Source organism: Aquiluna borgnonia (assembly GCF_013283855.1).
Classification (GTDB): Bacteria; Actinomycetota; Actinomycetes; order Actinomycetales; family Microbacteriaceae; genus Aquiluna; species Aquiluna borgnonia.
On sequence record NZ_CP054056.1, the window covers coordinates 1,258,754 to 1,313,991 of the forward strand.

The window sequence follows — 55,238 nt, forward strand, 5'->3', positions numbered from 1 at the left end:
CGGTTCCTTCAACCGCAGCCCCAATTAGCTCGTGCCCAGCCTGAGCCCACGCTTTGGCCAGCACCGGTCCAACCGGTTCACTTCCGATCACTCCCACCCTCACGCTGCAACCTCTCCGTCAGGATCCTTGGGAAGCCGGCAGTTGTATTCAGCCAGCACTCCGCCAACCAACATGGCGACCGAACTCAGAATTCCAAGCACGGTTTGTGACACAAGGCCAGCTGGGCCAACTGAAATCGTGAGCAGCCACAGCACCTGCCCAAGGTGCCAACCCAAAAAACCCGTGGCGGTGAGAATCACCGCCCGTGCCAACACCAGCAATCGAAAAGACAGCAGTGGATCTGGCCGCTTCACAGTTCCCGAATTCTTCGACTCGGTCTTGATGCGATAAATCAAAATCGGCAGAGTCGCCAGATAAATACCCAGGCCAATTCCAACCAGCGTCGCGGTGAGTGAACCATCGCTGACCGGAAAGCTGTATCCGGTGCTGACCAAAAACTCACTGCCGAGTGCTCCAAACGCCCCGCCCACCAGGAGGAAACCTGCCAAAAGCCGAAGACTAAGCCTCATGGAATTCCCAAACCTCGTGCTCGAGAGAGCGGGCTAAATCCTGAACGCTACCCAGGCCGGGAAGCTTTGCCTGGGGATCAAGCTGGGCCCAGGGCACCAAAACAAAGCCGCGCTCATGGGCTCTTGGGTGCGGAACGATCAGCGCTTTGGTCTCGATCAATTCAGTCCCGTAGGTGATGATGTCAATGTCTAGGGTTCTAGCCGCCCAGCGCTCGATTCGAACTCTTCCAAATTGGTTCTCGAGACGGTTTAGCTCTTCGAGCAGAGCCTTGGGTTTGAGGCTGGTGGCAATTTCCACCACGCCATTTAGATACTTGGGCTGGGCCTGGTCAACACCCGCCTTGGTCACCGCGTGAGACTCGTAGAGCTTTGATTGCCCGAGTACCTTTATCCCCGGCGTCCTTGCCAGGGCGGCAATTGCAGATTGAATGGTTTGGACTCGGTCACCCAGGTTACCTCCGAGTGCCAAAACCGACCTAGTCTTCTCGCCTGCCATGCTGAACGCTCACGGTTACGTCTGAAAAAACATGGTCTATCGGGGCCTGAGGCTTGTGCACGGTGATCTTGCAGAAGGTTATTTTTGAATCCAGGGAAATCACCGCAGCCAGCAGGTGTTCTGCAAGGGTCTCAATCAAATCAAAAGTGTTTGATTTGGCACTCACGACCAGAAGATCTGCAACTGCTGCGTAAGAGACGGTCTGTGAAATCTGATCACCGGCCTCGGCCTCAAGCTGGTACTCAACGTCAATCAAAAACTTCTGACCGTAGGCACGCTCATGCTCGAGCACCCCGTGGTAGGCAAAAACCTCAAGGCCGCTCAGCTGCAGGGTGTAGCGCACTAGATGGACTCCTTGAGCTTTTTCACAATCGCAATTGTGTCAGCTGTGAGCTCAACATTGTGAACCCTGACCCCCCATAGCCCGCGCTGCAACAGCAATGCGGTCAGAACGGCAGTTGCAACATCCCTGCGCTGATTAGTTACACCGGCCGGATTTTCAGAATCCAACGCGGTAGCCAGAAAGCGCTTCCTGGAGGCGCCCACCAAAACCGGTAGCCCAAGGTTCTCAAGCTCATCTAACCGAGCCACCAGCTCCCAGTTCTGATCGATGTCTTTTGCAAATCCAAGACCCGGGTCGACAATAATTCGATCCCTGGAAATGCCTGACGCGATTGCAACCGCAACCTGCTCACTGAGCTCAGCCACCACATCCTTGGCAACATCCCGATAGCCGTTGAGTTGATCCATCACCTGCGAGTGTCCACGCCAATGGCCAAGAATGTATTTGCAACCGAGCGGAGCTAGGGCGGCAAACATCTGCTTGTCCGCAAGACCGCCCGACACGTCGTTGACGTAATCAGCACCGGCTAACACCGCAAGCCGCGCGGTCTCTGCGTTCATGGTGTCGATGGAAACCTCAACATCGAGTTCGGCCTTGAGTGCGGCGATAACACCCAGAACACGCTGCTGCTCTTCAGCTGGGCTGACTCGATTTGCTCCAGGCCGCGTGGACTCGCCACCAACATCCAAGATGTGTGCGCCCTGAGCGACCAAAAGTCTGCCCTGCTCGAGAGCTGCCTCTGGATTTAGAAAAAGCCCACCGTCACTGAATGAGTCTGGGGTCACATTGATGACTCCCATTACCTTCGGGGCCTGCCAAATCATCGGCCGATCAGCCCCATTACCTCGGCACGCTGGACCGGATCAGAGAACTTTCCTCTGGTCGCCATGGTGATGGTATTGACCTCGGGCTGTCTGGCACCGCGACTAGCAACGCACTGGTGACGAGCCTCGATAACCACTACAACGCCCTGGGCATCCAAGCCCTGCATCAAGGCATCGGCAACTTGGGCAGTCAGGTTCTCCTGGAGCTGGGGTCGAGAGGCAAGTATCTCAATGACGCTGGCTAACCGGCCAAGCCCGGCAACCTTCGCCGATGGCAGGTAGGCAATGTGAGCAAATCCAGTAAAAGGGAGCAGGTGGTGCTCGCAGATTGAGACCAGCTCGATGTCCTTGAGGATTACCGCCTCGTTGTGCTCCGCGGGAAAGAGTTCTCCCAGGGCATCGAGCGGATCTTTACCGATTCCTTTGAAAAAGGACTGGTAGGCGTCGGCTACTTTGGAGGGGGTTGCAGAAAGCTCTGGGCGATCCGGATTCTCGCCGATAGCAATCAGCAGCTCGCGAACCGCAGCCTTTATCCGATCAGCTTGCACTTTCTTCCTTGGTCTCGGGCTTTGGCTCCTCTGGAAGAGCTTCAAGCTGCTTAACCTTGCGCCTTGGAACCGCGATTGGTCCCTTGGTGCTGAGGGTGCGCTTGGTGGAGGAACGCCAGGTGGTGCGATCTGGAAGCTTCTTAATCCCCTTGAAGATCTTGGCGATTTCGTCTTGGTTCAGAGTCTCCTGCTCCAGGAGCGCTTTGGCCAAGCGGTCCAAGATCACTCGGTTGGAGGTTAGGGCCTTGTGGGCCTCATCGAGCGCCCCATCCAGGATGATTCGGACTTCGGCATCAACCTGCTGGGCTAACTCGTTGGAGTATTCGCGCTGCGAACCCAGGTCTCTTCCCAGGAATGGCTCGGAAGATCCGCTCCCCAGCGAAATTGCCCCAACGCGCTGGCTCATGCCGTATTTGGTAACCATGGTGCGGGCGATGCTGGTGGCCTTCTCGAAGTCATTTGATGCACCGGTGGTTGGGTCCTTGAAAACAATTTCCTCGGCGATTCGACCACCCATGGCATAGGCAATTTGATCCAGCAACTGGTTTCTGGTGATCGAGTAGCGATCCTCCATTGGCATCACCATGGTGTAACCGAGGGCCCGACCTCTGGGGAGGATAGTGATTTTGGTTACCGGGTCCGAGTGGTTCAGGCTGCCGGCAACCAGGGCGTGGCCTGCCTCGTGGTAGGCGGTGATTAGGCGCTCGTGGTCCCGCATCAGGGTGGACTTCTTCTGAGGTCCGCCAATGACGCGATCAATGGCCTCATCAATAATCTCGTTGTCGATCACCTTGCGGTTCAGTCGCGCTGCCAAAAGTGCAGCTTCGTTCAACACGTTGGCCAAGTCGGCTCCGGTGAAGCCGGGGGTTCTTCTGGCGACCAGCTCAAGATCGACATCCTCGGACAGCGGCTTGTTCTTGGCGTGAATCCCGAGGATCTGCTCCCTGCCCTTTAGATCCGGCGAGGACACCCCGACCTGACGGTCAAAACGGCCTGGACGCAGCAGGGCTGGGTCGAGCACGTCCGGCCGGTTTGTAGCGGCAATCAGGATTACGTTGGTGTTGGTGTCAAAGCCGTCCATCTCAACCAATAGCTGGTTCAGGGTTTGCTCGCGCTCATCGTTTCCGCCACCGATGCCGGTACCGCGGTGGCGACCAACCGCGTCAATTTCATCCACGAAAATGATTGCCGGGGCGGCCTGCTTGGCCTGGTCAAAAAGATCTCGAACCCTCGAAGCACCGACACCCACAAACATCTCCACAAAGTCCGATCCGGAGATAGAGAAAAATGGCACGCCGGCCTCGCCTGCGACAGCTTTGGCAACCAAAGTCTTACCGGTTCCTGGAGGGCCGTAGAGCAAAACTCCGCGAGGAATCTTCGCTCCCATCTCCTGGAACTTCTTTGGGTCCTTTAGGAAGTCCTTGATTTCAACAAGCTCCTCCATAGCCTCTTCGATGCCTGCGACATCTTTGAAGGTGATGCTCGAAGTCTCCTTGGTGACCATCTTGGCTCTGGACTTACCGAAGTTCATGACCCCTCGGCCACCGCCACCCATTGATCCCATCAGGAACCAGAACAGCGCAACCAGAATGATGATCGGAAGCAGGGAACCGAGCAGGGCAACGTACCAGGGGGTGCGGACCACCTCATCGGTCCAACCGTCTTGAACAGGCGCTGCCGCAACTGCCTGAGCAACCGCGACCTCTCGACCCATGGCGTAGAAGAACTGAATGTGGTCACCGTATTCGGCATCCGCCTGGCTGAGCACAACATCGACCCGCTGATCGCCGTCAAAGATTTTGACGGTCTTGGCCTTGCCGGTCTCAATCAGCTCGAGACCAACCTGGGTGTCAACCTTGGTGTACTGCTGGGCAGTCATCAACTGGCTACCAATCAGCATTACGGCAAGTGCCAACCCAATCCACAACCAGGGACCGCGCAAAAACTTTTTCATAGACGTCTTCATCTGAGGCTGATGCCCCTCTCTAATCTCTAGCTGTAGACGGCTGGGGACAGAATCCCAACGCCGTCCATTGACCGGTAGGACTCGTTGAAATCGAGTCCGTAACCGACAACAAACTCATTGGGGATATCAAACCCCACCCATCTGACAGCTATTTCAACCTTCGCCGCATCTGGCTTGCGCAGCAGCGTCACAATCTCTACAGATGCTGCCCCACGGGCCTTGAGGTTGGCTGTGAGCCAGGAAAGCGTGAGGCCGGAGTCGATGATGTCTTCAACGATCAGCACATTGCGATCTTTGACATCGGTGTCCAAGTCTTTGAGAATTCGAACCACGCCCGAGGAAACCGTCCCAGAACCGTAGGAGGAAACCGCCATCCAATCCTGCTTGGTCGGAATCTGCATGGCCCTCGAGAGATCAGCCATGAACGGGACCGCACCCTTGAGAATTCCCACCAGCAAAACATCTTTGTCCGCGTAGAAAGCGTCAATTTTTGGAGCTAGCTCTTGAATCTTCTCCCGAATCTGCTCCGCGGTGACTAGAACTTCTTTGATGTCCGGGTGGTTGAGATGCACTAGCAGGCTCCTGGGTTTTGGGGCTTGGTCTTGGTAAAGATCAGCTGGTCTTTTACCCGCTCTACTGTAATGCCAGATAGCGAGGCAGGTTTCTGCCCGTGCCAATTGGTGATCAGCTCCTCAACCTGCTGAATTTGGGCCTGGGTTGCTCCCCCCGCTCCGGCGGCGGTGGCGATTAGGTGAAGTGCCTTGGTTCGGACTGCGCGTGGAGCTTCCGCAAACTTCGACACTTGGTAAGCCACGCTCTTGGCCGTTGCAGAAAGCTTTGCCGAGGCAGTCAGTTCGCCTGCCAAGGCGGTTATAACCTCGTCAGCCTCTGCCGCCATGCCCGCGGTCCTCGCGAGCGCCGAGGCAAAGCCCGGCCCGAGCTCTTGCTCCAGCGTGGCAAGTAGGTTTCTGGCCCTAACTCGCAAAAACTTCGGGTCTTGATTGTGCGGGTCCTCCCAAAAATTCAATCCCTGGTCTCGGCAGGCGGTTCTGAGGTCCGATCTAGATAGTCCTAAGAACGGTCTGAGCAGATTTCTAGCGGGATCGAAACTTTCCATACCGGAGATCGAAGTGAGGCCGGAACCCCTGGCCAACCCAAGCAGCACGGTCTCGGCCTGATCCTCAAGATTGTGCCCGGTTAGCACCGCGGCAGCCCCCTCCGAGATCCGGACGCGCTCAATGGCCTGATAGCGGGCAGCTCTGGCAGCAGCCTCCAAGCCCTCTCCGTTTGGTTTAACTTCAACCTTGACCACCAGAACCGGGTGCAATCCCAGCCCCTCACAAGTCAGCTTGGCCTGGTGGGCGATATCCTCAGATCCCGACTGAAGACCGTGATCCACAATTACCGCACCGCCGGCAAGCCCCATGCGCGGCGCCTCAAACGCCAGAGCGGCTGCGAGAGCGACTGAATCCCCGCCGCCGGATACTGCCGCCAGAACCAATTCACCCTTGTGAAGGTTCAGAATCTGCAGCGACTCTCGAACCGCACGCCGAGCGTCCGCCACCGCACTGGTGAGCCTTGGTCGCACTGGCATGGTTCTCGATTCGATAATCTTTTCCAAAAGCCTATTTAGGAGAAGCAGTGTCTTACGACGTAGTTATTGAGATTCCAAAGGGATCCCGCAACAAATATGAGGTTGACCACGAGACCGGACGGGTCTATTTGGACCGTGTGCTGTTCACCGGATTCGTTTACCCAACCGACTACGGCTTCTTTGAGAACACCCTTGGTGGCGATGGCGACCCACTGGATGCACTGGTTTTGCTTGAGTACCCACTGTTCCCCGGTGTCGGAGTGAAAGTTCGCCCGGTAGGCATGCTTGTCATGGAGGATGACGGTGGAGTAGACGAGAAGGTGCTCTGCGTCCCTCACAAGGATCCACGCTGGGGCCACATCCAAGACCTAGGCGATGTTTCTGCGCAGGTCAAGAACGAAATTGAACACTTCTTCTCGCACTACAAAGACCTCGAGCCCGGTAAGTGGGTCAAGATTCAGGGCTGGAAGGACAAGGCAGCCGCCGAAGAGGTAATCGCCGCCGCCTACGCAAACTACAAGCACTAGTTTCAGGAGAAACCGTGGAGACCTCAAGTATCGACATTGGCATCATAAAGCTGCTTGATGACTACTTCGAGGTCATTCACGCCCAAAACATGGAGCTGTTTGATCAGGTCTTTCACCCGCAGTGCTGCCTCTACTCCTCCAAGGATTCAGAGCCAGTGCTGAGACCCTACGAGCTTTACCGCTCTCAGGTGGCGGGCAGGCAGTCTCCAGCGGAACTGGGTAACCCGCGCAAGGACGAGATTCTCATGGTCGATCAACTAAGTGACACCATGGCCCTTGCCAAGGTTCAGCTGCAAATGTTTGGCGGAGTGATGCAGGACTACCTAAACCTGATCAAGCTTGACGGGAAGTGGTGGGTCATCGCAAAGCTCTACGAGCAGGTTGGCACCTACTAGTTGCTGTTGGCGGTTGGCCTAGCTGCGTATGGGAAAAGCTCACCGTAGCGAACCGGCACGATCCGCACGGTCCTCGCTGGGTTTGGGGCTTCGAGCATCATTCCATCACCGAGGTAAATAGCCGTGTGGTACTTGTCTCCGGAGAAGTTCGAAGAAGTGGTCCACCAAATTAGATCACCGCGCTGAGCGTCTTGGAACGGCACCAATTTCTTCTCAGCAGCCATCAGGTTGAACTGTGCCGTGGCAGAGTGCCAGCCGATGTAAACCCCGGCAGCCGCATAACTTTTCATCGTGATGCCCGAGCAGTCCCAAACACTTGGCCCAGCACCACCCAGCACGTAGCGCTCTCCCAACTGCGCGGAGGCAAATGCCAGCGCCTGCTCGACCTTTGCGGAGTCGGGAGCTCCCACGGTGTAGAGCTCCGGTGCTGTAGGGGCGGTTTTCACTAGGGCTTGGCGACGCTCCGCTTCGAGGCCTTCGCGGCGCTGCCGCTCCAGATCACTCGCGGTGTCTTTAAGAGTTGCCAGTTGGCTCATCATGTCCGCGCGCTGCGACTCGGATTCGGCAACCTTGGCGATCACTGCATCTGCCGCCGCCTTGGCCTCTCTATAAAGTTTTTCTGCCGCTGCCCTGCGGTCTTCTAGCTCGTCTTGGGCGCTGGCCAACTCGGCCGCCAACGCTTCTGCATCGGCTTGCTTAGCAAGTGACTGCTGATAAATAGCCTGGGTGCGCTGGGCAACCACATCGCTAGCCCCGAGTTGATAGAGCAGCTCATCTGAATTCTCGGGGTTGAAAAAGATCTCGAGGGTGGTGTTGCCGCTAGTTCCCTGGCGATACATGCGAGCGATGATTTGACCCAGCTGAGTCTTGGCGGCCTCGGCCTCGGCCCCAGCCTGGGTAACTTTTTCCTGCAGGCCCTCAACCTTGGCTGCCATCTCGTTTACCGCCTGCTTGGCCTGGTTGTACTGCTCGTTTTTCTGCAGTGCAACTCGCTCCAGGGCATCCGCCTCAGTCTGAAGTTCATCCAGAATGCCCTCGATGCGGGTGATCATCTTTTTCTTTTCTTCGACGTTTCGCTTTGCGGCGGCAACCTCTGCGGCCGAAGGGTAATCCGGGACAGCCCATGCCGGTCCGAGAGTCATCGAAGTGAAAACCAGTCCGGCGCCAGCGAGCGCCGCAATCACTAATTGCCTGGATTTCCGCATGACACCTCCGCTCCGATGCTAACCCGAACTTTCAAGTATTACCTGAGAGTTCCCCAAGTGTTGCGCAACAGGGCCGTTAGCCAGTAATGTTGTGCGTCGGTGCTTTTGAAGTCGCCAGCTTCACGGCCCCATCGTTTAGTGGCCTAGGACGCTGCCCTTTCACGGCAGTAGCACGGGTTCGAATCCCGTTGGGGTCACTCAGGCGATGTTGGAAGTACCACTCTGGCTCCGTAGCGCAGTTGGTTAGCGCGCCGCCCTGTCACGGCGGAGGTCGCGGGTTCAAGTCCCGTCGGAGTCGCTTCGCTTTAAAAGGCGAATGGGGAGTCTCTCTCCAGGCTCTGTAGCTCAGTTGGTAGAGCGAACGACTGAAAATCGTTAGGTCACCGGATCGACGCCGGTCGGAGCCACCGCAAAAGTAAGGCGGACAAGTGACCATCATCTTTGGTTTACTGTCCGCCTTTTCTTATGGCTACGCGGACTTCGTGGGGGCACTGGCCGCCAAAAGAGTCCGAGCCATCTCGGTCACAACGATTTCCTTCAGCTTTGGATTGCTGATCGCTCTGGTGCTGAGCATCCCGATCGGTGCCAACTATTCGCCCGCAGCTATTAGCACCGGCATCTACGCCGGTGTCGCATCCGGCATTGCAATAAGTTGCCTTTACGCAGCACTCGCCCTCGGACCCATTTCCATAGTTAGCCCACTAACGGCTGTTATCAGCGCGGTGATTCCGGTTCTGTTTGATCTTGCGACCGGCACTCAGCTCGGGCCCTATTCGATTTTGGCGATCGTGCTGGTGCTAATCGCTGTGGTGCTGGTGGCGTTTGTGCCGGGGCCAGATGTTCGGCTTCCAAGTCTCAGGGCTATGGTTTTTTCAGTTGGGTCGGGGCTTGGCTTTGCCGGCATCTTTGTATTTTTAGATTCAGCTCCCTCAGACAGCGGGCTCTCAACACTGGTCGTAATGCGAGTGGTTGGGATCGCACTGATGCTGCTAGGGCTGAGCTACTTGTTTTTCACATCAAAGCCCGCCCACTTCCTTGAGCCGCAATTGTTCTCCAAGTCGCTAGTGTGGCTGGTGTTGCTTGCTGGCTCAGGCGATGTGCTGGGCAACGTTGCCTTTCTAGTCGCCACCAGGGCTGGAGATCTTGCAGTGGCAGCGGTGCTGACATCGCTCTATCCAGTGGGGACAATTTTGCTGGCGAGGATTGTTTTGAAAGAAAGAATTGCCAAGAGTCAAACAGTCGGGATTTTCCTGGCCATGGCAGCCTGCGGGCTGCTAGCAATGAACTGAAGAAGGATAAATGTCTCAGACCAAAAACCGCTGGGTTGCCCTGCTGTTCATCTCGCTGGCCATCTCGCTGGTAATAATTGACGGAACCATCGTCAACACCATTTTCCCTCAGGTGATTGCGGACCTAGACCTCACCTCAACCGAGGTTCAGTGGGTCCAGGAATCCTACGTTTTGGTATTTGCATCCCTGCTTTTGGTTTGGGGATCGCTGGCTGATCGCTTCGGTCGAAAGCTCATGCTGGTTCTAGGCATCCTGGTGTTTGTGGCGGCCTCGGTTTGGGCCGGCTACACCGAGAGTGCAGAGGCCATGATCTTGGCCAGGGTGGTCCAGGGAGTCGGTGGCGCGATGGTGCTCCCCACCACGCTCTCGCTGGTGAACGCCAACTTCCAGGGCAAAGAGCGTGGCATAGCCTTTGCTGTTTGGGGTGCCACCATCGGTGGCATGGTTGCCGTTGGTCCAGTGCTCGGCGGCTGGTTGGCCACCGACTTCACTTGGCGCTGGGCGTTTTTGATCAACCTTCCCCTGGGAATCATCATCGTTGCCGGCTTGCTCTACTTCTTAGGTGAATCAAAGTCACCGCAGCGAGCCGGGGGTATTGACTGGGTTGGTTCAGCCATCTCAGTCGTGATGTTTGCAACCCTGGTATTTGGCCTGATCGAAGGCCGCGTTTACGGCTGGTGGGAAATCAATCCCAAGAACCAGTTCCAGATTGGCGATTTCGCCTGGCCTGAAACTGGCATTTCGGTTATCCCGGTTTCACTCGCAATTTCTGCAATCTCCACGCTGGCTTTTATCCTCTGGGAGCGCAGGCGCGAACGCCAGCACAAGAATGTGCTGCTGGATCTGCAGCTGTTCTCAATTGCCTCTTTCCGCAACGGTTCAATCGCCGCCACCATCATCTCGATGGGTGAATTCGGAGTCCTGTTTGCCATCCCGCTTTGGCTGCAGAACGTGTTGGGCCTAAGCCCGGTCAGCTCCGGTCTGGTACTGCTGTGGCTGGCCGGTGGTGCATTCATGGCCTCTGGTATCGGTGGAGCACTCTCCGGAAAGTTACCGGCCTTCAGAGCGGTTCAGATTGGCGTCCTGCTTGAACTGGTTGGAGTTGCGGGAGTTGGGCTTTTTGCCTCCACAGACCTCGGCTGGGGAGCAATCGCTCCAGCGCTATTTATCTACGGCATCGGTATTGGATTGGCAACCGCACAGTTGACCGGCGTAATCATGGTTGATGTCCCGATGGACAAAGTGGGGCAAGGTTCTGGTTCGCAGTCCACGGTTCGTCAAATCGGCTCTGCACTTGGAATAGCAGTTTTAGGAACCGTGCTATTCACCGGCACGCAGTCATCCTTTGAGGATCGCCTGAGCGAACTCAATGTTTCTAAAGAGCAGTCAGTTGTTCTAGTTGACGCTGTCGTCGACTCTTCGGGTGGGGCTATCCCCGGCTTGGCTCAGTACCTCAGTTCAGTCCAGGTCCCAGCCGAGGCGGCTGAAGAGATTCAAATTGCCGCGGGAGAGGCTTTTACTGACGGAGCTAAGTTGGCAGCTTGGGCAGCCGGAGCCTTCCTGCTGCTCGGCTTTGCCTCAACCTTCAGACTGGGAAGAAAAACTAAGACAGCCTAGAGTCGGCGAAGTGGCAAACCGCATCGTAGATGTATTTGCCTAAGCCTTCGCGATAGCTCTCGTAACTGTCCCGGTATTCGGTTGGCAGAATGTAACTCATGGCCAGGGACTTGTAGCTCTCTTTGCTGGGAGTCCAAAACTTTAGGCAAAAGTCGTAGTGGCGCTGAACCGCCTGCTGCATCTCTGAACTGGAGTAGCCAAGGCCTGCATCGAGGTGCTGCACCATCTGCTTGGTGATGGAATCGAACTCCACCGCAAACTGGCTGTTTTGCTCTTTGGTGTAGTTGTTCTGGTAGTAGTTTCCGGCAGTGAAACTTTGATCATTCACATTCTGGATTCTAGTTTTTGCCGCTAGGTTTTTCCTATGGCTCACAATCGAATATTGTTCGGCTACGTCTTTCTGGGGGGCGTGCTGGGGACAATGTTGCGCTACCTACTTTTTGAACTAATTGCGACCCTGGCCGAGTATCCAACCTATGAACTGATAGCGCTATTTGTTGTCAACCTGCTCGGTGCCTTTTTCCTAGGGGTAACGGCCCGCTACCCATACTTCCAACTTGAAACCTGCCGCAACCTTTGGGGGATTGGTTTCGCCGGGGCCTTCACAACCATGAGCGCCGTGACACTATTCATTGATTTTGAAGGCTTTGGCATTGAGATCGCCCTGATGCTCTTGCTGGGTTTCCTGCTCTACTGGGCTGGATTCACGATTGGCCGTCGGGCGGCAAAGCGGGCCAACTAATGGATCTGAACTCACTGCTAGTTTTTATCCTGATCGGCATCGCAGGCGGTATCGGCTCAGTGCTGCGCGCTTGGATAACTCAGTGGCGGGGGTTTTTGCCCTACGGCCTGATCTCAACAAACTCGGTGGCAGCGGGACTGGTTGGCTGGTGGCTGGCTGGCCCAACCCTAACTGCCGACTACTCTGCCGTAATCACGGTCGGCCTGGCCGGAGGTCTATCGACCTTCTCCACGCTGGCCAAAGATAGTTTTGATTTTTACCACCGAGGCCGGATCTTTCAGGCGATTCTCACCATGGTCACGAACCTGATTATTCCCCTGGCTGTGATGATGCTCGCCACGCAGTTGCGCTAGCCCTGCTAGAATCTCCCAAGATTTGAATAGGTTCTCGGGGCCTTACCGGCCTCGAATCACAAAGAGAATAAGGGGGCTCGCCATGGGGCGTGGCCGTCAAAAAGCAAAGAACACCAAGGTCGCCAGAGAGCTGAAGTACTACAGCCCGGCCACCGATTACTCTGCCCTGGAGGCTGAGTTGAGCACTAAGTCCGGTGACGATCAGTACGAGGACAAGTGGGCTGACCTCTACGAGGACGACGAAGAAGAACCTGCCGCTCCCGACGATGACCGCGTAGTCGAACTCGACGACGAGAAGTAGTCAAAGCCAAAACCTAATGGTTTCCCCCTGCGTCACCAGGCGGAAGCGCCAACCACCAAGCCGGATATGATTTCCAGGTTCACTCGAGCGTCGGTGTAGTCCTCGGTGAGTGAGAAGTACTCGCCGTCCTCCATCGCAATCCGCACCACCAGATCCTGGCTCTCTAGAAACTCAATTCCTTCAGCCTTAGTCATCCCCACCACCTGGCAGGCAAAAAGCTTGGTTTGAACATGCCGCTCCGAAAATTGCTCAGGGTTAGTATCCGCAAAACACATGGCATTCGGCGTTGAGCGAGGCTCAGGGCTCTGGTTTGAGAGCTGGATGCCGAGCGTAAAAGCTGCGATGGCAGCAAGAGCGCCGACAAAGAAGGCAGCCAAAAGATTCTTAGCTGGCATAGTTGCCAACCAGCCGAACCGCACCGCCTCGAACACCCTTTGCCTCAGAAACGTAACCGGGTAGTTCGGCATCGCACGGAGTAGATTCAATGACTCCCAGATCCCAGGCCTCGATTCCAAGCTCGGTAATCCGAGCGGAAATCTGCTGCGCCGCGTCCTTGCGCACCACAACCGCAAAGCCAAGCCCCAGGTTCCAGGTGCTCTCGAGGTCTTTGAGGTCGTAGTTTGCCCACTGAGCCAGCACTGAAAAAACATCATTTGGGCGCCAACTAGGGCGCTCAACGTCGAGCGACACTGTCTCGGGCAGCACGCGAGAAAGGTTGGCTGCAATACCGCCACCGGTGATGTGACTCATGGTGGAGATCTGTGAATCAAACTCTTCGAGCACCTTGTTTAGCACGCCGGTGTAGAGCCGGGTTGGCTCCAAGAGCTCTTCGCCGAGGGATCTGGAAAACTCGGGAACTTGGTCGGTGTATTTCAAGCCGCGATCAGCAACTATTTTGCGAACCAGCGAGAAGCCGTTGGAGTGCAAGCCGGAGGCTCGAAGCCCCAGCACAACATCGCCAACCTGAACCCTCGATGCCGAGAGCATTTTGGACTTCTCTACAACGCCAACAGCAGCACCGGCCACGTCATATTCCTCGGGGGCTAACAGCCCAGGGTGCTCGGCGGTTTCCCCACCTACCAGCGCAACGTCAACCTGGCGGCAAGCTCCGGCGATGCCGCGAACGATGTCTGCAATTCTGGACGGTTCAAGCTTTCCGGTTGCAATGTAGTCGGTCATAAATAGGCTGCGAGCGCCGACCACCACAATGTCGTCCACCACCATGCCGACCAGGTCCTGACCGATGGTGTCGTGCTTATCGATTGCCTGCGCAATCGCAACCTTGGTTCCAACCCCATCGGTGGAGGTTGCCAGGATTGGGTGATCATAATCCTTTAGGAACTTGGCGTCGATCATGCCGGCAAAACCGCCAACTCCACCGAGCACTAGAGAGTTGTGGGTTGCGGAAACCGCAGCCTTCATAAGTTCAACGGCTCTATCGCCCGCTTCAGTGTCTACTCCGGAGGATGCGTAAGGGTTAGTCATTGATGTGGACGTGGCCTTCCTCGCGAATAGTTGCCACCCCGCGCTCCAGGAGGTTTTTACCAAGTCTCTCGGTGGCGGGAAGTTCGATTGGATACTGGCCCGTGAAGCAAGCGGTGCAGAGCTTTGACTCAGGCTGGTTGGTGGCTGCAATCATTCCCTCTTTAGAGAGGTAGCCAAGAGAATCAGCCCCGATGGACTGTCTGACCTCATCGACTCCCAGTCCAGAAGCTATGAGCTCTGCCCTGGATGCAAAGTCGATTCCGTAGAAGCAGGGCCAGGTAATCGGTGGGCTTGAAATCCGAACGTGAACCTCGGCGGCACCAGCCTCTTTAAGCATCTTCACCAGAGCCCGCTGGGTGTTGCCGCGGACGATTGAGTCATCCACCACAACCAACCGCTTACCCGCGATCACCTCTCGAAGGGGATTGAGCTTTAGCCGAATACCGAGCTGGCGAATGGTCTGGGAGGGCTGAATAAAGGTTCTTCCCACGTAGGCATTTTTCACCAGTCCGTGGCCAAAGGGGATTCCGGAGAATTCCGAATAGCCAATTGCCGCGGGGGTTCCAGACTCCGGGGTTGGCATCACCAGATCTGCCTCGACCGGGAACTCTCTAGCCAAAGTCCGACCCATCTCAACCCTGGCCTCATAAACCACCCGACCGCTTATGGAAGTGTCTGGGCGCGCCAGGTAGACGTATTCAAAGACGCAACCGGCTCGCTTTTTAGGGGCAAAACTGGTCGAGCGAAGTCCGTTCTCGTCAATCGCAATCAGTTCCCCGGGCTCGACCTCGCGAACAAAGGATGCTCCAACAATGTCAAGGGCTGCCGACTCGGAAGCAACCACCCAGCCGCGCTCTAGTCGGCCAAGCACCAGAGGCCTCACCCCTTGCGGATCGCGCGCGGCATAGAGGGTGTGCTCATCCATGAAAGCTAGGCAGTAGGCACCTTTAACCAAAGGTAGAAGTTCGAGTGCGGTGGCCTCCAGGGAGGCATCTGCGTTGCCGGTGAGTAACGCGGTCAAAACTGCGGTGTCGGTGGTGTTTCCACCCCGCAGCTCAGACTCGTGATTTGGATATCGCTTTTCCAACAGCTCCATCAGTTCGGCAGTGTTGGTGAGATTTCCGTTGTGGGCCAGGGCAATAGTTCCGTAGGCAGTCTTACCAAGCGTTGGCTGAGCGTTTCTCCAGTGAGAGGCACCGGTTGTGGAATATCTGGTGTGGCCAACCGCAATGTGACCAAGCAGGGACTCGAGGGCGGCCTCGTTGAAGACCTGGGAAACCAGACCCATGTCCTTATAAACCAAAATCTTTTCGCCGTTGGCGGTTGCAATGCCCGCTGACTCTTGGCCGCGGTGCTGGAGTGCGTAAAGTCCAAAGTAGGTGAGTTTGGAAACTTCTTCCCCGGGAGCCCAAACTCCAAAGACTCCGCACTGGTCCTGTGGACCCTTCTCAAAAGGAAGGATGTCGTGATTTAGTTGACCGTCTGGGCGGATCACTCGACCACTCGCTCTGCCTCAGCGCGCTTTGCGCTCCGTGAAGAAAGCAGATCGACGGTGATCGCGAAAGCTAGGCCAACGCCAAAGCCTAGAGAAGCCATTGAGAGGAACAGCAGACCAAGAATGTTCTCGCTGGAACGCTGATCCGCTGGAATAAAGAGGTAAAGGACAAAGGCGGCAATCGCCCCAAAAATGGCTCCGGTTAGTGCCCAGGGGAGAATCTTGGGGGCACGGCGAATTTCGACCACTTCTGGGTTGGGTTTCTTTTTGCTCGCCACCTGAGTATTCAAACAGATATCAACCCTCAGCGACACTGAGTTCATGGATTTAGCGCATCAAAAACTTTTGCGATTTCACTCGCCCTAACACCGGAGAGTCGAATGTCGGGGGAAGCGGTGGATAGGTCAAGTTTTCTTTTTCCAAGCGCTAGCTCAATGAATACTTCGGGATCCAGTTCAACAACATTTGGAGGCGTTCCGCGTCTGTGGTCCATGCCCTCAACGCATTGAATGGCGCCGAAGGGTGGTACGCGCAACTCGATGGTCCCCCCGGGAAACTCTGTTTCGATGCGCTGCAGCAGATAGCGAACCGCTGTCCCAAGCTGTGTGCTGAGGTCAGCTAGAGCTGCTTCACCAACAGCTTCAGGAATTCGCTTTTTGCCCACGGCTAATTATTTACTCTCATTTGGTTGCATCCAGAATCCAGTCAAAGTTTTGACTGAGTATTCGGGAGTCTGAGGTTATGAGACTTAGGTTGTTTGCCGCCGCCACAGCCATGATCTGCCGGTCAAAAGGATCCGGCACCCACTCAGGACTAAAGCGAGAAAAAGCGGTGCCGGCTTCAATGTTGAAATTTAGGGGCAGAATCCCTTCGCTCTGCCAAAGTTCAAGGATGCTCAGATCGAACTTGAGTTTCCCAAAGCGCATCTTGAATGAGAGCTCAGCAACGGAGACCGAAGAAAAATAAAGATCTTGGCGCTCCAAAATCTTGGTCGTTACCCGCCCGATGTAACCCGGATCTTCTCCGAGCCAGTAAAGGACCTGAGTATCCAGCAGAAAGCCCTTAGCCATTCCACTCCGAGTACTCGATGGAGTCCAGAAATGCCTGATCTAGCTCTTCCCACTGCCGATTAGAAATTGGACCGATGAGTCCCTTTAGTTTTGTGAAGTCTCGGGGTGACTCACGCTGGGCTTGAACCGGGACCAACTTCATGATTTCAACGCCGTTGCGAGCAACCACGACCTCTTCACCTTGCTCAACCAACTTTGCGAGCTTGGAAAAGTTTGTCTTTGCCTCATGCATGTTTACGGTCACAACCATGAATCTAATGTTAGTCCACTTAGTCCATTAGGAGGATTGGCTCAGGCTGTGCAGAAATAGCACTTAGGCTTTAGAAGTGTTGAAAAGACTAATCATCATCTCCCGACCCGTGCTGTGGGTAAACACCATCGGCACCACCGTGATGGGAATGTGGTTGGCCGGTTACCTGTGGGACTGGCGAGTGCTGCCGATCCTGATTTGGGTGACCCTGCCGTTCAACCTTTTGATCTACGGCATCAACGACATCTTTGATCAGGAAACTGACAACATCAACGCCCGCAAAGGCGGCTACGAGGGCGCCCACATCTACCCAAATGAGGTGAAGCCGATCTGGTGGGGGGTAGTCCTCACCAACGTTCCCTTTCTGATCTTCTTCGCGCTAACTTTGCCCTGGCAGGCAACGGCCTGGATGGTGGCCTACAGCCTGTTCTTCACTTTTTACTCAGCACCCCCGCTTCGATTCAAGGCTCGCCCATACCTAGATAGTTTTTCCAACACCGACTACGCCTTCCCGCTCGCTTTCGTGCCGCTGGCACTCGGCCATGAGCCACTCTGGCTAGCAGTATTTGCGCTTATGGCCTGGTCCATCGCCAAGCATGCCTACGATGCCATCCAAGATATCCCGCAGGATTCTGACACTGGGATTCAGACGACCGCCGTGCACCTCGGAGTCAAAGGAACCCTAATTTGGTCAGGTTTTTGGTGGATAGTTTCCACGGTTTTGTTTGCCCTGGTGAACCTGCCGGTTGCTATCGCTAACGCCGTAATCTCCGGTTACCTTGTGGTCTCGGTTTGGAAAGATCCAACACCCAAGAAAGCTCACGATGTCTACAAGTACTCGATTGCTTTCCCTTACGTTGCAGGCGCAGTTGCTGGGGTTCAACTTGTTGCGTCCATTGTCCTCGGCTGGTAGCGGTGGCAAAAGTAGTTGTGCTAGGAGCTGGCCTCTCGGGGCTGGCGAGTGCGGCACTGCTCGCTCAAGCGGGTCACCAGGTCACTGTTCTAGAACGAAACTCTTGGGTCGGAGGTAAATCACGGCGCATCGAAGTGCTCGGTCAGCGAATGGACACCGGTCCCGCACTGGTCACCTACCCAGAGGTATGGGAAAACTTTCTAAGTACCTACGACTCACTGGGTGCCAAAAAGGCAGCCGATGTGATCGACCTGAAGTTTGAAAAGCTGCCGGAAATTGGCCGCTACTACCTTCGCAATCACGTCACCTATCTTCCGGTCAAGCCTGAGCACCACTGGTTCAAACCCTGGGAGCGCTTTGCGACCCAGCATGACCGATTGACTCCAGCCATCACAAAGCTTTTGACGCTGAGCCCCTTTAGCTTGAAGACCCTTGCTCCAGTGGGAAAGATTGCCGGCACCTACGGCATCAACCTGACCACTTCCTCCTACATCAACTCCCTGGACTACATGCCAAAGGGATTGAAGGAGGTGATTGCCATTCACACCTTGAACGCAGGCATCTCACCAAAGCGAAGCCTTGCGCTCTATGCCTCAATGACGGCAAGCATGGCCTCGCAGGGAATCTCAGTTCCAGTTGGTGGTGTGAATGAAATCGCCCAGTCGATCTTCCAGCTGGCCTTGGCAGCCGGTGCCACGGTGAAGCTAAATGCCAAGGTCACCAAAGTCTCAAAGGGATTAGTTGAGGTTGATGGGGAGCGATACCAGTTCGATCAACTGGTGAGCTCAATTGACCCGTTCGTGCTAAAGCAACTGATGGGAAAACCAAAGGCGGAACCCAAGCTGAGCTCCTGCTCGGGAGTGGCAATCTATGCGGTTCTCAAGAACCCGCTGCCCGAGGAGATTGTCACGCACTCGGTGATCATGCCCGATGACTCGGACCAGCTATTTGAGGCGATTGAGGCAAAACGTCCGCCCAAGCAAACCATGACATTTGTCAACTACTACCGGGCCGGGCACATCTACCCGAACTCAAAACCAACCGTGGCGGTGCTACTTACCGCTCCGGCAGATGGCAAAGCCCACGACCTAAACAGCGAGTGGGTAAGACAAGAGCTCGACAGAGTCTCGGAAAAGCTAGGCCTGTCCTCCCCGATTGATGAGCTTTTCGAGGATTATCAACTTCTAAACCCAGAGTACTTCTCGGTCTACGGAGCTAAGGACGGAGCCCTCTACGGGGCGACTAAACCGCTGTGGCAATCCGGTCCCTTCCACGCTCCCGCCCACCACAATCCCATGCGCCCATGGCTTTGGCGAGTTGGCGCATCGGTGCACCCCGGTGGCGGAATCCCGGCGGTGTTGGGAAGCGCTCAAATTACGACTGCGAAACTGCTCAGAAAACTCGGGAAGGGAAAATGAACCTCTCACGGTTCAACTAGTCTCGTGAGCATGATTCAAAAACCCGCACAAACTTCCGTCCCAATCTCTGAACTATTGGCAAACCGCTGGAGCCCAAGGGTCTACGACCCAACTCACCGGCTATCCCAAGACCAAATTGCTCGCCTGCAAGAGGCAGCACGCTGGGCACCTTCGGGTAACAACAACCAGCCCTGGCGCTTTGCCTTTCTGACCCGGGAGAGTGCGCTGTTTCAGGAAATATCTCAAAAGGCGCTCACTGGCTTCAACCAGAGCTGGGCGCCAAAGGCATCGCTCTATGTTGTGGCACTGGCTGATCAGAAGCGTCCAGACGGTAATGATTTCAAGCAGCACGACAGCTATTTCAACAACGCGCTTGCAACCGGCCAGATTGTTTACGAGGCTGAAGCCATGGGGCTAAAGGCCCACTACATGGGTGGAGTCATCCACGATGAAATTCTCAGGCTTCTGGAGGTAGAGGACGCCTGGGTCACCTGCGTGATTACGGTTGGTATGCAGGGTGATCTGACCGGTGTGACCCAGGAGCTTGCCCAGCGTGAATCGGCGGAGCGAACCAGAAAAGCTCTGCCTGACATCATCATCAGATCCGAGTAGCTGGGGCCAGCCCGGGGCTAGGCTTTGACTCAAAGTTATGAAAGCCCCGACTGAATTGTCAGACACCAAGTTCTCCCCCTCGTTCCAGAAACTATGGACGGCGAGCGCCGCCAGCAACTTAGCCGATGGCCTGCTAAAAACAGCCGCTCCGCTATTGGCGACCACCCTCACCAAGGACCCGTTTCTAATCTCAACGCTGGCAGCGGTGATCATGCTGCCGTGGCTGTTTTTTGCCATTCCAATCGGTGGTTTGGTAGACCGAGTTAATCGCAGGCTCCTGCTCGCAGTTGCGAATTTGATTCGGCTGAGTGCTGCATCGATACTTGCCGTCACAGTCGGTTATGACCTCATCACTTTCCCGATTTTGCTTTTGGCCACCCTGCTTTTTGGGATTGGTGAGGTGATGTATGACACCACGATCCAATCGATGACTCCGGAGGTTTTGGATAGGGATCAGCTGGACCGGGGCAACGCCAGACTCCAGGTCACCTCCGTTGCTCTGGGTGAATTCATCGGCACCCCACTGAGCGGTGTCCTATTTGCAGCTTCGATCGTGCTGCCCTTTGTATTTGGTGCCGGCGGAATCGTGCTGGCGGTCCTGATTGTTCTGCTGTTACCAAGCCACTACTCCTCAACCCCCAAGAGCACACAGCCCAAGGACAAGACTAAGTTCTGGGCAGACATCCGATTCGGCATCGGTTACCTCTACCAGGACAAGGTGCTGCTCAAGCTGGTGCTGCTAACCAGCTCCATCGGATTCTTTTTCTCTGCATCCAGTGCGACGATGGTGCTATTTCTCACCGAAACTTTGAAGCTCCCGATCGCCCTCTACGGAGTGATTTTTGCCATGCCAGCCGTTGGCACCCTGCTGGGATCTTTACTGGCTCCAAGACTGTCTGCCAAATTCGGCAGAACCAACGTCATGGCGCTGAGCATGCTGGTTTCTAGTTTTCTAGTGATTTTGCAGGGATTCTCACCGAACTACTGGGTGCTGGCTGGATTGGTTGGCCTTGGCCTAATGGCAATCACCTTCTGGAACATCCTGTTGATGTCCACCTACCACCAGATCATCCCGACTGAACCGTTTGGTCGAATTCACGGCACCCGCAGAACCTTGGTCTGGGGCTTGATGCCGATTGGCTCACTGCTTGGGGGAGCCATCGCAACCATTGACCTCAGAGCTCCGTTTTGGATCGGCGGCCTAGCCTGCACGGCACTCGCCCTCTACGGTTACAACTTCATCCGAAACCTAAACACGACACTGGTGAATAAGGAGTAGTTCATGCGGTTTCTGCTCATGGTAATAGACACCACCTCCCCTTCAGCCTCTGGCGACGAGCTGGCTGCTATAGATGCCTTCAATCAGCAGCTGACCGATAACAACCAGCTACTTCTTGCCGTCGGCATCGCCGATCCCGGCAAAAGCTTGATAGTTGACGGTCGCCAAACACCGGCCTCTAGCGCGCAGGAGAGCCTATTCTCAGGGCCCGATTACCACAGTGGTTTCTGGTTCATAAGTGCGGAATCGGTTGATGAGGCTCAAGAGTTAGCCAAACAGGGTTCTAAAGCTTGCAACCGCAAGGTTGAGCTAAGACCCCTGCTTGGCTAATTAGTTCTTAGACTTGGCCCATGGTCAAGCCCCAACCAAGAAAGCGCTATGTCCAGTTGGACATGAGTCAATACGAGGGGCTTGATGACGAGTGGCGCCGGATTGGGCTTAGTGCCCCGGCTAGAAAAGCCCTGGTGGATGCCAAACTCTATAAAGTCTCGGACCTTAGGAAGATAACCCAATCCGAACTCATTGAGATGGATGGGATTTCCAAATCGGCAGTGGCGAGGATAAAGGTCATTATGGAGGCCAAGCGAATTAGCTTCCGCTAAAAAATAAAAAACCCGAGAAGTTGTGAAGTCTTCTCGGGTTTTGTGCGCTTGGAGGGACTCGAACCCCCAACCTTCTGATCCGTAGTTATGTTGCAATGCCTCTATATGTAGAGGAAGTGGCAATGTACCCCAGTATTTTATTAGTCAAGCCACCCTTTGCAGATGTGTCCATTCATGACCGTTTCCGCCCATTGAACGGAATGTGAACGGAAGGCATCATTAGCCCGACCGGCTCAGAAGTTGAACCTGCAAAAGGATCTTGGGCTAAACCGCAAATAAGTACGGGAATCGAAAAACAATGATGACGATGATCAGCGCAAAGTTAGCAATGATTAGCGGCAGCAAATAAGGCATGAGCGCGAGGCCAATCGTACGAGTTGCGCCAATGCCCCACTGGCCGTTGGCGAGTGTTAGTGCTCCTGTAGTCCACCAAATGGGTATCGCTGCTGCCCACACCACCAGGCAATAGGGGCACAGAACGCCTATCACGAAGGTGCTCTGCACAAACAACCAAGTGACAAACGCCCACGATCCAAAAAACCCAAGCACAAGCAATCGCCAGAACCACGGCGCGAACTTTGCACCGGCTAGCACTCCAAGTCCCACTATCACTGGGACCATGAAGCCAGCCACTCCAATCACGGGATTTGGGAAACCGAGGAGCGAGGCTTGCCATCGATCAAATAGCGCTCCGCAGGAAACGAAGGGGCTGATGTCGCAAGCCAACTCCGATTGGGGATTCTGCAGAGACCGAATCCGCTCAATCAACAGTGCGGTAGATGAAAGCCAACCGATTGATCCTGCAATAACGAGCAAAAACGACAGAGGTCGCCAGGTCTGCGAGCCAAGCTTGGCATCAACCATCTGTGAATTCTTGTCCGCCACCATAACTAACCTACGCATCCATACCTAACCGACTCAGCTCTATGCTACGTCTCCAGAGTCAAGTCACCGGCCAGGGTTATCATTAGCTGTCGATAATGCAGCCGAGGTGGTTGTTGACGCTGTTTTGTAACTCCATCGATAGCTTTCAAACCAAGAAAGGTTGCTCTGTGAAAGGTGCAAACTTAAAAGTCTCCCTAATCCTGACGGGAATAGTAATCGTCGCGGCCCTAGCGGCGGTCATCGCTGCTCTAGCACCAAAGCCAACACCGTCTGAATCTGCTGAAGTTGGAAATGGCTCTCCGAACTCCTCGGTGATTCGACCAGACACTCACATCCTCGATGACGCCGGAGAGGGGGCCGTAACCCTGGTTGAGTTCCTTGATTTTGAATGTGAAGCATGCGGAGCTTTCTACCCAATCGTCGAGCAGCTTCGCGAGGATTTCGCAGGCGAAGTGACCTTTGCCTTCCGTTATTTTCCTCTACCGGGTCACGTGAACTCGACGACGGCCGCGCTGGCCGTAGAAGCGGCTGCACAGCAGGGCAAGCTAGAGGAGATGTTTGCGCGCATGTACGAGACCCAAGCTGAATGGGGTGAATCTCAGGACTCGAAGGCGGGTTTGTTTCGCCAATACGCTGAAGAGCTTGGCCTAAACCTCGAGCAGTACGACGCTGCTGTTGCTGCGCCCGAGACCTTGGAACGAGTCAAGTCTGACTTCGACGATGGCATCGCGAACGGAGTGCAATCGACCCCAACCTTCTTTCTGAATAATCGACCAGTAGAGCTAACCTCCTTTGATGACCTCAGGTTGGCAATAGAGGCCGAGTTGCAACGATGACCCCCGATGAATAAGTCAACGCGCGGACACCAAGCTGCAAAGTTACGAAGAATGGCACTTGCACCCGCAGTACTTGGTGCGATTGCCGTCTACTTCGGACTATCGACAGTAGGAAAACAAGAGTTTTATCTCGTCAGTTTCGTTATCTGTTTGCTCGGGCTCATCGTAGGGTGGTACACAATTCAGTCCCGCCAATGGTGGTGGCTCACAATTCCAGTGGCGATCGCCTTGGTTTGGAACCCGATTTTTCCCTTCGCTCTAACGGCGGAGGTCTGGTTGATACTGCATTACTTGGCTACTCTAGGTTTCGCAACGGCTGGTTTTGTTATCCGCGTGCCGGCGCAAGATCAGACCCAAGAAATTCGACGATAGTTTTAGGCAGAGCTTGAAAACCTTGTGCCGAGATCTGAGCGAGTTCTGCACTCGGTGCCCGAGGAACGAAACAGCGGCAGAAAGACCGCTTCGCTAGTGCATTTCGTGGGTGTCCAGCGCAGCCGCTGGCTCTAATTGGAATGTTGAGTGAGAAATTGCGACTGAGAAGTGCTCAGCAACACAGCGCTGCAGAGCAAGAGTTATCTCAGCGGCATGCCCGTCATGGAAGCATTCGGGCTCGACCACGACATGTGCGGTGAGTACCGGCAGCCCCGTCGCTATCTGCGTAATGTGCAGGTCGTGCACGTCGAGAACATGGTCCTCGTCAAGCAGGTGCTGTCGCACATCGTTGAGGTCAATGCCTCTTGGCACTGCCTCGAGCAAAACTTCGACAGAATCGTGCAGCAAGCGCAAGGTGCGCGGAATGATGAGCAACCCAACGACCAACGCCGCGATGGAGTCAGCCTGTTGAAATCCTGTCAACATGATGGTGATTGCCGCCGCGATTACTGCCATAGATCCGAGCGCATCACTGAGCACCTCCAGGAATGCGGCTCTCATGTTGAGGTTGTCGCTCCGGCCACCAGAAAGCACGATAATTGCGACAATATTGGCCACCAGGCCGACCAAACCGAAAACAAGCAGCTCTGGTCCCGTAATCTCGGCCGGTTGACTGAGGCGTTGCAGGGCCTCGACTGCAACGAAAACACCAACACCCAGTAACACTGCGGCCTGCATAGTGGAACCTAGAACCTCGGCCCTTCGAAGTCCCCAGGTGCGACGTGCTGTAGCGGGCCTCCGCATTAGCTGAGCCGCGAAGAGGGCAACCAGAAGACCGGCGGCATCGGTGAGCATGTGGGCCGCATCCACAAGCAGGGCGAGAGATCCCGTAATAATCGTTCCGATTAATTCAGCTACTAGAACACTGGCAGTGATTGTGAATGCGATGGCCAGTCTCCTACGATTCACGGTCCCTGTGGCGTGCTCGTGGTCTCCCGCGCTCATTCGCTCTTCCTTTCTCGGCAGTGACTACCATAAGCCCGGCGACTCGCTCAGCATGCGAACATCTCAATTTTCAGGTCATTTTTAAGTCTAAGACAAATTTAACTAGCGGTTTCCCTGAAGAGTTAGCTCCATAGTTAGAAGCCACGCTGTTCTCTTTGGGTGCTGATGAAAATTGTCTTGAACGCATTTAGAGCTTCGCATCACCTCCCCATTTTGACTCTGTTGCTATTGCTTTAGCTAGGTGCGTATGCAGCTTTTAGCGCTCAAATACCAGTTGGCAAATTGCTCAGGTTCAAATAGTGATACTGCCCAAGCACGGGTTTCGAGATCGGCTTTTTCCAGCGCGGTAAACCTGACGCAAGACTTTCCCATATCCAAGCGCTTGCAAATCTTGGTCCATCGCTTCTGGAATTCGGCTGTCAGCTGCTCAGACGCATAGATTGCGGATAGATAAAAGGAGATGTGGTTCTTCTGGCTCGCTAGCGCAAGTGCGGCGAAAGGCTGGTCGTTATGTGTTGGTCCAGAGACCTCGAGTGGAACCTGAAAAACAATCATTCCCCAGGCCATGGTTTCAATAAAACCTGCCGGCAGATTGTCTCGAATTAGTTCCAAATGCTGAGTTATCTCAGATCTTCTGGGGTCTGCAAGTTCGACCAGATACTGCTCCACCGTTGCAGCGTGAGACGAGACCATAACCCTCCGACTTCGAAGGAAGCTCCAGCTAGCAAATGGGCACAAATAAAAAACCCGAGAAGTTGTGAAGGCTTCTCGGGTTCAGTGCGCTTGGAGGGACTCGAACCCCCAACCTTCTGATCCGTAGTCAGATGCTCTATCCGTTGAGCTACAAACGCTTGAGTAACGAGGAGTCAGTCTAATGGATTTCTGTAGGTTAGGAAAGTCCCGAGTTTACTGGTCCGGGCTGAGCTTGAAGTTGAAGATACTCGAATCAAAATCGTTGTAGCCCTCGTAATCCAAAAGCTCGTAAAGCCTTGACCTAGTTTGCATATTGCCAACTTCAGACTCCAGTGTCCCGTGCGACCTGAGCGAATCAAGCGCTCTCTCAGCCGCACCCATGGCTGCCCGAAGCAGTGATACTGGATAGATCACAAGGTTCACGCCAACATCATGCAATTGCTGCTTGGTGTATAGCTGGCCCTTTCCAAACTCAGTCATGTTGGCCAATATCGGTAGCGAGGTAGCGGCCCTTACCGCCTCAAACTCATCGAGACTCATTAGGGCCTCAGGGAAAATAGCGTCTGCCCCAGCGTCCTCCAGGGCTCGAATTCGATCCAGAGTTGCAGGCAGACCCTCCACCGCTCTGATGTCGGTCCTGGCCATGATCACAAAGTTGGAATCCCTCCTCGCCCTTGCCGCAGATGCGATTCGCTGGGTAGCCGTGTGCTCATCCACCACCGCTTTACCGTCAAGGTGACCGCAGCGCTTGGGGTTGACCTGATCTTCAATGTGAATTCCGGCAACTCCAGCATCCTCAAATTCCTGGATGGTTCTGGCCAGATTCAGCATCTCTCCAAATCCAGTGTCGGCATCGGCCAGAACCGGAACATCGACCAGGCGAGCAATTTGTTTAGCTCGGAGTGACATTTCGCTGAGCGTTGTAAGTCCGATATCCGGAAGTCCAAGGTCAGCGGAAGTCACGGCGCCCGAGACATAAACCCCGTCAAAGCCTTTGTCTTGAATCAGCTTTGCTGAGACTCCATTGAAAGCGCCCGGAAATTGAAGTGTCTTACCGGAGGCGAGCGCTGCGCGAAAATCAGCGCGTTTTTGCTGTGCGGGGACAGCGGAGTAGAGCATCAGAAGATTCCAATCGGGTCAGTTGCATTCTCCAGTAAACCAGCTTTGGCCACCACATTGAGGCCCAGAAGCTCCTGATGACTCAAGGCGGTCACGTTTCTAGCCAAGTCGATGAATCGCCTGGCCTCAGACTCATCAATGATTCCCTGGGTAAGCGTTAAGAACTTTTGCTCGTACTGTTCTGGACCAAATGGCCTTGCGCCCCTGGGGTGGGCATCGGCCACTGCAATCTCGTCAACGATCTTGGTGCCATCCCGCATTTCAATTTCAACCCTCCCGCCAAAGGCAAGTTGATCTGGGTCTTGGGAGTGATAAAGCTCGGTCCAGTGCGGGTCCTCGGCGGTTATCACCTTGTGCCAAAGCGCAACCGTGTCGGTGCGAGCTGCTCGCTGCGGTGCGTAGCTCGCCTCATGGTGCCACATACCGTCTTGCAGTGCGACAGTAAAAATGTAGGGGATTGAGTGGTCAAGCGTCTCGCGAGATGCTTCGGGGTCGTACTTTTGAGGATCGTTTGCTCCAGAGCCAATCACATTGTGGGTGTGGTGCGAGGTGTGAATCACAACGCGAACGACTTGATCAACATCCAATACCTCTGGATGATTTTGGTGCATGCGCCGAGCTAGATCTATGAGCGCCTGGGCCTGATACTCGGCAGAGTGCTCTTTGGTGTAGCTCTCGAGAATTGCTCGCTTTGACTCCCCAGGACCAGGTAGAAGAACCTCATACTCTGCTTGTGGTCCCCCTAGCAGCCAAGCGATTACACCGTCCTCACCCTCGTAGATTGGGGTCGGGCTGGTCTGGCCGCGCATCGCACGGTCAACGGCCTCAACGGCAACCTTGCCGGCAAACGCCGGAGCATGAGCCTTCCAGGTGGAGATCTCACCCTTGCGTGATTGCCTGGTAGCGGTGGTGGTGTGGAGCGCCTGTCCGATGGCGTGGAAGACCGTATCTGGCTCCAGTCTGAGCATCGCTCCGATTCCCGCTGCCGCCGAAGGACCTAGATGAGCAACGTGGTCAATCTTGTGCTTGTGCAGGGAAATGCGACGCACCAGGTTGATCTGGATTTCGTAGGCTGCTGCAATTCCTCTGACCAGGTCTGCTCCAGTGAGCCCAAGCTGCTGAGCCACAGCAATTTGAGCTGGGATGTTGTCGCCCGGGTGAGAGTAATCCGCCGCTAGAAAAGTGTCATGGAAATCTAGCTCCCGAACCGCAACTCCATTTGCCCAAGCCGCCCACTCAGGAGAAACTCGTATCGAATTGGGAAGCCCAAAGACAGTTGCCCCGTGTTTACCAACCCGAGGAAGGTGGGCCTTTGCCTGAGACCTTGCAGAAATAATCGGGCCGCGCATCAGAGAGGCGACGGCGACTGAGGCATTGTCAATAATGCGGTTGGAAATCATCTGCGAGACCTCAGGAAGCACCTCAACCGGATCCAGAGCAACCTCAGCGAGCTTGTATGCGAGCTGCTGCTGCATGGGAAGGTGCTCAGATGACTTGTGGGTTCTAACCAAGTGCGGTTTCATGATTTCCTATTCGTCTGCCGGTGGTTTTTTGCCGAGCGCTCGCTCGCTAACAATAAAGCTCAATCCCTGCAGCCCAGCGAGCAACAGGAAGACAGTTCCGGCGCTGGTGGCTGCCAAAACTCCCGCTACCGCGGGAATTACAACCTGGCCAAGCCGATTTGAAGTCAGGCGAATCGATATCGCTAGACCCCTGACATCCTTTGGGGAGATTCTGGTTACCCAGGCCATGGTTACCGGTTGGCCAATGCCGGTCGAGAATCCAAGAAGAAGCATGAGTGCGCCGAGGATCCAAAAGTCTGTGGTCAGCGCAATTGCTAGCGTGCCGAGCACGGTGAGACCGGAGCCAAGCCCTAAAGTCCAGCGCATTCCAAGTCTTCTTGATAACGGCCCGAGAATGATTCGGACGGCCATCGCCGAGGCTGCCCTGATGGCCAGAAGAATACCCACCTGTGAGGCACTCAGCCCAAGCTCCCTACCTAGCAGCGGAAGGAAGACGAGCATCACGTCTATGACCGCAGTGATTGAGCCGGAGACCAAAATTGCTGACTTAAATCCCGGCAGACCAAATACTTCCCGGGCACTTCCCCTGACCGAATGCTGAGGCTTAGCCTCACCCTTGACCCTTCGCTCGACAACTGGAATCGCCACGAGAGCCGCAACTAGGAACAAGCCGGTGGCGAGGATGAATGCGGAGTCGACGTCGACCTCGAGCCCGCCCCGGTCAGCAACAAAACCAGCCGCGAACGGCCCCAGAGCGTGACCCATGGAGGCATAAAAAGTAAGCAGCCCGAAGTTGCGCTCGTAATCCCGATCCTGAGACCTATTACCTGTGAGAGTTTGACCTCCGGACATCACCAGCAGGTGACCGATTCCCAAGACCGGCATTGAGAGCATGAGCAGCCAGAAATTCTCCACAAAAATCAAAGAGACGGTTGCCAAGAGCGAGATCAAAGTGCCAAAAAACAAGGCCCGACCGGCATTGCCCCGGTCTATCCAACGACCGATTTGAATCGCAAAAATCAAGGGGGCTAGTGCAAAGGTCGCTCCGATGATTCCCACTAGCCACGGATCTGCTCCAAGGTCCACGGATTTATAGGTGACCATGGGTCGCACCGCGTAAACGGCACCCTGCAAGAATCCGGAATTAAGCAAAACGGGCAGTAGCCATCCGCCACTACCCGTTATTGCTTTTTTCAATTTAGCTAATTACCCAACCAACGCTTTGCGCTTCTGCGACATCCTTGGGAGCACAACGGTTCCCACAATCACCAAAGCTAGCAGGACATAGGCTGCGATAGTAAATGGGGTGCTGACCAGAATCGAGTAGTCACCGTATGAGATCTGCAAAGACCTGCGGAATTGGATTTCGGCCATCGGTCCCAGAATGCTCCCCAGGATCAAAGGCGTAATCGGGTAGCCGTAGCGCCTGAACAAAAGACCCAAGACTCCAATAGCGAGTGCCATCCAAAGGTCAAAGATGAAGTTGTTAATGGCGTAAGCACCGACCACGGCGAACATGATTATGCCGGCGTACAGAAATGGTGCGGGGATAGTCAACAGTTTCGCCCAGAGGCCGACAAGCGGAAGGTTGATAACCAACAACAGAAGGTTTCCAAGGAACAGCGAGGCAATCAGAGTCCAAACTAGGACCGGCTGCTCACTGAAAAGCAGCGGGCCAGGGTTGATATTGAACTGCTGAAAAGAGGCCAAAATAACCGCTGCGGTTCCAGAGGTCGGCAACCCAAGAGCTAGAAGCGGAACCAGTGCACCACCGGCATTTGCGTTGTTTGCAGCCTCAGGTCCAGCTACACCTTCGATGGCTCCGTTTCCAAACTCCTCTTTGTTTTTCGAGAGGCGACGCTCTAGGGAGTAGCTCAAGAAGGTTGGTAGCTCAGATCCACCCGCTGGCAGAACTCCGGTTGGGAAGCCAATCGCGGTGCCTCGAAGCCATGGCTTCCAGGAACGCTTCCAGTCCTCGCGGCTCAAAAACGCAAAGCCCTTGAAGCTGTTCATTTCACCCTTGGAGAACTTGCCTCTGAAGGCAACGTAAAGCGTCTCACCAACGGCGAACAGGGAAACGATGATGACGATGGTTTCGATTCCATCAGCGGCATACATGTTTCCAAAGGTCAGTCGCGAAACACCAGACTGCGAGTCGATTCCCACCAGGGCGATAGACAGGCCGACGGATAGCGAGATCAATCCCCGCAACGGTGACTTGCCCATCACAGCGCCCACGGTTCCGAAGGCAACAATGATCAGGGCTAGATAGTCCGGTGGGGTCAGCATTAATCCGATTCGAGCCAAGAAAGGTGCACCCAGGGCCAATAGTCCAGTTGCTATGGCACCAGCGACAAAGGAACCGATTGCAGCGGTGGCCAGTGCAGCTCCTGCTCGCCCGCGCTTTGCCATCTTGTTGCCCTCGATGGCAGTCATCACAGATCCCGATTCACCAGGGGTGTTTAGCAGGATGGAGGTGGTTGAACCGCCGTACATTGCGCCGTAGTAAATTGCGGCAAACATGATCAGCGCGGCCGTTGGCTCGACCACCAGCGTGACGGGCAGCAACAGTGAGATTGCAAGAGCTGGCCCGATTCCAGGCAGGACTCCGACGAGAGTTCCCAGCACTGTGCCCAAAAGGCCAAACATCAAATTTGTGAAAGTGAGCGAGGCGCTAAAGCCCGCTATGAAATTTCCCCAGTCCATTGTTACCAGGTCTCCTCTTCGCTCTCGTCCACAATTACCTCTTCGCCGTTTTCGTCAATAATGACTTCTGGCGCGGGTTCAAGGAACTCAAAGCCTGCTGGGAGCTGCAGCTGCAGCCCCTCGGTGAATGCGAAGTAGGTTCCGACGGTCAATACCGTGGCAACGATCAGGGTTCGCAACCAGCGACGCTCTCCAAGCGCAAACGCAATAATGAAAAACAGTGGGATGGTTGCGATTATGAACCCAAAGAGCTCAAGGGTGAAGATATGAAACAGGAAGGCTCCGATTACCAGAATCAAGGCTTTCCAATTTGATTTCTCTACGAGAACGCCACCCTCAATTTCATCTGGCTCACCTTTGTCGCCGCGCAAAACCGCAATGATCTGCAGTGAGCTTAGGAACAGCAAGATTGAGCCAATTGCGATGGCGAACGCCTTCGGTCCAACTATTACGTTGATACCAACCTCTTTGAGGTTGATGGCGTCCCACAAAACTACCAAGGCAATGGCCAAGAGGAAGCTGGTGAAAACCAGCTCCCCCTTGGCTACCTTGTTGGTGCTTATTGAACTCACAGGCCTAGCTGGGCGTAGAGAGTTACAACCTTCTTTTCCTCAATCTTGAGGAATCGGTCCCAGGTGTCGCCAACGATGTAGTTGTCTCCCCAGTTGCGGTCTACCAGCGTCTGCTGCCAGGTCTTTCCAGCGTGCATGACGTCTACAGCGCGGATAACCAGGTTGCGGTTTGCCTTCGAGGTTCCCGGAGGCAGCATGATTCCACGCCAGTTCTGGCTGACCACGTTAACACCCTGAGACTTGAGGGTCTCGGCTGGAATCTTGGCCTGCTTTACAGGTGCGGTGATTCCGAGGACGCGAAGGTCACCAGAGTTCACGTACTGCTCGAACTCACCCCAGCCGGAAACTCCGACCTTGGTTGCGCCGCTCAGGAGCGAGGTGATTACCTCACCGCCGCCAGAGTGGGCAACGTAGTTCAGCTTGGTGGAGTCAACCCCAATGGCCTTGTAAACCTGAATGGTTGTTGCGTGGTCAAGGGTTCCGACCGATCCACCTGCGACAGCAATGGTTGGGTCCTTCTTGATTGCAGCTACCAAGTCCTTCATGGTCTTGTAGGGGCTGGTTGCGGGGACAACGATGGCCTCATACTCAGCCATCAGGCGAGCAACACCAATGTTGTCAGATACGCGAGCGGAGTTCTTGTTGTTCTGGATACCTAAGAGCATTGCGTAACCGGTGACCATGGCCTTACCGGCCTTGCCGCGGTCCTTGAGCATGAAGTCATTTAGAGCCGCAGCACCGGATCCACCGATTACCGACTCGTTGGTGATGCTTCCAGAAACCAGACCCTCGGCCTTCATGGCGGCCGCAACATCATTGGCAAATCCTGCGTAGCCAGAGGTTGGGCCGGCACCCAGCTTGAAGTTCAAGCTCTTCAGGGTTGGGTACTTGGCGTATGCCCAGATCCTCTTGCCCTTGAATGTTCCTGCGGTTTCCTTCTTGCAGACTAGGTTGCTGCCATCAGCACCCTTGCCCTTTGCAACAGCGTTTAGAGTTGCGCACTCCTTGCCGTACTTGGCTGCAGCCGCTGAGGCTGGGGCGGCTGTTGCTGGAACAGCTGACATGGTTGAAGCAATCAACGCGAGCGCCGTTGCTGCGATTGTAATTTTCTTCACTACGTGGTCCTCCAATTGAAGTGGGCTTGGCCCTGGCCAGTGCCAGTGCCGCGACGGAGAACGAGAGTGGGATTAACAGCCTTTGCCAACCCCATCGTCGACCGAAGGCTGAGTCTCTTCCACCACCGAAGTGATCACAGGCCCCGGGTTATTAACCGTGATGACGAAACCTGTGCTTAGGAATACTCCCCCAGCAATCTCAAAGTTAGCTGGTTGGGGGACAAGTGAACGGCGGTATACCAATTCGTTACATTTGAGTGAACTGAACAGCCCAAGCCTGGGCTTCGGAAGCGGAGACGAGAGGATTTGAACCTCCGAGGGGCTTTTAAGACCCCTACCTCATTAGCAGTGAGGCGCACTCGACCGGGCTATGCGACGTCTCCAAGATGCCAGCCAAGCCTACTAGGAAAAGAGTCGGTTTGAAAAACTAACTGGAGCAGCTCTTGACAGAGGCGTTGGTGCCCTGAACCCAGTCTGGAAGAGGCTCATCACTTGAAGTGGCGGCGGAGTCAGGAGCTGCCTCAACGCTTTCTGAAATGGTTGGTTCCTCTGTTTCGGCAACAACCGCTCCGCTTCCAACGTTTGCCTCCTGCAGCACCAGCGGCTGGTCCTGAGCTAGTTTTTCAAACAGCAACTGGCCCTGTTCTTCAATCAGGCCAACTCGGCCCGCGTAGTTACCGGACATCGAATAGACCGGAAGCTTTAGGAACGTGATCTTGTCCAAGTCAACGTCGTTTACCTCGCTAGCCATGCCAAGAATTACGCGAATGCTGGTAAGGCTGTTGGAAAGGGTCATGTTCTCGAGCGCCGCGGTTCCAAGCTTCAGCATGGTGAAGGGGTTGGTGAGGGCTCCCTCATCTTTTAGCTTTCGAACCAGGGAGGTTAGGAAAACCTGCTGGTTAGAAATGCGAGAGAGGTCTGAACCATCGCCAACTCCGTGGCGAGTTCGCAAAAACGCCAGCGCCTGCTCACCGATCAGGGTGTGCTCGCCCGCTTCAAGGTATAGATCGGTGTATTGATCCTGAATTGGCTCCGCGACACAAACCGTGACCCCGCCAACCGCCTCGCTCATTGCAATTACGCCTTTGAAGTCGATCATGGCCAGGTAGGGGATTCTCACGCCCGTGAGCTCTTGAATGGTGAGCAGGGTGCAGGCCGGGCCACCGTTATTCATGGTCGCATTGATTTGCATGAGATCACTGCCGGGGTAAGGCTCCCCGCCATCGGGATTGGGGCAGGATGGAACCTCAACCATCAAATCTCTGGGGAAGGAGAGCGCCACTGCGTTCTTTCGGTCCTCCGAGACGTGGAGCAAGATGATCACATCCGCAAGGGCGTTTCCCACTGGGCCGTAAGCCGTTGAGCCCTGGCCCTCTCTGGTGTCAGAACCAATCAGCAAAACATTTATCGGGCCGTCAATTTCAGCCGCGGTGGGCGGCGCGTATGTGGCACCATCGGTGGAGTAAACATCAATTCCAGAGGCCTTGAGCTGGGATAGCACATAAACGTAACCTCCGCCGGCAGCCAATGCCACCAGCCCGGTGACTACGGTGAAGCCAATTATGAGTTTTGTGAGCCAACCACGACGCCTTGGGCGCTTGGTTTCATCGGGAAAAATGAACTCGGACTCGGTCACCTGAAAAGTCTAGAGATTAAATGCTGAAAGCGGGCTAGGAAAGTGGCGGAGGCCGTGGGATTCGAACCCACGAGACATTGCTGTCCACTGGTTTTCAAGACCAGCTCCATCGGCCGCTCGGACAGACCTCCGCATGGAAGTTTAGTAGCTATTGCAGAAATTCGAGACCCTCAAGTGACTCCAGCACCTGAGCAACTCCGTCTTCCGTCACCGCAGCGGTGATTGCGGTGGCCTCAAGCTTTACCTCTTCGGGGGCCTGCCCCATGGCAAAGGCGTAGCCGCCCATGGACCTTGCCCAGCGGAACATTTCAATGTCGTTGCGACCATCACCCATAACCAGGGTTCGATGTCCGGGGATGTCGTAGCTTTGGCGCAGCTGCTCAAGAGCATGCCCCTTGTCTATGCCCTCGGGGGCAATGTCCAACCAAGCGGTATAGCCGATTGCGTAGGAGACTGATTTCAGCCCGACTCGCTCCATCAGACCCAAAAACTGCTGTACATCGTGATCCGGAGACAGCACAACCACCCGGCTAACCGGCCGGTGCAACAGTTCCTCCAGCGGAGCCTCGTGATTCACATCTCCCAGGGCGTAAGCAGGGAAAGGTTTGTGGAAGCGATAGCTTCCGTCAACATCCTCAACAGCAAAGTGAGCATTGGGAAGATGCTCGATCAACTGGGTCAGCACCTCAGCGGGTTCAAAAGTTTTCACATCGTGGATTTCAAATCCTTTGGGGTGAGCATCCTCCAGTCGAATCGTGACTGCGCCATTGGAACAGACAGAGTGATTGAGTTTTACTCCGAGGTCTTTGATGACCGGGTAGGCGTTGGCGGCAGCTCGACCGGTGGCGATGACCACCTCGTGGCCGAGGGCCCGGACTCGAGTGACCTGCTCGATTACTCGATCGGATAAAAACCCGTCGTCGTGAACGAGCGTGCCATCAATGTCTAGGCCAATTAGCCAACGCTCAAAATCTGCCATTGGCTAGTTCTTCGGCACAATCTTCTCGAGGCCGCCGAGGTAAGGACGCAGTGCCTTTGGAACCACCACCGACCCGTCGGCCTGCTGATGATTTTCCAAAATTGCAACGAGCCAGCGAGTAGTGGCCAACGTTCCGTTCAGCGTTGCCGCGATTCTAGGCTTGCCGTTTTCGTCTCGGTAACGGGTGTTTAGTCTGCGGGCCTGGAAGGTGGTGCAGTTCGAGGTTGAGGTCAGCTCGCGGAAGGTGCCCTGGGTCGGGACCCAGGCCTCAACGTCATACTTTCTTGCGGCCGAAGAGCCCAGGTCTCCCGCTGCGACATCAATAACCCGGTAGGGAAGCTCACACTTTTGCAGCATCTGCTCTTGCCAGCCCAAGAGCCTGGCGTGCTCCTGCTCGGCTTGATCTGGGTGGCAGTAGCTAAACATCTCCAGCTTGTTGAACTGGTGAACTCTCAGGATGCCGCGGTTGTCTTTTCCTGCAGCACCAGCTTCGCGTCGGTAACAGGTGGACCAACCCGCGTAGCGGACCGGGCTCGAAAGGTCGTCGATGATCTCGTCTCGGTGGTAACCGGCGAGAGCAACCTCACTGGTGCCGGTGAGGTAAAGCTCATCGGCAGGAAGGTAATAGATCTCGTCAGAGTGCTCACCCAAAAAGCCAGTGCCCTGCATAACCTCGGGCTTGACCAGGGTCGGAGTGATTAGCACCGTGAACCCAGCCTCGGCGGCCTGGTCCATAGCAAGCTGCATCATCGCGAGCTCAAGACGCGCTCCCCAGCCCTTCAGGAAGTAAAAACGTGATCCCGAGATTTTCACTCCGCGCTCGATGTCAATCACATCGAGTAGCTCTCCAAGCTCAGCGTGGTCCCTTGGTTCAAAATCAAAGCTTGGTATTTCACCAACCTGCTTGATCACTACGAAGTTCTCTTCGCCGCCCGCCGGAACGTCTGGAATAACAATGTTTTCAATTTTGAGCAAAACTTTTGCCAGCTCTTCATCAGCCTGATTCGCCTTGGCGTCTGCTGCCTTCACACTGGCGGCAAGCTCTTGGGCCTGAGCCACCAGCTCGGCCTTTTGCTCCTTTGGCGCAGCAGCGACCAGCTTGCTGTGTTGATTCTGCTGGGCCCTTAGCGCTTCAAATTCCGATAGTGCTGAGCGCTTTTGAAGGTCAAGTTTGGCAGCTAGGTCTACAAGGGATTCATCGCCACCGCGTGCACGCTGGGATGCCCTGATGGCTTCTGGGTTTTCTCTAAGTAGATTGAGGTCAATCACGCCCTCAAGCCTACCCGCAGAAACCCTTAGGCTTGTGTCGTGGGCGGGCATGCAATCATCTTTAATCCTTCGAAGACCTCGAAGGAAAAGCTTGAGCAATTTATAACCCAGGCCCAGCTGAATCACGTTTCACTTTTCACTTCGGATTCGAAAACCAATGGCTACCAAACCGCGCTAAAGGTAATCTCCGAAGGACACCGGCACATCGCAATCGCCGGCGGTGACGGCACAATCCGAGCCGTGATTCAAGCGGTGGCAGAGGCCAAACATGAGGTGAGCATCGGTCTGATAGCCATTGGAACAGGAAACGTGCTGGCGAGAAATCTCAGGATTCCGCTCGGGCTGAGCGCAAAATCAATCGAGAGGGCACTGAGCGGCCAGCCCTACCGAATAGACCTCGGCGAGGCCATGGCTCTGATGCATGATGGCCACCTCAGGCAATTTTTCTTTACCGGAATCGCAGGGCTGGGGATGGATGCGCGAATCATGCAGCGAACCAGGAAGTCACTCAAGCGCCGAGTGGGGTGGATCGCCTACATCGACGGCGGATTTCGATCGCTGCCACTGAAGTTTGAGAAATTCGAGGTGAGTGTGGACGAGCGGCCACTGCGAACTTTGAAGAGCTACTCGATTCTGGTGGGAAACGCCGGCTGGCTTCCGGGAAACATTTCGATGATGCCGGATGCCAAATTGGATGACGGGCAGTTGGATTTTGCCGCCATAGGTCCGAGGCGAATTTGGAACTGGATTGACTTTTTAGCCAGGGTGACCTGGCAAAACCAAATTGTTCGCCCAATTTCACTTGGTCGGAAATTCTTGGATGCAACGGCCAACCTCAAGACCATGGAAAACCTCAATGGAGCCAGGATTCGTATCCGACCAAGCTCGCCAAGCCCCATGCAATTGGATGGTGACGTGATGGGGGAAGTGCTGGAAGTTAACTTCTGCCTAAAGCCAAAGGGATTGGTCGTAAGGCTTTAGTTTCCTCGCAGGCTCTCAAGCCACTGCTGGGCCGACTCGTATGCAGGGTTTGAGTTATTGCCGCGGTGCACAGATTCACTCTTATCCGCCCTGGGGTAGGAGCCGAGGAATATCACCTTTGGCGAAAAACGGTGCAGCCCCATCAAAGCCTCAGCAATAGCCTCGTCCTCGAGGTGGCCCTGGGCATCAATGTTGAAGCGGTAGCGGCCAAAGCGATCACCGACCGGCCTGGATTCAATTCGGGAGAGATTCACCCCGCGCGCAGCGAACTGCTCGAGCATCTCTAAAAGCCCACCGGGTCGGTCATCCGGGAGTTCCACAATGACAGAGGTTTTGTCAAAGCCGGTTCTTGGCTTTGGTGCGCCGCTGCGACCGACCTCCAGGAAGCGGGTTTGGGCTTCCTTGTTTTCCCCGATGTCGCTGGCAAGGGTCACCAGACCATAGAGTCCAGCAGCTCCGGGGGCAGCTATAGCCGCATCTGAGGTGTGACCGGAAATTACTGTTTTTGCCGCCGCAGCGGTGGAGGCGGTTGGGATGTGAGAGTGGTTTGGAACCCTGGCCTGCAACCACTTGCGAGATTGGGCATAGGCAACCGGGTGGGTGTAAACAGTTTGAATAGATTCAAGTGTTGTCCCCGGGGAAGCCATTAGATCAAAGGTGACCGGCACCAAATACTCTCCAAATATTTGAACCCCGGAGTAGGTTGCCAAAGCATCCATGGTTGCCGATACGCCACCCTCGAGAGAGTTCTCAATCGGAACCACAGCCCGCTCAGCGCTGCCATCTAGCACGGAATCAAGTGCCTCACTCACTGAGCCGACTGGGATCAGGGCAGTGTCCTCACCGGCCAGTTGTCGCGCGGCCATTTCAGTGAAGGTGCCGGCTGGGCCCAGGTAGGCAATCGACTTAGGTTGGGACATGCCTCAAGATTAGGGCAGATGCGCCAATGGTTGCAGTTTTGTTAGACGACTACTAACCGCTTATGCCCGATTCGCTATACCTTTTATAAGAAGTTCCGGAAGGGGACCCATGCACCAGAGAGCCGGTTTGCTTGCCCATGAAAGCGACCTAGTTGATCTAGAGAAACTAACTTCCAGCTACTTCGACGTCTCCCCGGACGTTGCTATTGCAGAACAGCGAGTTGCGTTTGGAACATCTGGCCACCGTGGGAGCTCGCTCAACGGCTCGTTCAACGAGAACCATATTCTGGCTATCACTCAGGCGATTGTGGAATATCGAACTGCTCAGGGTTTCAACGGTCCAATTTATGTCGGCCGTGACACCCACGCACTGAGCGAACCAGCTCAGCAGAGCGTTCTTGAGGTTCTTGCCGGCAACGGACTAGTTGCTCTGATTGACAGTAACGACCGCTACACCCCAACTCCAGCAATTTCGGTAGCCATCATCGATCACAACGGTCAACTCCCCCGCGGCAGTGATGCGGTGGCGGATGGCATTGTGATCACCCCCAGCCACAATCCACCCCAGGATGGCGGCATCAAATACAACCCCCCACACGGTGGGCCAGCGGACTCCGATGCCACAAACTGGATCGCAAAGCGGGCCAACGAAATCATTTCCAACGGCATGCAGGCCGTGAAGCGAGCAACGCCAAATGCCCGAAAGTTCGACTTCCTAAATAACTACGTTTCCCAACTTGACCAGGTGCTCAAGCTCGACTCAATTCGCAATGCCGATGTTCGAATTGGAGCCGATCCAATGGGCGGAGCATCGGTTGACTACTGGGGTGCCATTGCAGATCGATTTAGGCTAAACCTTCAGGTGATAAACCCTAACGTCGACTATCGGTTCGGCTTCATGACACTGGACTGGGATGGCAAGATCCGCATGGACTGCTCCTCACCGCATGCCATGGCCTCACTAATTGATAACAAATCAAGCTTTGACATCTCTACTGGCAATGACGCAGACGCAGATCGGCACGGCATTGTCACGGCAGACTCCGGACTTATGAATCCAAACCACTTTCTTGCCGCCTCAATTCACTACCTCTTCGGTGAGCGAGACGGCTGGGATGAAAACGCTGCGGTGGGTAAGACCATGGTGTCCTCTTCAATTATTGACAAGGTGGTTTCGAGCCTGGGTCGCAAGTTGATTGAGGTTCCGGTTGGGTTCAAATGGTTCGTCTCTGGCCTCTCCGACGGTTCAATTGGCTTTGGCGGCGAAGAATCCGCTGGGGCCTCTTTCCTGAGGCGCAACGGTCAAGCTTGGTCAACTGACAAAGACGGATTGATAATGTGCCTGCTGGCTGCAGAGATTGAAGCGGTAACCTCAAAGAGCCCCTCGGAGCTTTACGCCGACCTAACCCGCATTCACGGTGAACCGAGCTATCGAAGAGTTGATGCCCCGGCCACCTTGGAACAAAAATCGACGCTCAGCAAACTTTCCGCCAATGAAGTTTCCGCCACGACGTTGGCTGGGGAGTCGATAAGCAACATCGAAACCCATGCAAGTTCCGGTGGGGCACTGGGCGGAGTAAAGGTCTCTACACAGAACGCCTGGTTTGCCGCCCGGCCCTCTGGAACTGAAAATGTCTACAAGATTTACGGAGAGTCGTTCAAGGGTGATCAGCACCTAGAGCAGGTTTTGGCCGAGGCTCAATCGCTGGTTGATTCCGTTATCTCTTCAAGATAAAACTCCGCCGCGGGTAAATCCCAAAACTCCTCAAAGGTTTGTATTCCATTTTTGGCATAAAGGGCAGCAATCTCTTTTCCCACAAACCGGAGGTGCCAAGGCTCGTAGGTGTAACCGGTAATTGAAGTGGTGTCCTCTTCGTAGCGGATGATGAACCCGTGTTTCCAGGAGTTCTCTGCCAGCCACTTACCGGCATCGGTATCCCCGAAGCACTGCATGATTGCGCATCCCTGAGCGGGGACTGAAACGTCAACTGCCAGACCGGTTTGATGCTCTGAGTGACCTGCCTTGGCGCTTCGCACCAAGGCCCCTGCCAATCCATACTGCTCAGTCTTCGAGACAAAAAGTTCGCTCTGGTATTCGTAGGAGCGGTAGGCGGAATTCACAAACAGCTGCCCGACACCTTGAGCGTGCATCTCGGTGGCCAAGTTCTCAAGTGCTGTGGCGGCATGGTCACTCAGCTCAAGTCCACGAGAATTGTCGAGACTCTTGGAGGACTGCACCGCTCGCAAATTGGCGGGTTCATAGTCGATTGGATTCAGCGGACGCTGTTTGTTGACCACCACCCACTCGCTAGATGCGAAGTTCGTTGCCAGTTTCACAAAGTCGAACTCGTTGATGTCTGGAGATTGGGCTGACTCAGATCGACTTTCTAAATCGGTGATGGCGCCTCGAATGATTTCATGGGTCGGATCAAAGGCCTGAGGCTGCAGGACAAGTGCCATTCCAAGTCCGGCTAAGACAACCGGTGGTCCGAACACGAACCAGGGATTGCGAAGCAGAGGTCTAGACTGAGGCACGTATAAACCCTAGAACTTGGAGACCCGTTGGCGTCTAACACAAGGCGGGAAGCCGCAAAACAGGCCGCTCAATCTGGCCAAATGTCACCCAGAGAAATTTGGTTGGTCCTAGTTGGGCTCATGTCCGGGATGTTCCTGGCGGCCCTGGACCAGTCTGTGGTGGGCGCCGCAATGAGAACAATTGCTGATGATTTAGATGGACTTTCAGTCCAGGCGTGGGCCACGACCGCATACCTAATTACCTCAACAGTCTCAACCCCAATCTACGGAAAGCTCGGGGACCTCTTCGGGAGAAGGCCGCTCTTCCTGGCCGCAATCGCAATTTTCATAATTGGTTCGGTAACCACCGGGTTCGCCAATGACATGTATCAACTAGCTGCATATCGCGCGATTCAGGGGCTTGGTGCCGGCGGGTTGTTCTCACTCGCTCTAACCATCGTTGCGGACATTGTTCCGCCTCGTGAAAGAGCTCGCTACCAGGGCATGTTCTTGGCCGTATTTGGCTCATCTTCTCTGCTTGGGCCAGTAGTAGGCGGGACCTTTGCGGGAATCGATCAGATTCTCTGGATCGACGGCTGGCGCTGGGTATTCCTGATTAACCTTCCAATCGGAATTGCCTCACTGATCATGGTGACCACCTTCTTGCACGTCCCGCACACCCCAAAGCAGCAGAAAATTGACTGGTGGGGTGCCGTCACGATCGTGGTTGGAGTTGTTCCAATTCTCCTGGTTGCGGAGCAGGGACGAGAGTGGGGCTGGGGCTCCCCGCTCTCCGTTGCTATGTATGTCACCGGAGTAGTTGGAATCGTGAGCTTCATCCTGGTTGAAAAGCGAATGGGTGAATCAGCTCTGATTCCTCTTTCAATCTTCAAGAATCAGACTTTTGCCAGGACCCAGGTGCTGGGCGTAATTATTGGTGCCGGCATGTTTGGCGGCATGATCGTGCTGCCATTGATCATTCAAATCATCTACGGCATCACACCAACTATGACCGGTTTGATGATGCTTCCGATGGTGCTGGGAATGATGACCGCAACCATTACCGCCGGTCGGATAACTTCAAAGACTGGAAAGTACCGAATCTTCTTCAACACCGGAACGGCGACTCTTTTCACTGGCTACACCTTCATGGTCTTGGTGCTCGCAGCTGATACACCGCTGTGGTTGCTCGCTATCGGCATGGTGCTGATTGGACTTGGTCTGGGTCAGCTAATGCAGACCACAATGGTTGCAAGCCAGAACGCAGTGGAGGCCAAAGACATTGGAGTGGCAACCTCTTCGGCCACCTTCTTCAGGCAAATGGGTGGAACCTTTGGAGTCGCCATCTTTATGTCGATCCTGTTCTCTCAGGTGGTCGACAAAATAACTCAGGCCTTCCAGGACACCGAGGTTCAGGCTGGGCTAGCCGAAGCGTTGGCCAATGGCAACGTCACTTCGGATCCTGCCAACGCCGGAATTCTTGAAGTGTTGAACTCTGGACCCAGCGGAGCAAACGGCATCACCAGTGATAGCTCATTCCTAATTGGAGCGGATGAGAGGCTAACCCTGCCGTTCCGAATTGGATTTGTTGAAAGTTCTCTGACCGTATTCATGCTCGCAGCCAGCTTCATAGCGGTTGCCTTTGTCATCAGTTGGTTCATCAAGGAAATCCCGCTTCGGCAGAAGAGTGCCTCACAGGAAGCGGCCGAAGCCGCTGCTGCCGGGCACTAGCACTTATACTTTTCCCACCACGGGAGTTCGGTAAACCGGACTGAGAGGAAAGCTGAAAGCTTTCGACCGTCGAACCTGATATGGGTAATGCCAGCGCAGGGAGACACTCCAACCCGTGCCTAAACGAAAGGCACGAAATGAAAAAAGTAGCACTTGTAGCAATCGGTGTATTTCTACTGGCTGGCTGTTCTTCGCCAGAGACAGTAACCAAGCTCAGACTTGCAACGCATGATTCCTTTTATATCTCAGATGAGCAGATTGCGGAGTTTGAGAGCTCAACCGGATACGACCTAGAGGTAATCACCTTGGGAGACACCGGAGGGCTAACCAACCAACTAGTTCTCACCAAAGCCGCACCTGTTGCAGATGTTGTTTATGGAATCGACAACACCTTCGCTCCGGTCGCCACCGAAAACAAAATCGTGGAGGATCTCGTTCCAATTAACTACGGCGATGTTTGCTTCAACTACGACATTGATTGGTTTGATGCCAACGGCATTCAACCCCCAACTTCATGGCGAGAGCTGGGAGATCCGCGTTTCAAAAACCTTGTGGTAATTCCAAACCCCACCCTGTCATCCCCCGGTCTTGCATTCCTGGCCACCACACATGCGGGCTTTGAAACCTCTGCTGAAGTATTCGCCTATTGGCGATCACTACGGGACAACGGTCTCAAGACCACCAGCGATTGGACCGAAGCCTATTTCACTCACTTCACCCGCTACGAGGGAGAACGCCCCATAGTCCTAAGCTATGCATCCTCTCCAGCGGCTGAAATAAAAAACGGAGTTGCCGGAAGTGCAGCATTGAGAACCGAGTGCTTCAGGCAAACCGAATACGCCTCTGCTGTGGTCGGCGGAAGTAATCCAGCTGGAGCCAAGGCACTCATTGACTTCTTTCTAACCGAATCATTCCAATCGCAACTACCTTGGAACATGTTTGTCTACCCCGTAGCGGATGTTGAACTGCCTCAGGAATTCGCTCAGTTCGCGGCGCCCGCTGAGTCAACGATTGGGGAGAATTTGGACATTGCCGCCAATCGAGAGCAGTGGCTAACCGACTGGCAAGATGTCTTTGACAACTAGCCTCGAACTCCTGCTGACCACCGCATTTATTGCTCTGGCGAGCGCGGTCCTGGCAACAGCGTTTGGCGTGGTGTTTGGGCGCTGGTTGAGAACCCTCAGTTCTTCCATTGGGAGAGTTGTTTCTGCTATCGCTCTGATTCCTTTTCTGCTGCCTCCGCTTTTGATCGGAATGGCATTCAGCCAACTGGATTTTTTGTATTCAAGTTTTGGAATACTAAACATCCTGGTTGCGCATACCATCATGAACTTTGGATTTATTGGCAGGGTGGTTGCCTCGAGCACTCTTCAGAAAGAACAGATTGAGGAGGCGAGAATCTCTGGTGCTAACGATTTTGAGATCTTCGCTCGAATTGAACTTCCGCAACTTCGAGGGCCACTTTCGTCAGCCGGACTTTTGGTAGCAATCTACTCCGCCACCAGCTACGGGCTGATCCTTATTCTGGGAAATGGAGTCAGGACTCTAGAGACTGAGATCGCTCGAACCACGCTGGTAGCGCTCGACTTTCAAACGGCCACCCTCTTAGCAGTTCTTCAGAGTTTCCTAACACTCGCACTCTTTCTGTTAGCGCGTCGCTTTGGCCCAGGGGTCAGTCTCTTGGGTCAGCTGGAAAGGCAAAATCTAAGAGTGGGTTTGCTCAGCAAAATCCTTGGCTATGCCCTGCTGGCTTTGGTTGTAATAACCATAGGCACAGTGATGGCAAGATCTTTTTCTGGAGTTGGGCTGATCGACAATCTGGAGAACCTTTTCTCAACCGGATACCGATCAATACTGAACATCAGCCCCTTCGAGGCTGGCCTAAACAGCATTCGAAATGCGCTGATAACGGCGACCCTCGCGGTAGTCATCGCTCTCTTCCTGGCGAGTCGAAAGTACAGGTCTGGTTGGGTCTTGATTGCGGTCGGAATATCACCAGTAGTCATCGGACTGGCGACCCTGATAATCTCGGGGTACCTGCCCAGGGAGCTCACCGCATCTTGGCTATTGCTCCCATTGGTTCAGGTTTTACTCTCGCTGCCAATCGCTTATCAAATTCTCAGGCCGGCTTTTGAAGCAATTGATACTGATGTTCGTTTCGCTGCTCATTTGGATGGGGCTAACCAGCTGACTCGACTTTTGAGAATAGAGGCGCCGCAGGTCTCTAGGTCGATTGGGTTGGCTGCAGCATTTGCAGCTCTTGTTTCACTTGGGGAATTTGGAACGGCCAGCTTCCTGGCTTTCGGGGAGAATGAGACTCTGCCGATAGTGATGTTCAAACTCTTGAGTCGACCGGGAGAGCAAAACCTGGGAATGGCCATGACTGCTGCCGCAATTCATATTCTGATTGCGGCATGCATAACCTGGATCAGCCTGAGATCAGGCGATATGAAATCTGAGCCTGATCGAGCCGAGCGGTAACCGTGCTAATGGACTCTGGGTTCTGGTCAACCGTTACAAACTTTCGGCCGAGCTTGCCCGCGACCGCTGCTGTGGTTCCTGAGCCTGCAAAGAAATCCAAAACTAAATCACCCGCTTTGCTACTGGCGGTAATTATGCGCCTGAGAATACCCTCGGGTTTTTGAGTTGGATAACCGGTTTTTTCTTTTCCGGTTGGCGAGACGATTGTGTGCCACCAAACGTCGGTTGGCAGTTTTCCGAGTTCTGCCTTTTCCTTTGTCACTAAGCCCGGAGCCATATAAGGCTCACGATCAACCTCTTTGGAATCGAAGTAGTAACTCTGCGGGTTTTTGACGTAAACCAAGATGTTGTCGTGCTTTGCAGGCCAGCGTGATTTTGACCTTGCGCCATAGTCATAGGCCCAAATGATTTCATTCAAAAATGAGTCCCTTCCAAACAAAGCGTCAAGCAGCACCTTGGCGTAGTGGCTCTCTCGGTAATCCAAGTGGAGGTAGAGGGTTCCGGTTTCGCTCAGCAGGCGCCAAGCCTCTTCCAGCCTTGGTTCGAGGAAAGACCAGTAATCGGCAAATTCGTCATCGTAGCTCAGCACACTTTGCACCACCTGCTCGTAGCGCTTTCCTTGAAAACCTAGGCGTCCTGAATTGCTGGGAGAAGCCTTGCGATTGGTCCTGGTCTGTGCTCGGCCGGTGTTGAAGGGAGGATCGATGTAAATCAATTGAACTGAGCCGGTTGGCATAGATTGGAGATACGGGAGGTTGTCCCCCAACACCACTAAGTTCTCGCTCACGAGGGAAAGATTAACAGCATGGATACCAAGGTTCTTCACGATTCAAGTAATCACCGCTACGAGATTTACCTTGGCGAGGAGCGGGTTGGGCTAATGGATTACAGTCTCAGGCCCGGAGAAATCCACCTGGTCCACACCGAGGTCAATCCCGAGCACCAGGGGAAAAATCTTGCCGCCATTTTGCTTCGAGAGTCGCTGAACTCAATTCGCTCCGAGAACCTAGGCAAAGTTGTTCCGGTTTGCTCCTACACGGTCAAATACATGGAAAAGCACCCCGAAACTCAAGACCTGCTGCTTAACCCGATTGAGGATGCGATTGCAGCCTGCCGTTTTCCAGGGTCCAACTAGTCCCAGTTGCTCGGTGCAGGTTCCTTGCCCTTGGGAAGTTGGACATCCGCTGCCCAGCGCAGCACCCACTCGGGAACAACCGGAGTCTCGCCCGGCCAGCCACCGGAACCCTCCATAACCTGCTCCGGCGTCAGGATGCCCCAGCTGCGCTTTAGGAACCGGCCGCGCATGATGGCTCGAGCGTAAATCTCACCGTTTCTGACAAAGCGCTGCTCTATGTAGTAGGCGATGTCGTCCCAACCCAGAACCTTGGTTTCAAGATCAAACTTTTGCCAAGGCTCCAAAGACTTGCGGTAACTGATGGTGGAGTTCACCACGATCGGATACCAACCGAGCTTGTTCCACTTCTGCCAGAAACCTGTTCTGAGCCCCTGGTCAAAGCGGCCAATATCCATCAGAGTCAAAAAGACACCGTTGTTCATGTGATTGTAGAGATCAAGATCTGATGGCCAAACCCGAAGGGTTACCTTGGAAACCTCATCAATGCGCAGTTTTGGGCGCTTGCGCCAGGTCAGCATGACGTAGAGGATTCGGAACCAAAGTTTCACCAGATCACCACACGATCGTTTGGTTCCAGCCACATTTCATCCTGGCTGGAAGTTCCGAAAGTTTCGTGGAAAAGATCTAGGTTCTTCACTACTTGGTTGCAACGGAACTCGGGTGGGGAGTGGGGATCAGTCGCCAGACGTTGAATAGCAATCTCATCGCGACTCTTGGCCCGCCAGCACTGCGCCCATGACATCAGGAATCGCTGAGCGGCGGTAAGGCCGTCGATCACCGGGGGCTCTTGCCCGTTTAGGGAAAGCAGGTATGCCTTCCAGGCGATGCCAAGACCACCCAGGTCACCGATGTTCTCACCGATGGTGAGCTCGCCATTGACCTTGTGCTCGTCTCCGAGTTGAGCTGGAGATAACGCTGAATACTGATCAATCAGTGACTTGGTTAGCGCCTCAAAAGCCTCACGGTCTCCCGAGGTCCACCAGGAGACCAGCTTTCCATCCCCGTCATACTTCGAACCCTGGTCGTCAAAGCCATGACCGATCTCGTGGCCGATAACTGCCCCAATACCGCCAAAGTTGATTGCGTCATCCGCAAGCGGTGAGAAGAAAGGTGGCTGAAGGATGGCGGCCGGGAAGACAATCTCGTTGAGGCCTGGGTTGTAGTAGGCATTGACGGTCTGCGGTGTCATGTGCCATTCGTCTTTATCGATTGGCTGGCCAATCTTGTTGGCGTGGTAATCAAATTCCCAGCTGGATACGTTCTTGACATTGGAAATTAGATCTTCTCTGGAAATTGCAATGGAGGAGTAGTCCTTCCACTTATCCGGGTAACCAATTTTCGGAGTGAACTTTGAGAGCTTGATCAGCGCCTTTTCTTTGGTCTCCTGAGTCATCCAGGTCAGGGATCTAATGCTCTGCTCGTAGGCCTGAATCAGATAGTTCACCAGCTGGTCCATCTGAGTCTTGGAGGATTCCGGGAAGTGCTTTTCAACGTAAATTTGACCTATAGCTTCACCCAGACTTCCCTCCACGAGAGAGACTGCGCGCTTCCAGCGCGGGCGATTTACGGGCTGCCCGGTGAGCTTTGTGCCGTAGAAGGAAAAGCGCTCCTCAATGAATGCCTTTGATAGATATGGGGCGTAGGAGCGAACCAAGACCCAAGAGAGCCAGAGCTTCAAAGTCTCCAGGTGATCATCGGTTAGCAGCTCTGATATTCCCTCGAAGAAGCTCGGCATCATCACCACGTTTTCCTCCAGCAGGGAGGGGCTGAGCGCTGCACCCGCTAGGTACTGATCCCAGAGAATCTTGCTATTGAGACCCTTGAGTGAAGCCATGGTTTCAAGGTTGTAGGTTTTCTCCGCATCGCGGGATTCAACGCGGCTCCAGTGGTGCTTGGCAATCTTTCCCTCGAGTTCGAAGATTGCCTGCGCGGCATCGATGGCCTCGGTGGCTGACCAGCCGGCCAGCATGAGCATGCGCGAGATGTGGGGAACGTACTCGGTGCGAATTTCCTCGTACTTTGAATCGGTGTAGTAGTCCTTGTCTGGAAGTCCAATTCCACCCTGGTAGAGGTGAACCAGGTAACGCTCCGGGTTACCGGGATCGTTGTCAACGTATGAGCCCCAAAGCCCAGAAACACCGGTTCGCTCGAGAGCGCCGAGCATGAGGAAGAATTCACTCAGCTCTGAAATCTTGGCGATTTGATCCAGTGAATCCATAATCGGTTCTGCACCGAGCTCCTCGATTCGCGCCTCATCCAAGAAAGAGGAGTAGAGGTCTCCGATCTGCTTGCCCACAGCGGAGGTCGGGTTCTCCGCGGCTGCCTCGAGCACCTCACGAACCGCAGCTTCAGCGTCGTCGGCCAGCAGGTAAAAGCTTCCGAAGACGGCCTTGTCCTCGGGGATTTCCGTTGTGCTCAGCCAGTGACCGTTGACGTGCCTGAATAGGTCTTGCTTGGGAGAGATTTCGTTGGATAGTTCGGCTTTGTCCAGCCCGGGCTTCATTGACATGGCCCTAGTCTATGGAATCAACCCAGGGCTAAAATTGAGCTATGGCTCTGAACAAAATCATCCTCTACTACGGCTTTGCACCGGTCGCCGATCCCAAGGCGGTGATGCTCTGGCAGAAGACCCTTTGCGCCGCTCTAAATCTCAAGGGCCGAATCCTGATCTCGGAGCACGGAATCAACGGCACCCTGGGTGGCGACATGGAAGACCTCAAGAAGTACTGCCGAGCCACCAAGGACTACCCGGGTTTTGGAAAGATTGACTTTAAGTGGTCTGACGGCACCGGTAGCGACTTCCCCCGGCTGAGCGTCAAGGTTCGAAAAGAACTGGTTGCCTTCACAACCCCCAAGGAAATTCAGGTTGAAAAAGCCGGAATTGTGAACGGTGGAAAACACCTGAAGCCGGTTGAGGTAAACCGCCTGGTGGAGGAAAAGGGCGATGATGTCGTTTTCTTCGACGGCCGAAATGCCTTTGAGGCCAAGATCGGAAAAATCAAGAACGCAGTCGTCCCTAACGTTCAAACCACGCACGACTTTATTGCGGAGCTCGAGAGTGGAAAGTATGACCACCTCAAGGACAAGCCGATCGTCACCTACTGCACCGGTGGAATCCGCTGCGAAATTCTCTCGGCCGTGATGATCAACCGTGGCTTCAAAGAGGTCTACCAGATTGAGGGCGGCATCGTCCGATACGGCGAACGCTTCAGAGACAAAGGGCTCTGGGAGGGTTCACTCTACGTCTTTGATGGCCGGATGAACGTGAACTTCTCGGACGAGGCCAAAACCATTGGCGACTGTGAGAAGTGCGAGGCAAAAACCTCTAGCTTTAGAAATTGCTCAAATTTAGGCTGCCGTGATCTGATTCTGCTCTGCGACAGCTGCAACGAGAACCCAGAGAACCTGCAGTGCCAGCCTGAGCACACCCGGGGCAAGCGCCTCCAAGAGGTCGGCTAAAGCAAGAATCCCCGTAGGTCTCTAGGACCCGCGGGGGTTCTGCCTCAAGGAGAAGTTGAGATTAGTGGCCGTGCTTGCCGCGCATGCCTTTGGGGTGACCAACCTTACCCATGCGCTTGGCTGGGGTCTCTGCTGCAACGGTCGCGCTGTATGCGACTGTCAGTGACTTAAAGCTCTTCACGCTGACTGTGCCATCGGTTGCAGTGGTGATAGTCACCAGTGCTGCCGAAGATCCATCCGAAGGGTAGAGCGCCAGCTTGGTCATGCCATCTGCGTCAGCTCGGAAACCAAGCACTCCTGCCAGGGTTGAGCCGGAGATCACCGAGGTGTATGCGCCGGCCGCATTTTTGGTGGGCTTAAGTCCAATCCGCTTTCCACCGGTGGTGGGCTTTGTGCTGGGGACGCTGGTTGCGGTGTCCTCCAAAACATACGCGGTGAAATAAGCGCCGTGGGATGCAACGTGGGACGAGGTCACTGAGCTTGGAATTCCAGTGATGGTCGCGCTCAAGGTCGCGTGCTGGTGGTTTGAACCGGTTTGTGAGCTCTGACCGAATCTAGCGCCACCGCGGTCATGAGCTGAAGCTGGTGCTGCACCGAGAGCTGCTCCGGCGATCAGTGCCACGGATGCCGCAATGGCGATTTTTGCTTTCGTTTTCATTTTCTTTCCTGTCGTAATCGGACAGTCAAAAAACTAGCCAGCCAACTTTTGTAAAGGATGAAAAACCAGCAACCCCCAACCTATTTGCCAGCTGGCACTCAGTTATAGAAATCTCCAGCGCTTGAGCTCCCAGCCAAATTTCACGCTCATGAGTCTGAGCAAAATAATGAACACCGATCCAAACAGCAGGGTGATTGATACGGGTAGTAGCAAAGCATCCAGCAGCACCACCAGCCAGCCTCCGGCAAAGGCTACAACCGCATACGGCTGATGATCGTGGAATGCCCTCGGCACCTCATTCACCAGGACATCTCGCAATATTCCACCCACCACCGCGGTAATAACTCCCATTAGAACTGCGATCAGCGGGCTGGAGCCAAGCTCAAGTGCAATGTGCGTGCCTCCCGCAGTGAAGATGCCCAGTCCGATGGCATCGGGGATGACAATTGCTTTTTCTGTGAAAACGAAGTGTCTGGCACGAAAGAAAAACGGTAGAAAGAATGCCAGAGCAATTAGCACCCAGACCCAAAACTCCTGCTCGACCCAGAAAAAGGGCCTCCGGTCTAAAAGGATGTCTCTCAAAGTTCCGCCGCCAAAGGCAGTGATAAACCCGACCATCACCACACCGACAAGGTCAAAGTGCTTTCGAGCAGCCTCGATGACTCCGGAGAGTGCGAATGCGATTACGCCCAGCACCTCAAGGGCAATCAGGAATGCGTCGAGGGTAATTTGCTTCACCAACTTCCAGTCAGGGGGAAGCATGTCCTGAGACATGAATCTGTAGTGCGCGAGGCGGGACTTGAACCCGCACGTCCTTGCGGACACTGGCACCTGAAGCCAGCGCGTCTGCCATTTCGCCACTCGCGCGTTAGAGGCTCTCTCAAGCCCAACAAGCCAAGAGATTAGCAGAGAAATGAGAGCGGCGTAAGGGGCGGGTGGGTAGACTTACCCTCACCCTACAGACCGTGGAAGCGAGCCAATTGAGCTTTCTTGACAAGGCAGAAAAACGCATCGAGGCTGGTGTCAGCTCGCTGTTTGCTCGCCTGAGCAAGGCCGAGCTGCAGCCGGTTGAGCTCACCCAAGCCATAAAGGCCACGATGGATCAGGCTGCCAACGCCGTGGGGTCAGATCGAGTCCTAGCACCGCATCGCTACAAAGTACTGGTCGCCCCGCACGACCTAAAATCTCTTGCTCCTGGGCTGATTTCAGCGGTTCGTCTAGAGGTCGCCAAGCATGCTGCGAAGCAGGGTTACCGACTCTCCGGAGAATTAGAAATCACAGTTTCCGAGGACCCTAAGGTCCCCAGGGGTCAGGTGAAGGTCGGCTACTCAGCGCTGCAGAACCACGTGAACTGGGCGCCAGCCTTGCTCTTCAACGGCCAGAGAATCGAATTGGGGTCCGGCAGCACCACCGTTGGGAGAGACGAGTCCTCCAACATCGTGGTTGACGACCGAGGGTTGAGCCGAGTCCACTTTGAAATTGCTTGGAATGGGGAGATTGCCGCCATTCGCGACCGCCAGTCGACCAATGGAACGTTTGTCGACGGCGAGCGGGTAAGTGAAATGGTGTTGCGCTCTGGAAGCAAAATTACAGCTGGCAGATCAGTCTTCGAATTTGAACTGAACGCGGTCGGAGTCGCATGAGTGAGCTAGCGCTTTTCCTGGTCCGCATCGGTTTTGTTGCGGTGCTGTGGATATTCATCCTCAGCCTGCTGTCAGTTATCCGCGCGGACCTCTACGGCCGAAGGGTGATTAGCAAGTTGGCGCAGCAAAACGCTCCCCAGCTAATTTCCGGAGGCGCCGGCTCCATCTCAAGCCTCGCCATCGAAGATGGTGAAAGTTTTGAGCCCACTCAAATTGCGATGTTGACGGGAAGAACCGCTGGAACCTCGGTGGATATCGCTGGCAAGCGCGAGGTGCTTATTGGCAGGGCCTCGAGCTGCGACCTGGTGATATCTGACGAGTTCGCCTCAAACATGCACGCCAAGTTGGTCTTAGTTGGCGAGGACTGGGTATTGCAGGACCTGAACTCCACCAACGGAACCTTTATTGATGGCCGAAAAGTGGTTACCCCGGCAACTATCAAGCAGGGCACCACGATTCGTATCGGCACAACAACCTTTGAGCTGAGGTAATAAGCCTTGGCCGTAAAAACTATTTCTTATGCCGCCAGTGACATCGGCAAACACCGCAGCTCCAATCAAGACTCCGGTTATGCCGGATACCAACTCTTCTTTGTCGCAGATGGCATGGGTGGACACGCGGGTGGCGATATCGCCTCCGCAATCTCCTCGCAGCGAGTGGCACTAACCGATTCCCGCTACGAAAGTGTGGAGGAGGCGATTGACTCTTTCAAGAAGGGGATCTTGGAAGCCAATGGGATGCTGTCCCTGACCGTTGCCGACCACCCCGAGCTTGAGGGCATGGGCACAACCTTCTCGGGAATTCTGCTGCACGGCACCCAGATGGTCACCGCTCACATCGGAGACAGCCGCATTTACCTCGCCAGAGACGGCGAGGTGAAGCAGATCACTAACGACCACACCTTCGTTCAGAAACTCGTTGACATGGGTCGAATCACGCCGGAGGAGGCTTTGGTTCACCCCAGAAGAAGCGTCCTGATGCGCGTGCTGGGAGATGTCTCCGGAGAACCAGAAATCGATATTGCCCTGCATGATGCCCTGCCCGGAGATCGCTGGTTACTCTGCAGCGATGGGCTGAGCGGTGTGGTGCCAGAAAACGTGATGGATCGAATCCTCACCTCAAAGATCCCAACTGAAGAGGTTGCGGAGCTCTTGGTTGGTGAGGCCCTTGAGTTTGGTGCTCCAGACAACGTGACCGTGGTGATCGTAGACATAGTTAGACCCGCCACAAAAACCGACTTTGAACCCGGAGCTCACTTTGTCGGCTCAGCCGCCAACGAGGTGGTTATTGAAGAGCGCAAGGGTGGCAAGATCCTCAGGCTGTTCTCGCCTAGAAACCTTTTCGAACTGCTGCAGACCCCAGAAGACCCAACTCAGTACGCTCCCGAATCCGAGGAGCTACTCAACAAGATTCTCATGGAGACCAGGCGCAAGATTCGCTGGCGCTCAATACGCATTGTTGCCAGCTGGTTCCTGGTTGCCGGAATGCTCGCAGGTATGGGTTACCTCGCCTACCAGTACACCCAAACCAGGTATTACGTCGATGTCTACCAGGGCCAGGTGACAATCTTCCAGGGCATCAGGGAGTCTCTGGGGCCACTGAAATTCTCAAAGCCATTCATGGTGAGTGAGATCTCCCTGGAGGACCTCGAGCCGTTCCAGCAAACCTTAATCGAGCGCTCCATCTCCGCGGAATCTCTGGAGGATGCCGAGCGCATCCTGCAGCAGCTGAGTGAGAGTAACGATGAGTAACGTCTCGCTCACCAGTGCCATTCCAATGCTGCTCAAAGCGGTCCCGCGCTCCAGAAACTTCGAGGCCGTGCTGCTGTTTTGGGTTGCTGGAATCCAGGCATTCGCTCTAGCTCAGGTTCAGCTGGCAGTGGTTCAGCGCATGAGCTGGGACATGCTGCTCTATTGGGCTCCCCCTGCCCTCGGGGCTGCCGTTGTGCACTACGTGCTGCGCAAGCATGCCGTCAGCGCCGATGGTTTGATGCTTCCGCTCGCCTACCTGCTAAACGGTCTTGGAATCGCAATGATCTACCGGCTTGACCTTGCAGAAATTGCCCGCGGAGGAATTGAGCTCTACGCCGAGCGCCAGGTTTGGCTCACAGTCTTCGCCATGTTCTGTGCCGCGGCAGTGGTTCGGTTAGTGCCAAACCACTTGGCGCTGAGAAAGTACCCCTACCTTGCCGGCGCAGCAGCGGTCTTTCTACTGATCCTCCCGGCTGCACCGGTAATAGGTAAGACCATCAACGGAGCCACTCTGTGGGTTGGGATCGGGGAACTCACCTTCCAGCCCGGTGAGGTGGCAAAGATTCTGCTGGCAATTTTCTTTGCCGGGTACCTAATTTCAAAACGGGACACCCTGAGTGAAATTGGTTCGCGGGTTCTATTCATGAAGGTACCCAGAGCTAAAGATCTCGGCCCCATCCTGCTGTTCTGGGTTGCCTCGCTCGGGGTTCTCGTGTTGCAGCGCGACCTTGGAACCTCAATTCTTTACTTCGGTTTGTTCCTCGTGATGATCTACACCGCTACCGGGAGAGCCTTCTATGTTGGCGCCGGTATGACCATGATGATCACCGGAGCCTTGGTCGCATCCAGGCTGTTTGATTACGTTGGTCGCCGCTTCGACACCTGGCTAGATCCGTTTGCGAATGTGAATTACAACGCTGCCGGAGGCAGCTACCAGCTGGTTCAAGCGCTGTTTGGCATGGCAAACGGGGATGTGATTGGCACAGGGCTCGGGGGCGGCTTCCCACAGCTGATTCCACTTGCTGAATCGGATTTCATATTTGCGGCGCTCGGGGAAGAGTTGGGACTGGCTGGGATCTTTGCCATTTTGGCCATCTTCCTGCTTTTGGTCTACCGAGGTCTGAGAATTGCCAACTCTCACCCCGATGACTTCTCCAGGCTGCTCGCCATTGGTCTTAGTTTTGTGATTGGTCTGCAGCTGTTTGTGGTTGCCGGCGGAGTTATGGGACTGCTGCCCATGACTGGACTCACAACACCGTTTATGGCAGCTGGTGGGTCGTCACTGCTGGCGAACTGGGTCATCATCGCCCTGCTGCTTAGAGTCTCGGACTCCTCACTGAAACGGGTCCAGAGTTGAACC

The 55,238-nt window shown here is 54.7% G+C and carries 64 protein-coding genes and 7 tRNA genes (2 of these 71 running past the window's edge); 30 read left to right on the forward strand and 41 right to left on the reverse strand.

Going from position 1 to position 55,238, the window contains the following annotated elements:
• The 9 genes in view from HRU87_RS06465 to tilS are tightly spaced (at most 38 nt apart) and all read right to left on the reverse strand, a layout consistent with a single transcriptional unit that may run on beyond the window.
• Window positions 1–91 carry the 5' end (the start) of a DUF2520 domain-containing protein gene (locus HRU87_RS06465; RefSeq protein WP_246247242.1) on the reverse strand. It extends 590 nt beyond the left edge of the window, so only the first 91 of its 681 coding nucleotides appear in the window; it begins with the start codon at window positions 89–91; the stop codon falls past the left edge of the window.
• 8 nt (window positions 92–99) lie between these two features.
• The gene (locus HRU87_RS06470) at window positions 100–549 is read right to left on the reverse strand and encodes a DUF3180 domain-containing protein (RefSeq protein WP_173494093.1); all 450 of its coding nucleotides are present in this window, start codon (window positions 547–549) and stop codon (window positions 100–102) included.
• A 10-nt stretch (window positions 550–559) separates the two neighbouring features.
• Entirely contained in the window at window positions 560–1,066 is a 507-nt protein-coding gene (folK, locus tag HRU87_RS06475) for a 2-amino-4-hydroxy-6-hydroxymethyldihydropteridine diphosphokinase (protein ID WP_173494094.1), read from the reverse strand.
• Complete coding sequence (folB, locus tag HRU87_RS06480) at window positions 1,047–1,409, reverse strand: dihydroneopterin aldolase (RefSeq protein ID WP_173494095.1); 363 nt, start codon at window positions 1,407–1,409, stop codon at window positions 1,047–1,049. Before folB ends, folK begins: the two co-directional genes overlap by 20 nt.
• A complete protein-coding gene (gene folP / locus HRU87_RS06485) occupies window positions 1,409–2,233 on the reverse strand; it encodes a dihydropteroate synthase (protein ID WP_246247245.1) in 825 nt (274 codons plus the stop codon). Before folP ends, folB begins: the two co-directional genes overlap by 1 nt.
• Complete coding sequence (gene folE / locus HRU87_RS06490) at window positions 2,230–2,781, reverse strand: GTP cyclohydrolase I (protein ID WP_213086390.1); 552 nt, start codon at window positions 2,779–2,781, stop codon at window positions 2,230–2,232. Before folE ends, folP begins: the two co-directional genes overlap by 4 nt.
• Window positions 2,771–4,735, reverse strand: coding sequence for an ATP-dependent zinc metalloprotease FtsH (gene ftsH, locus HRU87_RS06495; RefSeq protein ID WP_246247248.1), 1,965 nt, complete (start codon window positions 4,733–4,735; stop codon window positions 2,771–2,773). The genes folE and ftsH overlap by 11 nt, the downstream gene beginning before the upstream one ends.
• A 38-nt stretch (window positions 4,736–4,773) precedes the next feature.
• Window positions 4,774–5,319 (reverse strand): hypoxanthine phosphoribosyltransferase, encoded by a 546-nt coding sequence (gene hpt / locus HRU87_RS06500; RefSeq protein ID WP_173494098.1) that lies wholly within the window; start codon window positions 5,317–5,319, stop codon window positions 4,774–4,776.
• Entirely contained in the window at window positions 5,319–6,368 is a 1,050-nt protein-coding gene (gene tilS / locus HRU87_RS06505) for a tRNA lysidine(34) synthetase TilS (protein WP_246247252.1), read from the reverse strand. The genes hpt and tilS overlap by 1 nt, the downstream gene beginning before the upstream one ends.
• A 20-nt stretch (window positions 6,369–6,388) precedes the next feature.
• On the opposite strand from tilS, the gene HRU87_RS06510 reads away from it, so the two are divergent.
• The gene (locus tag HRU87_RS06510) at window positions 6,389–6,868 is read left to right on the forward strand and encodes an inorganic diphosphatase (protein WP_173494099.1); all 480 of its coding nucleotides are present in this window, start codon (window positions 6,389–6,391) and stop codon (window positions 6,866–6,868) included.
• Window positions 6,869–6,882: 14 nt separating this feature from the next.
• Window positions 6,883–7,263, forward strand: a complete 381-nt coding sequence (locus HRU87_RS06515; protein WP_173494100.1) for a nuclear transport factor 2 family protein — start codon at window positions 6,883–6,885, stop codon at window positions 7,261–7,263.
• Here the strand turns inward: HRU87_RS06515 and HRU87_RS06520 are convergent.
• Window positions 7,260–8,468, reverse strand: coding sequence for a C40 family peptidase (locus HRU87_RS06520; RefSeq protein ID WP_173494101.1), 1,209 nt, complete (start codon window positions 8,466–8,468; stop codon window positions 7,260–7,262). The two genes, HRU87_RS06515 and HRU87_RS06520, sit on opposite strands and share 4 nt — an antisense overlap.
• A gap of 124 nt (window positions 8,469–8,592) precedes the next feature.
• On the opposite strand from HRU87_RS06520, the gene HRU87_RS06525 reads away from it, so the two are divergent.
• From HRU87_RS06525 to HRU87_RS06545, 5 genes are all read left to right on the forward strand, one after another.
• Window positions 8,593–8,665, forward strand: a tRNA-Glu gene (locus HRU87_RS06525).
• 27 nt (window positions 8,666–8,692) lie between these two features.
• A tRNA-Asp gene (locus tag HRU87_RS06530) sits at window positions 8,693–8,766 on the forward strand.
• Window positions 8,767–8,802: 36 nt separating this feature from the next.
• Window positions 8,803–8,875, forward strand: a tRNA-Phe gene (locus HRU87_RS06535).
• 21 nt (window positions 8,876–8,896) lie between these two features.
• On the forward strand, window positions 8,897–9,757 hold the full coding sequence (locus tag HRU87_RS06540; protein WP_173494102.1) for an EamA family transporter: 861 nt from the start codon (window positions 8,897–8,899) through the stop codon (window positions 9,755–9,757).
• Window positions 9,758–9,767: 10 nt separating this feature from the next.
• Window positions 9,768–11,375 (forward strand): DHA2 family efflux MFS transporter permease subunit, encoded by a 1,608-nt coding sequence (locus tag HRU87_RS06545; protein WP_173494103.1) that lies wholly within the window; start codon window positions 9,768–9,770, stop codon window positions 11,373–11,375.
• Here the strand turns inward: HRU87_RS06545 and HRU87_RS06550 are convergent.
• The gene (locus HRU87_RS06550; protein WP_173494104.1) at window positions 11,362–11,703 is read right to left on the reverse strand and encodes a TipAS antibiotic-recognition domain-containing protein; all 342 of its coding nucleotides are present in this window, start codon (window positions 11,701–11,703) and stop codon (window positions 11,362–11,364) included. The two genes, HRU87_RS06545 and HRU87_RS06550, sit on opposite strands and share 14 nt — an antisense overlap.
• A gap of 36 nt (window positions 11,704–11,739) precedes the next feature.
• Here HRU87_RS06550 and HRU87_RS06555 point away from each other — a divergent pair, with 36 nt between their 5' ends.
• The 3 genes from HRU87_RS06555 to HRU87_RS06565 all read left to right on the forward strand — a co-directional run bounded on the left by HRU87_RS06555 (window position 11,740) and on the right by HRU87_RS06565 (window position 12,771).
• Complete coding sequence (locus tag HRU87_RS06555) at window positions 11,740–12,117, forward strand: FluC/FEX family fluoride channel (RefSeq protein ID WP_173494105.1); 378 nt, start codon at window positions 11,740–11,742, stop codon at window positions 12,115–12,117.
• A complete protein-coding gene (locus HRU87_RS06560) occupies window positions 12,117–12,470 on the forward strand; it encodes a fluoride efflux transporter FluC (RefSeq protein WP_173494106.1) in 354 nt (117 codons plus the stop codon). Before HRU87_RS06555 ends, HRU87_RS06560 begins: the two co-directional genes overlap by 1 nt.
• An 82-nt stretch (window positions 12,471–12,552) precedes the next feature.
• Window positions 12,553–12,771, forward strand: coding sequence for a DUF3073 domain-containing protein (locus HRU87_RS06565; RefSeq protein WP_173494107.1), 219 nt, complete (start codon window positions 12,553–12,555; stop codon window positions 12,769–12,771).
• Between the two features lie 32 nt (window positions 12,772–12,803).
• Here the strand turns inward: HRU87_RS06565 and HRU87_RS06570 are convergent, their stop codons facing one another.
• From HRU87_RS06570 to HRU87_RS06600, 7 genes are read right to left on the reverse strand one after another with little or no spacing between them, the layout of a single operon-like run.
• Window positions 12,804–13,166: a hypothetical protein gene (locus HRU87_RS06570; protein WP_173494108.1), complete on the reverse strand. Its 363-nt coding sequence runs from the start codon at window positions 13,164–13,166 to the stop codon at window positions 12,804–12,806.
• Complete coding sequence (purM, locus tag HRU87_RS06575; RefSeq protein ID WP_173494109.1) at window positions 13,156–14,256, reverse strand: phosphoribosylformylglycinamidine cyclo-ligase; 1,101 nt, start codon at window positions 14,254–14,256, stop codon at window positions 13,156–13,158. The genes HRU87_RS06570 and purM overlap by 11 nt, the downstream gene beginning before the upstream one ends.
• Entirely contained in the window at window positions 14,249–15,751 is a 1,503-nt protein-coding gene (gene purF / locus HRU87_RS06580; protein WP_173494110.1) for an amidophosphoribosyltransferase, read from the reverse strand. Before purF ends, purM begins: the two co-directional genes overlap by 8 nt.
• Complete coding sequence (locus HRU87_RS06585; RefSeq protein ID WP_173494111.1) at window positions 15,748–16,029, reverse strand: hypothetical protein; 282 nt, start codon at window positions 16,027–16,029, stop codon at window positions 15,748–15,750. Before HRU87_RS06585 ends, purF begins: the two co-directional genes overlap by 4 nt.
• 41 nt (window positions 16,030–16,070) lie before the next feature.
• Window positions 16,071–16,415, reverse strand: coding sequence for a sterol carrier family protein (locus HRU87_RS06590; RefSeq protein WP_173494112.1), 345 nt, complete (start codon window positions 16,413–16,415; stop codon window positions 16,071–16,073).
• 16 nt (window positions 16,416–16,431) lie between these two features.
• On the reverse strand, window positions 16,432–16,821 hold the full coding sequence (locus HRU87_RS06595) for a type II toxin-antitoxin system VapC family toxin (protein ID WP_173494113.1): 390 nt from the start codon (window positions 16,819–16,821) through the stop codon (window positions 16,432–16,434).
• Window positions 16,814–17,071, reverse strand: a complete 258-nt coding sequence (locus tag HRU87_RS06600) for a type II toxin-antitoxin system Phd/YefM family antitoxin (protein ID WP_173494114.1) — start codon at window positions 17,069–17,071, stop codon at window positions 16,814–16,816. The genes HRU87_RS06595 and HRU87_RS06600 overlap by 8 nt, the downstream gene beginning before the upstream one ends.
• Window positions 17,072–17,147: 76 nt before the next feature.
• Between HRU87_RS06600 and HRU87_RS06605 the strand changes: the two genes are divergently transcribed.
• The 6 genes from HRU87_RS06605 to HRU87_RS06630 are packed head-to-tail and all read left to right on the forward strand — an operon-like array spanning window position 17,148 to window position 21,895.
• A complete protein-coding gene (locus tag HRU87_RS06605) occupies window positions 17,148–17,984 on the forward strand; it encodes a UbiA family prenyltransferase (RefSeq protein WP_173494115.1) in 837 nt (278 codons plus the stop codon).
• Between the two features lie 2 nt (window positions 17,985–17,986).
• Window positions 17,987–19,402 (forward strand): phytoene desaturase family protein, encoded by a 1,416-nt coding sequence (locus HRU87_RS06610; protein WP_173494116.1) that lies wholly within the window; start codon window positions 17,987–17,989, stop codon window positions 19,400–19,402.
• A gap of 30 nt (window positions 19,403–19,432) precedes the next feature.
• On the forward strand, window positions 19,433–20,014 hold the full coding sequence (locus HRU87_RS06615) for a nitroreductase family protein (RefSeq protein WP_173494117.1): 582 nt from the start codon (window positions 19,433–19,435) through the stop codon (window positions 20,012–20,014).
• 37 nt (window positions 20,015–20,051) lie between these two features.
• The gene (locus HRU87_RS06620; RefSeq protein ID WP_173494118.1) at window positions 20,052–21,293 is read left to right on the forward strand and encodes an MFS transporter; all 1,242 of its coding nucleotides are present in this window, start codon (window positions 20,052–20,054) and stop codon (window positions 21,291–21,293) included.
• Between the two features lie 3 nt (window positions 21,294–21,296).
• Window positions 21,297–21,623, forward strand: coding sequence for a YciI family protein (locus tag HRU87_RS06625; RefSeq protein WP_173494119.1), 327 nt, complete (start codon window positions 21,297–21,299; stop codon window positions 21,621–21,623).
• A gap of 20 nt (window positions 21,624–21,643) precedes the next feature.
• On the forward strand, window positions 21,644–21,895 hold the full coding sequence (locus tag HRU87_RS06630) for a helix-hairpin-helix domain-containing protein (RefSeq protein ID WP_173494120.1): 252 nt from the start codon (window positions 21,644–21,646) through the stop codon (window positions 21,893–21,895).
• A gap of 264 nt (window positions 21,896–22,159) precedes the next feature.
• On the opposite strand, the gene HRU87_RS06635 is transcribed toward HRU87_RS06630, so the two are convergent.
• A complete protein-coding gene (locus tag HRU87_RS06635) occupies window positions 22,160–22,798 on the reverse strand; it encodes a vitamin K epoxide reductase family protein (protein ID WP_173494121.1) in 639 nt (212 codons plus the stop codon).
• A 149-nt stretch (window positions 22,799–22,947) separates the two neighbouring features.
• Between HRU87_RS06635 and HRU87_RS06640 the strand changes: the two genes are divergently transcribed.
• Entirely contained in the window at window positions 22,948–23,616 is a 669-nt protein-coding gene (locus tag HRU87_RS06640; RefSeq protein WP_246247254.1) for a DsbA family protein, read from the forward strand.
• Between the two features lie 51 nt (window positions 23,617–23,667).
• Window positions 23,668–23,988: a DUF6804 family protein gene (locus HRU87_RS07235; protein WP_173494123.1), complete on the forward strand. Its 321-nt coding sequence runs from the start codon at window positions 23,668–23,670 to the stop codon at window positions 23,986–23,988.
• Window positions 23,989–24,081: 93 nt separating this feature from the next.
• On the opposite strand, the gene HRU87_RS06650 is transcribed toward HRU87_RS07235, so the two are convergent.
• From HRU87_RS06650 to serS, 14 genes are all read right to left on the reverse strand, one after another.
• Window positions 24,082–24,993: a cation diffusion facilitator family transporter gene (locus HRU87_RS06650; protein ID WP_173494124.1), complete on the reverse strand. Its 912-nt coding sequence runs from the start codon at window positions 24,991–24,993 to the stop codon at window positions 24,082–24,084.
• 237 nt (window positions 24,994–25,230) lie between these two features.
• Window positions 25,231–25,686 (reverse strand): DUF1801 domain-containing protein, encoded by a 456-nt coding sequence (locus HRU87_RS06655; RefSeq protein ID WP_173494125.1) that lies wholly within the window; start codon window positions 25,684–25,686, stop codon window positions 25,231–25,233.
• Between the two features lie 85 nt (window positions 25,687–25,771).
• Window positions 25,772–25,844 (reverse strand) — tRNA-Arg (locus HRU87_RS06660).
• Between the two features lie 55 nt (window positions 25,845–25,899).
• Window positions 25,900–26,805 (reverse strand): methylisocitrate lyase, encoded by a 906-nt coding sequence (prpB, locus tag HRU87_RS06665; RefSeq protein ID WP_173494126.1) that lies wholly within the window; start codon window positions 26,803–26,805, stop codon window positions 25,900–25,902.
• Complete coding sequence (locus HRU87_RS06670) at window positions 26,805–28,328, reverse strand: MmgE/PrpD family protein (protein ID WP_173494127.1); 1,524 nt, start codon at window positions 28,326–28,328, stop codon at window positions 26,805–26,807. The genes prpB and HRU87_RS06670 overlap by 1 nt, the downstream gene beginning before the upstream one ends.
• 6 nt (window positions 28,329–28,334) lie before the next feature.
• Window positions 28,335–29,525, reverse strand: coding sequence for an MFS transporter (locus tag HRU87_RS06675; RefSeq protein ID WP_173494128.1), 1,191 nt, complete (start codon window positions 29,523–29,525; stop codon window positions 28,335–28,337).
• A 9-nt stretch (window positions 29,526–29,534) separates the two neighbouring features.
• Window positions 29,535–31,034, reverse strand: coding sequence for a tripartite tricarboxylate transporter permease (locus HRU87_RS06680; RefSeq protein ID WP_173494129.1), 1,500 nt, complete (start codon window positions 31,032–31,034; stop codon window positions 29,535–29,537).
• Window positions 31,035–31,036: 2 nt separating this feature from the next.
• Window positions 31,037–31,606, reverse strand: coding sequence for a tripartite tricarboxylate transporter TctB family protein (locus HRU87_RS06685; RefSeq protein WP_173494130.1), 570 nt, complete (start codon window positions 31,604–31,606; stop codon window positions 31,037–31,039).
• Window positions 31,603–32,721, reverse strand: coding sequence for a Bug family tripartite tricarboxylate transporter substrate binding protein (locus HRU87_RS06690; protein WP_173494131.1), 1,119 nt, complete (start codon window positions 32,719–32,721; stop codon window positions 31,603–31,605). Before HRU87_RS06690 ends, HRU87_RS06685 begins: the two co-directional genes overlap by 4 nt.
• 291 nt (window positions 32,722–33,012) lie before the next feature.
• Window positions 33,013–33,104: transfer RNA gene (locus HRU87_RS06695), tRNA-Ser, on the reverse strand.
• A 44-nt stretch (window positions 33,105–33,148) separates the two neighbouring features.
• Window positions 33,149–34,357: an LCP family protein gene (locus HRU87_RS06700; protein ID WP_173494132.1), complete on the reverse strand. Its 1,209-nt coding sequence runs from the start codon at window positions 34,355–34,357 to the stop codon at window positions 33,149–33,151.
• A gap of 43 nt (window positions 34,358–34,400) precedes the next feature.
• Window positions 34,401–34,488 (reverse strand) — tRNA-Ser (locus HRU87_RS06705).
• A gap of 17 nt (window positions 34,489–34,505) precedes the next feature.
• The gene (locus tag HRU87_RS06710; protein ID WP_173494133.1) at window positions 34,506–35,336 is read right to left on the reverse strand and encodes an HAD family hydrolase; all 831 of its coding nucleotides are present in this window, start codon (window positions 35,334–35,336) and stop codon (window positions 34,506–34,508) included.
• A gap of 3 nt (window positions 35,337–35,339) precedes the next feature.
• Window positions 35,340–36,605: a serine--tRNA ligase gene (gene serS / locus HRU87_RS06715; protein WP_173494134.1), complete on the reverse strand. Its 1,266-nt coding sequence runs from the start codon at window positions 36,603–36,605 to the stop codon at window positions 35,340–35,342.
• Window positions 36,606–36,644: 39 nt separating this feature from the next.
• Here serS and HRU87_RS06720 point away from each other — a divergent pair, with 39 nt between their 5' ends.
• The gene (locus HRU87_RS06720) at window positions 36,645–37,586 is read left to right on the forward strand and encodes a diacylglycerol/lipid kinase family protein (RefSeq protein ID WP_173494135.1); all 942 of its coding nucleotides are present in this window, start codon (window positions 36,645–36,647) and stop codon (window positions 37,584–37,586) included.
• On the opposite strand, the gene pheA is transcribed toward HRU87_RS06720, so the two are convergent.
• Window positions 37,583–38,506, reverse strand: coding sequence for a prephenate dehydratase (pheA, locus tag HRU87_RS06725; RefSeq protein WP_173494136.1), 924 nt, complete (start codon window positions 38,504–38,506; stop codon window positions 37,583–37,585). The genes HRU87_RS06720 and pheA overlap by 4 nt on opposite strands.
• A 109-nt stretch (window positions 38,507–38,615) precedes the next feature.
• Here pheA and pgm point away from each other — a divergent pair, with 109 nt between their 5' ends.
• Entirely contained in the window at window positions 38,616–40,241 is a 1,626-nt protein-coding gene (gene pgm / locus HRU87_RS06730; protein ID WP_173494137.1) for a phosphoglucomutase (alpha-D-glucose-1,6-bisphosphate-dependent), read from the forward strand.
• Here the strand turns inward: pgm and HRU87_RS06735 are convergent.
• On the reverse strand, window positions 40,205–41,041 hold the full coding sequence (locus HRU87_RS06735) for a M15 family metallopeptidase (RefSeq protein ID WP_173494138.1): 837 nt from the start codon (window positions 41,039–41,041) through the stop codon (window positions 40,205–40,207). The two genes, pgm and HRU87_RS06735, sit on opposite strands and share 37 nt — an antisense overlap.
• A gap of 81 nt (window positions 41,042–41,122) precedes the next feature.
• Here HRU87_RS06735 and HRU87_RS06740 point away from each other — a divergent pair, with 81 nt between their 5' ends.
• The 3 genes from HRU87_RS06740 (at window position 41,123) to HRU87_RS06750 (ending at window position 45,232) form a co-directional block, all read left to right on the forward strand.
• Window positions 41,123–42,751, forward strand: a complete 1,629-nt coding sequence (locus HRU87_RS06740) for an MDR family MFS transporter (RefSeq protein ID WP_246247256.1) — start codon at window positions 41,123–41,125, stop codon at window positions 42,749–42,751.
• Between the two features lie 137 nt (window positions 42,752–42,888).
• Complete coding sequence (locus HRU87_RS06745) at window positions 42,889–43,836, forward strand: thiamine ABC transporter substrate-binding protein (protein WP_173494140.1); 948 nt, start codon at window positions 42,889–42,891, stop codon at window positions 43,834–43,836.
• Window positions 43,820–45,232 (forward strand): ABC transporter permease, encoded by a 1,413-nt coding sequence (locus tag HRU87_RS06750; RefSeq protein ID WP_173494141.1) that lies wholly within the window; start codon window positions 43,820–43,822, stop codon window positions 45,230–45,232. The genes HRU87_RS06745 and HRU87_RS06750 overlap by 17 nt, the downstream gene beginning before the upstream one ends.
• On the opposite strand, the gene HRU87_RS06755 is transcribed toward HRU87_RS06750, so the two are convergent.
• Window positions 45,180–45,968, reverse strand: coding sequence for a DNA-methyltransferase (locus HRU87_RS06755; protein WP_173494287.1), 789 nt, complete (start codon window positions 45,966–45,968; stop codon window positions 45,180–45,182). The genes HRU87_RS06750 and HRU87_RS06755 overlap by 53 nt on opposite strands.
• Before the next feature lie 69 nt (window positions 45,969–46,037).
• On the opposite strand from HRU87_RS06755, the gene HRU87_RS06760 reads away from it, so the two are divergent.
• Window positions 46,038–46,367 (forward strand): GNAT family N-acetyltransferase, encoded by a 330-nt coding sequence (locus tag HRU87_RS06760; protein ID WP_173494142.1) that lies wholly within the window; start codon window positions 46,038–46,040, stop codon window positions 46,365–46,367.
• Here HRU87_RS06760 and HRU87_RS06765 read toward each other — a convergent pair.
• Window positions 46,364–46,915 carry an acyl-CoA thioesterase gene (locus HRU87_RS06765; RefSeq protein ID WP_246247259.1) on the reverse strand — a complete coding sequence of 184 codons (552 nt, stop codon included), beginning with the start codon at window positions 46,913–46,915 and terminating at the stop codon, window positions 46,364–46,366. The genes HRU87_RS06760 and HRU87_RS06765 overlap by 4 nt on opposite strands.
• Window positions 46,912–48,876, reverse strand: a complete 1,965-nt coding sequence (locus HRU87_RS06770) for a M13 family metallopeptidase (protein WP_173494143.1) — start codon at window positions 48,874–48,876, stop codon at window positions 46,912–46,914. Before HRU87_RS06770 ends, HRU87_RS06765 begins: the two co-directional genes overlap by 4 nt.
• Window positions 48,877–48,917: 41 nt before the next feature.
• On the opposite strand from HRU87_RS06770, the gene trhO reads away from it, so the two are divergent.
• Window positions 48,918–49,826 (forward strand): oxygen-dependent tRNA uridine(34) hydroxylase TrhO, encoded by a 909-nt coding sequence (trhO, locus tag HRU87_RS06775; protein ID WP_173494144.1) that lies wholly within the window; start codon window positions 48,918–48,920, stop codon window positions 49,824–49,826.
• 61 nt (window positions 49,827–49,887) lie between these two features.
• Here the strand turns inward: trhO and HRU87_RS06780 are convergent, their stop codons facing one another.
• The 3 genes from HRU87_RS06780 to HRU87_RS06790 all read right to left on the reverse strand — a co-directional run bounded on the left by HRU87_RS06780 (window position 49,888) and on the right by HRU87_RS06790 (window position 51,351).
• Window positions 49,888–50,484, reverse strand: a complete 597-nt coding sequence (locus HRU87_RS06780) for a hypothetical protein (protein WP_173494145.1) — start codon at window positions 50,482–50,484, stop codon at window positions 49,888–49,890.
• 102 nt (window positions 50,485–50,586) lie between these two features.
• On the reverse strand, window positions 50,587–51,258 hold the full coding sequence (locus tag HRU87_RS06785; RefSeq protein ID WP_246247261.1) for a trimeric intracellular cation channel family protein: 672 nt from the start codon (window positions 51,256–51,258) through the stop codon (window positions 50,587–50,589).
• Window positions 51,259–51,268: 10 nt separating this feature from the next.
• Window positions 51,269–51,351 (reverse strand) — tRNA-Leu (locus HRU87_RS06790).
• Window positions 51,352–51,464: 113 nt separating this feature from the next.
• On the opposite strand from HRU87_RS06790, the gene HRU87_RS06795 reads away from it, so the two are divergent.
• The 5 genes in view from HRU87_RS06795 to HRU87_RS06815 are tightly spaced (at most 6 nt apart) and all read left to right on the forward strand, a layout consistent with a single transcriptional unit that may run on beyond the window.
• Complete coding sequence (locus HRU87_RS06795) at window positions 51,465–52,127, forward strand: FHA domain-containing protein (RefSeq protein WP_173494146.1); 663 nt, start codon at window positions 51,465–51,467, stop codon at window positions 52,125–52,127.
• Entirely contained in the window at window positions 52,124–52,618 is a 495-nt protein-coding gene (locus tag HRU87_RS06800) for an FHA domain-containing protein FhaB/FipA (RefSeq protein ID WP_173494147.1), read from the forward strand. The genes HRU87_RS06795 and HRU87_RS06800 overlap by 4 nt, the downstream gene beginning before the upstream one ends.
• 6 nt (window positions 52,619–52,624) lie before the next feature.
• Window positions 52,625–53,878 carry a PP2C family protein-serine/threonine phosphatase gene (locus HRU87_RS06805; protein WP_173494148.1) on the forward strand — a complete coding sequence of 418 codons (1,254 nt, stop codon included), beginning with the start codon at window positions 52,625–52,627 and terminating at the stop codon, window positions 53,876–53,878.
• The gene (locus HRU87_RS06810; protein ID WP_246247263.1) at window positions 53,871–55,235 is read left to right on the forward strand and encodes an FtsW/RodA/SpoVE family cell cycle protein; all 1,365 of its coding nucleotides are present in this window, start codon (window positions 53,871–53,873) and stop codon (window positions 55,233–55,235) included. The genes HRU87_RS06805 and HRU87_RS06810 overlap by 8 nt, the downstream gene beginning before the upstream one ends.
• Window positions 55,232–55,238, forward strand: the beginning of a protein-coding gene (locus HRU87_RS06815; protein ID WP_173494149.1) for a penicillin-binding transpeptidase domain-containing protein. The gene runs 1,445 nt beyond the window's last position; the window shows 7 of its 1,452 coding nt (coding positions 1–7); the start codon lies at window positions 55,232–55,234; its stop codon lies beyond the right edge, outside the window. Before HRU87_RS06810 ends, HRU87_RS06815 begins: the two co-directional genes overlap by 4 nt.

Coding starts and splice junctions, on each gene's coding strand:
- folK (WP_173494094.1), bottom strand. CDS start 1,066: ATGGCAGGCGAGAAGACTAGGTCGGTTTTGGCACTCGGAGGTAACCTG.
- folP (WP_246247245.1), bottom strand. CDS start 2,233: ATGATTTGGCAGGCCCCGAAGGTAATGGGAGTCATCAATGTGACCCCA.
- ftsH (WP_246247248.1), bottom strand. CDS start 4,735: ATGAAAAAGTTTTTGCGCGGTCCCTGGTTGTGGATTGGGTTGGCACTT.
- HRU87_RS06520 (WP_173494101.1), bottom strand. CDS start 8,468: ATGCGGAAATCCAGGCAATTAGTGATTGCGGCGCTCGCTGGCGCCGGA.
- HRU87_RS06545 (WP_173494103.1), top strand. CDS start 9,768: ATGTCTCAGACCAAAAACCGCTGGGTTGCCCTGCTGTTCATCTCGCTG.
- HRU87_RS06555 (WP_173494105.1), top strand. CDS start 11,740: ATGGCTCACAATCGAATATTGTTCGGCTACGTCTTTCTGGGGGGCGTG.
- HRU87_RS06560 (WP_173494106.1), top strand. CDS start 12,117: ATGGATCTGAACTCACTGCTAGTTTTTATCCTGATCGGCATCGCAGGC.
- HRU87_RS06565 (WP_173494107.1), top strand. CDS start 12,553: ATGGGGCGTGGCCGTCAAAAAGCAAAGAACACCAAGGTCGCCAGAGAG.
- HRU87_RS06570 (WP_173494108.1), bottom strand. CDS start 13,166: ATGCCAGCTAAGAATCTTTTGGCTGCCTTCTTTGTCGGCGCTCTTGCT.
- purM (WP_173494109.1), bottom strand. CDS start 14,256: ATGACTAACCCTTACGCATCCTCCGGAGTAGACACTGAAGCGGGCGAT.
- HRU87_RS06595 (WP_173494113.1), bottom strand. CDS start 16,821: ATGGCTAAGGGCTTTCTGCTGGATACTCAGGTCCTTTACTGGCTCGGA.
- HRU87_RS06600 (WP_173494114.1), bottom strand. CDS start 17,071: ATGGTTGTGACCGTAAACATGCATGAGGCAAAGACAAACTTTTCCAAG.
- HRU87_RS06615 (WP_173494117.1), top strand. CDS start 19,433: ATGATTCAAAAACCCGCACAAACTTCCGTCCCAATCTCTGAACTATTG.
- HRU87_RS06620 (WP_173494118.1), top strand. CDS start 20,052: ATGAAAGCCCCGACTGAATTGTCAGACACCAAGTTCTCCCCCTCGTTC.
- HRU87_RS06625 (WP_173494119.1), top strand. CDS start 21,297: ATGCGGTTTCTGCTCATGGTAATAGACACCACCTCCCCTTCAGCCTCT.
- HRU87_RS06630 (WP_173494120.1), top strand. CDS start 21,644: ATGGTCAAGCCCCAACCAAGAAAGCGCTATGTCCAGTTGGACATGAGT.
- HRU87_RS06635 (WP_173494121.1), bottom strand. CDS start 22,798: ATGCGTAGGTTAGTTATGGTGGCGGACAAGAATTCACAGATGGTTGAT.
- HRU87_RS07235 (WP_173494123.1), top strand. CDS start 23,668: ATGGCACTTGCACCCGCAGTACTTGGTGCGATTGCCGTCTACTTCGGA.
- HRU87_RS06650 (WP_173494124.1), bottom strand. CDS start 24,993: ATGAGCGCGGGAGACCACGAGCACGCCACAGGGACCGTGAATCGTAGG.
- HRU87_RS06655 (WP_173494125.1), bottom strand. CDS start 25,686: ATGGTCTCGTCTCACGCTGCAACGGTGGAGCAGTATCTGGTCGAACTT.
- prpB (WP_173494126.1), bottom strand. CDS start 26,805: ATGCTCTACTCCGCTGTCCCCGCACAGCAAAAACGCGCTGATTTTCGC.
- HRU87_RS06670 (WP_173494127.1), bottom strand. CDS start 28,328: ATGAAACCGCACTTGGTTAGAACCCACAAGTCATCTGAGCACCTTCCC.
- HRU87_RS06680 (WP_173494129.1), bottom strand. CDS start 31,034: ATGGACTGGGGAAATTTCATAGCGGGCTTTAGCGCCTCGCTCACTTTC.
- HRU87_RS06710 (WP_173494133.1), bottom strand. CDS start 35,336: ATGGCAGATTTTGAGCGTTGGCTAATTGGCCTAGACATTGATGGCACG.
- pheA (WP_173494136.1), bottom strand. CDS start 38,506: ATGTCCCAACCTAAGTCGATTGCCTACCTGGGCCCAGCCGGCACCTTC.
- pgm (WP_173494137.1), top strand. CDS start 38,616: ATGCACCAGAGAGCCGGTTTGCTTGCCCATGAAAGCGACCTAGTTGAT.
- HRU87_RS06740 (WP_246247256.1), top strand. CDS start 41,123: ATGTCACCCAGAGAAATTTGGTTGGTCCTAGTTGGGCTCATGTCCGGG.
- HRU87_RS06745 (WP_173494140.1), top strand. CDS start 42,889: ATGAAAAAAGTAGCACTTGTAGCAATCGGTGTATTTCTACTGGCTGGC.
- HRU87_RS06750 (WP_173494141.1), top strand. CDS start 43,820: ATGTCTTTGACAACTAGCCTCGAACTCCTGCTGACCACCGCATTTATT.
- HRU87_RS06755 (WP_173494287.1), bottom strand. CDS start 45,968: ATGCCAACCGGCTCAGTTCAATTGATTTACATCGATCCTCCCTTCAAC.
- HRU87_RS06760 (WP_173494142.1), top strand. CDS start 46,038: ATGGATACCAAGGTTCTTCACGATTCAAGTAATCACCGCTACGAGATT.
- HRU87_RS06770 (WP_173494143.1), bottom strand. CDS start 48,876: ATGTCAATGAAGCCCGGGCTGGACAAAGCCGAACTATCCAACGAAATC.
- trhO (WP_173494144.1), top strand. CDS start 48,918: ATGGCTCTGAACAAAATCATCCTCTACTACGGCTTTGCACCGGTCGCC.
- HRU87_RS06780 (WP_173494145.1), bottom strand. CDS start 50,484: ATGAAAACGAAAGCAAAAATCGCCATTGCGGCATCCGTGGCACTGATC.
- HRU87_RS06785 (WP_246247261.1), bottom strand. CDS start 51,258: ATGTCTCAGGACATGCTTCCCCCTGACTGGAAGTTGGTGAAGCAAATT.
- HRU87_RS06800 (WP_173494147.1), top strand. CDS start 52,124: ATGAGTGAGCTAGCGCTTTTCCTGGTCCGCATCGGTTTTGTTGCGGTG.
- HRU87_RS06810 (WP_246247263.1), top strand. CDS start 53,871: ATGAGTAACGTCTCGCTCACCAGTGCCATTCCAATGCTGCTCAAAGCG.